The sequence below is a fragment of the Variovorax sp. CCNWLW235 genome (assembly GCF_037204085.1).
Taxonomy (GTDB): Bacteria; Pseudomonadota; Gammaproteobacteria; order Burkholderiales; family Burkholderiaceae_C; genus Variovorax.
This window is the reverse complement of sequence record NZ_JBBCBW010000018.1, coordinates 54720-109386: the sequence shown is the minus strand read 5'-3', so window position 1 is coordinate 109386 and position 54667 is coordinate 54720. Positions and strand designations below refer to the sequence as shown.

The following is a 54667-nucleotide window of genomic DNA, read 5'->3' as shown; positions in this document are numbered from 1 at the left end:
CCGTATCCATCGCATGCAGGCCCTTCACCGTATCGGACGCGATCACGTGCACGATCTGGTTGGCGGGCGGCGGCGGGGTGTGGATGCAGGCACCGAAATAGGGCACCAGCAAGAACTCGCGAATACCGCCCTGCGTGTTGTCCAGCGGCACCACAAAGCCCGAGAGTCGCGCGGCGGTGCCGTCGAGCGCCACGTTGACCGGCGCGTTGTCCCAGACGGCACGCATCTCGTCGAGCATCTGCACTGCGCGCGGATCGTTGTCGCGCAGCGATTCCAGGCTGATGTTGCGGTAGCGCTTTGTCGGGTCCCAGTCCTTGGGAACGAGCTCTTCCCACTTGAGCTCCTGCACCGCGCCGATTGCAGCCGGGCTGCCGTCGGAGGCCGGCCCGCACCCCGTCAGGGCCAGTGCGCCCAGGGCAAGCAGGAAAGCCGGCAAAGCGCGGCAAAAGAGGGCTCTCATGTCGCCTATTGTGCTTGCGGCTCGTGTCCGCCAGCTTAGCGGGGCCTTAATGATGGAGACAAATTGCCCATGCCCGGCCAGAATCGCCCCACCACGACTCCGAGGAGATCCGGCATGGCAGCGACAGGATGGCTGGGACTCACGTCCCTTGGCATTGTTCATACCGCGATCAGCCTGATCGCAGTGATCGCGGGGCTGATCGCCCTGTTCCGCTACAAGGAAATCACGCTGCGCACCGGCTGGGGCCGGGTCTTCGTGTGGACCACCGTGCTGACTTGCCTGACCGGCTTCGGCATCTTCCAGCACGGCGGCTTCGGCAAGCCGCACGCACTGGGCATTCTCACGCTCGCAGCGCTCGCCGTGGGGGCGGCCGCCGGGCGCGGCGCCTTCTTCGGCCAGGCATCCCGCTACATCGAAGCCGCGGCCTTTTCGGCAAGCTTCCTGTTCCACTGGATTCCGGCCTTTACCGAAACCCTGACGCGCCTGCCGCTGGGCGCCCCGCTGTTGCCGAACGCCGATGCGCCAGAACTGAAGGCGATCACCGCGGTGCTCGGCGCGCTCTACCTCATCGGCGTGACGCTGCAGGTCAAGCGGCTGCGGGGCGGCAAGCCGGTCAGTCCCGCACCGGCCCGCGCAGGTTCTTGATCTGCGAGCGCTGGCTCTTGCCTTCGAGCCGGCGCTGCTTCGAGCCATAGGTTGGCTTGGTGGGGCGCCGCACGCGCGGCGGCGTGGCCACGCTGTCGACCACGGCCTGCAGGCGCGCCAGAGCGTCGGCGCGGTTCATCTCCTGCGTGCGGTGCTGCTGCGCCTTCAGCACGAAAACGCCCTCCTGCGTGATGCGGCTGTCGCGCAGCGCGAGCAGCCTCTCCTTCACGTCGGCGGGCAGCGAACTCGCGTGGATGTCGTAGCGCAGGTGCACCGCGCTCGAGACCTTGTTGACGTTCTGCCCACCCGCGCCCTGCGCCCGGATGGCGCTGATCTCGACCTCGTCGGGGTCGATCAGGATGGGTGGGCGGAGCATGCCCGCAAGTGTGCCTTCAAACCCGTTCGAATATGGCCGCGATGCCTTGGCCGCCGCCGATGCACATCGTGACCAGCGCATAGCGGCCGCCCGTGCGGTGCAGCTCGGCAATCGCCTTGGTGGTGATGATCGCGCCGGTCGCGCCCACCGGATGCCCGAGCGAAATGCCCGAGCCGTTCGGGTTGACCTTGGCCGGGTCGAAGCCCAGCTCCTTGATGACCGCGCAGGCCTGCGCCGCAAAGGCTTCGTTCGATTCGATCACGTCGAAGTCGCTCACCTTCAGCCCGGTGCGCTCCAGCACCTTGCGCGTGGCCGGCACCGGGCCGATGCCCATGTAGGCGGGCTCCACACCAGCGTGCGCGTAGCCGACCAGGCGCGCCAGCGGCTTCAGGCCCAGCGCCTTCACGCGGCCGCCTTCGGCCAGCACCACGGCGGCGGCGCCGTCGTTGATGCCGGAGGCATTGCCGGCAGTCACGAGGCCGTCCTTCTTGAAGGCGGGCTTCATTTTCGAGAGGGTATCGACGCTGGTGTCGGCGCGCACATGCTCATCGGTGTCGAACAGCGTAACGCCCTTGCGTGTTTTCACCTCCACCGGAACGATCTGCTCTTTGAAGCGGCCCGCGGCAATGGCGGCGGCGGCGCGCTGCTGGCTGGCCACGGCCAGCTCGTCCATCTGCTCGCGCGTGATGCCGTAGCGCGCCGCCACGTTCTCGGCGGTAATGCCCATGTGGATCTTCTCCCACGGGTCATGCAGGATGCCAAGCATGTAGTCGACCAGCACCGCGTCGCCCATGCGCGCGCCGTAGCGGGCAGAGGTGTCGAAGTACGGCCCGCGGCTCATCGATTCCGAGCCGCCGCCGATAGCGATGTCGCAGTCGCCCAGCGCAATGGCCTGCGCCGCCGACACGATGGCCTGCAGGCCCGAGCCGCAAAGGCGGTTGACGTTGAAGGCCGGCGTCTCGATGGGGCAGCCCGCGTCGATGGCCGCCACGCGGCTCAGGTAGGCGTCCTTCACGTCGGTGGGAATCACATTGCCCATCACCACGTGCCCGATGGCATCGGCCGCGACGCCGCTGCGCTCGATGGCGGCCTTGACGGCGGTGGTGGCCAGCTGGGTGTTGGGCACGTCCTTCAGCGAACCGCCGAAGGTGCCGATGGCGGTGCGGGCGGTGCCGACCACGAAGATGTCGCGTTGGGTCATGGGGTGGGTCTCCTGGATTGGAAAAGATTCGTTTGGGCAGCCGCTCACCGGGCCTTTACCGCAGCGGTCTTTCGGCGCGCGCCGGCGGCCGGGCGATGCAGTACGCCATTCAACAGCAGTTCGATGCCCTGGTCGGCAATCTGGTCGGGCGTGAGGTCGCCGTCGGGGCGGTACCAGCGGCCGATCCAGCTGAGCGCGCCAGCCAGCATGAAGGCTGCCATCTTCGGGTCGCAGGGCGCGAGCGAGCCCTCGTCCACGCCTTCGGCGATGAGGCGGCGAAACTGCCCGTCGATGCCGGCCTTGAGGCCGCGCAGCTCCTTTTTCAGCGGATCTGGCAGCGGGTCTTCGCCGATGCGGATCACGCACATGCCGAAGTCCTGCGTCACCACGCTCGAGTAGATGCGCATGCAGGCCTTGAGCTGGTCGATGGCGCTGCCGCCCGCGGCGCGCACCTCGTCGATGCCGGCCTGCATGAGGTCGAGCGCAATCTTCACGCACTCCAGCAGGATCTGGTCTTTGCTTTCGACGTAGTAGTAGACGGTGGGCTTGCTGACGTTGAGCCGCTCGGCAATGTCGTCGAGCGAGGTGGCATGGAAGCCGCGCTCGTTGAAGAGCTGCGCGGCCGTCTGCAGCACGGCGTTGCGTTTGAGCTCGCGCTGCTGCGCGCGCTTGTCCGCGGGCTCCCAGGGAGAAGCCATGGAGGATGCGATGAGGGCTGGGCGGGGCATGGGGTTTGTGCGGGCGGGGAAAGTCCTGATGCCGCGCGATGCGGCGAACTGTGACATTACCCGCCAGTAGGAATTTTACGGGCCAGTAGCTTTTCTGCCCTGGACACAAACCCTGACCCTATCCCCAACGCTGCGAGCCATGCCTGACGAGCCCTCACGGGACGCCTCTCCCGCCTCTGCCTCCACCGTGCTGCAGGTAGAGGCGTTGACGCTTTCGTTCGGCGGCGTGAAGGCGCTGACGAACGTGGGCTTCGGCGCGGCCGCGGGCTCGATCACCGCGGTGATCGGCCCCAATGGCGCAGGCAAGACATCGCTCTTCAACACCATATCGGGCTTCTACAAGCCCGCGCAGGGCCGCGTGCTGTTCGAGGGCGAGGACATCACCCGCCTGCCCGCACCCAAGCGGGCGGCGCTCGGGCTGGCGCGCAGCTTCCAGAACATTGCGCTCTTCCGCGGCATGACGGTGCTCGACAACATCAAGCTCGGCCGGCATGCACACCTGAAGACCAACGTGTTCGACGCCCTCTTCTACCTGGGCCGCGCGCGGCGCGAAGAGGCCGAGCTGCGCCGCGACGTGGAAGAACGGATCATCGACTTCCTCGAGATCGATCACATCCGCCACGCCTCCGTGGCCGCCCTGCCCTATGGCTTGCAAAAGCGCGTGGAAATGGCGCGCGCACTGGCAATGCAGCCCAAGGTGCTGATGCTCGACGAGCCGGTGGCCGGCATGAACCGCGAAGAGACGGAAGACATGGCGCGCTTCATCCTCGACGTGCGGCGCGAGTGGGGCATCACGGTGCTGATGGTCGAGCACGACATGGGCATGGTGATGGACCTGTCGGACCACGTGGTGGTGCTCAACTTCGGCCAGGTCATCGCGCAGGGCACGCCGGCGCAGGTGCAGGCCGACCCCGAAGTGATTCGCGCCTACCTGGGCGCGGGCGATGTCGGCGAACTGCGGCGCAAGCTGCGCGGCGAGCCCATGGCACAGGCGGCCGCATGATGGATTGGGCCTACCTCTTCGAAATCGCGCTCACCGGCATCGCGGGCGGCGGCCTCTATGCATTGGCCGCGCTGGCCTTCGTGCTGGTCTACAAGGCCACGCGCGTGGTCAACATCGCCATCGGCGAGATGCTGATGATCGGCGCGTACCTGTTCTTTGCTTTCGCCGCGAGCTTCTCGCTGCCGATCTGGCTCGCGGTGCTGGGCTCGGTGATCGGCACCGGGCTGCTGGGCGCAGTGATCGAACGCACCATGATCCGGCCGCTCCTGGGCGAGCCGCCGATTTCGGTGTTCATGGTCACGGTCGGGCTCGCGTCCATCCTGGTGGGTCTGGTGGAGATCATCTGGACCGCCGACCAGCGCCGGCTCCCGGAGTTCCTGCCCAACGCGCCGGTGATGATCGGCGACGCTTTCCTCGCTCCCAAGATTGCCTATGGCGCACTGATTGCCGTGGTGCTGATCGGGCTGGTGCTGCTGCTGTTCCGCTTCTGGCGCGGCGGCGTGGCGCTGCGGGCCACGGCTTCCGACCAGGCCGCGGCGTACTCGATGGGCATCAATGTACCCCGCGTGTTCTCGCTCGCGTGGGTGGCCTCCGCCATGATCGCCGCAGTGGCCGGCATCATCGTCGGCGCCATCGGCGGCATCTCCTCGTCGATGGGCGTGTTCGGGTTGTCGGTGCTGGTGGTGGTGATCGTAGGCGGGCTCGACAGCGTGCTGGGCGCGTTGGTCGGCGGCCTGTTCATCGGATTGGTGGAGGCGCTCGCAGGCTCGTATCTCGGCGGCGAGTACAAGCTTCTCGCAACCTTCATCGTGCTGGTGCTCGTGCTGATGGTGCGGCCGTACGGGCTGTTCGGCACGCATGAGATCGAGAGGCTTTGAGATGGCTCTCTCTTTAGCACGCTGGAACGTGGTTAGGGCTTGCTGTTTGGGGTGCGCACCCGCCGACGGGGTACCTTTCTCCGCGAATGTCCCCCGGCCTGCGGCCTCCTCCTTTATTTCGCTGCGCAAGGCACCCCGCCAGCGGGCGCGTTGCACAGAGCATTGGTTGATCAGCGGTGCACCAGCAGCGTGTCTCGGTGCACAGGGCATCGGGTGCTCCCCGCAGCGAAATAAAGGAGGAGCCGAAGGCGGGGGACATTCGCGGAGGGGAGTACCCGGTGGCCTTTGCACGCACCCCGAACAGCAGAGCAAAACCCGCAAGCAGAGGGAAAACCGATGCGCATAGGCACCCTCAAGCAAAGCTACACAGCCGACGCGGCGCTCTTCGACTCGCGCACCCAGAAGGCATGGCTGGCAATCGGCGCAGCCCTGCTGGTGCTGTTCCCGTTCATGGCCAGTGACTACTGGCTCTATCTCGCCTGCCTTGTCGCAATCAACGTGGCAAGCGCCACGGGCCTCAATATCCTCACCGGCTACACCGGGCTGGTGAGCCTCGGCCAAGCGGCGTTCATGGGCCTGGGCGCCTACACCGTCGCCATCATGCAGACACGGCTAGGCACGCCCTTCGTGCTGAACATCGTCGCAGGCGGCATCGTCGCCATGCTCGGCGGGCTGGTCGTGGGCCTTCCCTCGCTGCGCGTGAAGGGCCTGTACCTGGCCATCGCAACCATTGCCGCGTCGTTCATTGCGCACTTTCTGTTCGCCAACCTCAAGCTCACGGGCGGAACTTCGGGTCTCTCGCTGCCGCCGGCGCAGTTCTTCGGGCTGCCGCTGGACACGTCGTTCCGCCTCTACTGGGTGATCGTGCCTGTGATGGTGCTCATGGTGCTGGGCGCAGCCAATCTGTTTCGCACCCGCATGGGCCGCGCCTTCATCGCCATCCGCGACCGCGACATCTCGGCCGAGGTGCTCGGCATTCCACTGCTGCGCTACAAGCTGCTGTCGTTCGGGCTTTCGTCGTTCTATGCCGGCGTGGCCGGCGGGCTGTGGGCCTACTTCTTCCGAGTGGTCACGCCCGAGAGCTTTCCGCTCCTGATGTCGATCTTCTTCCTGGCCGCCATCATCGTCGGCGGCATGGGCACGATCCTCGGCGGGATCTTCGGCGCGGTGTTCATGACCATGGTGCCCGAGCTGCTCAAGCTGGTGGTCGACCTGCTGCCGGGCGGTGTCGAGATGACCGTGTTTCTCTCACCCGTGCGCACCGTCGTGTTCGGGTTGCTCATCGTCGGATTTCTGGTGTTCGAGCCGCATGGGCTCGCAGAAGTGTGGCGGCGCATCCGCCGCTTCTTTCATCTATGGCCCTTCCGTAACTAGACCGCAGGAGACACACATGCCCAAGACACCGAAGCTTTTCCCAAACCGCCGCGCATTGCTGATTGCCGCCGGCCTCGCAGCCGCCGTTCCGTTTGCCGCCAGCGCGCAGGGCAACGAAGACATCGTCATCGGCGGCTCGATTCCGATGACCGGCGTCTTCGCCTTCGCGGGCGTCGGCATCAATGCCGGCATTGCCGACTACGTGAAGATCGTCAACGACGCGGGCGGCATCAAGGGCCGCAAGCTGCGCTACGTGCCCGAAGACACGGGCTACAAGGTCGACGTGTCGGTGGCGGCCTTCAAGAAGATCACGAGCCAGAACAAGGTCAACCTGTATTACGGCGACTCGACCGGCTTCTCCAAGACCATCAACCCCGAGCTCGACCGCAATGGCCAGATCCTGATGGCCGGCGCATCGTTTGCAACCGAGCTGAACGACTCCGCCAAGTACCCCAACCAGTTCCTGGTCGGGCCCGACTACACCGAACAGATCGGCATCCTGCTGCGCCACATCGCCAAGGAGAAGCCGGGTGCCAAAGTGGCCTTCGTGTACTCCGACTCCGAGTTTGGCCGCGACCCGATCGAGGCCAGCGAGGCGGCCGCCAAGAAGCTGGGCCTTACGGTGCCGGTCAAGCTCATGACCCCGCCGGGCAGCGTCGACGTGTCGACCGAAGTCATCAAGCTGCGCCGCGCCGCGCCTGACTACACCATCTTCCACGGCTACATCCTCGCGCCGATTCCCGAGTTCATCCAGCAGGGCAAGCAGATGGGCATGACGAGCAAATGGATGGGCACCTTCTGGACCATGGACAGCTCGACCGTCATGAAGATGGGCGAAGGCGCCGACGGCTTCATGGGCGTGATGCCGTACCGCTACTACTATGACACCTCGGCCAAGGCGCCGATGCTCGACAAGATCCGTGCGCTGCGCCCCGAGTACCAGAGCACGGCCTACACGCAGGGCTTTCTCACGGCCATGCTGTTCACCGAGGCTGCCAAGCGCACGCTGGATGCGGGCAAGCCGCTGGACGGCAAGAACCTGAAAGCCTCGCTCAACACCATCAAGGACTTCGACACCGGCGGGATCATCGGCACACCGATCACCATCAAGGGCAACTCGATTCCGGTGGGCCGCGTCTACAAGGCCGACATGAAGGCGCAGAAGATGGTGGCGGCCTCGGACTGGATCTCGCTGAACTGAACCATGAACCTGTCCGCGGCTGCGCCCGCCTTCGAAAGAGCTGACCTTGTCTTGGAGGTCAACAACATCGAGGTGGTCTACAACAAGGTCGTGCAGGTGCTGCGCGGGCTGTCGCTCGCCGTGCCACGCGGACAGATCGTGGCGCTACTGGGCAGCAACGGCGCAGGAAAGTCGACCACGCTGAAAGCAGTGTCGGGGCTGCTGGCGCTGGAGGACGGCGAGGTGGAAGCGGGCCGCATCGTGTTCGACGGTGCACCCACCGCACAGCTGGCGCCGCAGCAACTCGTGCGGCGCGGCCTCAGCCATGTGATGGAAGGCCGGCGCGTTTTCGAGGACCTTACCGTCGAGGAAAACCTCGTGGCGGCGACCTATGCGCTGACGGGCCGCACAGGCACCGCAACCCCACGCAACTTCGACGACGTATATGCCTATTTCCCTCGCCTGCACGAACGCCGCAAGGGCCTGGCAGGCTACCTTTCCGGCGGCGAGCAGCAGATGCTGGCCATCGGCCGCGCGCTGGTCGCGCAACCGAAGCTCATCCTGCTCGACGAACCCTCGCTCGGCCTTTCGCCCAAGCTGGTGGAGGACATCTTCACGATCATCGCGCGCATCAATGCAGAGCGCGGCACCTCGATGCTGCTGGTCGAGCAGAACGCGAGCGTGGCGCTGGCCATTGCGCACACGGGCTACATCATGGAAAGCGGCAAGGTGGTGATCGACGGCAGCGCCGAGCGTCTGGCTGCCGACCCCGATGTGCGCGAGTTCTACCTGGGCGTGGGCGGCAGCGGCGAATCGCGCAGCTTCCGCGCGCTCAAGCACTACAAGCGCCGCAAGCGCTGGCTCTCATGACCGATGCTGCGCTTCCCTCGCTGACATTGCCGCAGATGCTGCGCGAGCAGGCGCGCTTGCGGCCCCACCGCATCGCAATCCGGCAGAAGGACTTTGGCATCTGGCATCCGCTGGACTGGCGCGGCTACCTGCGGCGCGCCACGCACTTCGGCCTTGGGTTGCATGCGATGGGCCTTGCGCCGGGCGGCCACCTCGGTGTGATCTCGGAGAACCGGGTCGAATGGCTCATCGCGCAGATGGGCGCGGGGCTGACCGGTGCGGTCACCGTCGGCGTGTACCCAACCAGCCCGAGCAACGAGGTGGCCTACGTGGTCGCGCATGCGGACATCGAAGTGATCGTCTGCGAGGACCAGGAGCAGACCGACAAGGTGCTGGACGCCATCGACCAGTTGCCGCGCCTGCGCAGGATCGTGGTGATCGAGACCAAGGGCCTGGCGAGCTACCCGCCCGAGGTGCGTGCGCTTGTCTCGACCTTCGCGGAAGTAGAGCAGGCCGGCGCGGAGGCAGAGGCGCGCGACGGCACCGCACTCGTCGACGCCGCGCTCGCGCGCCAGACGCTGGCCGACATCGGCTTGATGATCTACACCTCGGGCTCCACCGGCAAGCCCAAGGGCGCAATGATCTCGTACCGCAACATACGCGGCGTGGTGCCCGGCATCGTCGAGCGGCTGGCGCTGGACGGCGACACCACGCACCTGTCGTACCTGCCGCTGTGCCACGTGGCCGAGCAGATGCTCACGGCCTTTGTGCCGCTGTACCTGGGCTCGCAGGTGAACTTCGGCGAATCGATCCGCACCGTGCAGGAAGACCTGCGCGAAGTCGCTCCCACCATGTTCCTGGGCGTGCCGCGCATCTGGGAAAAGCTGCACGCCGGCATCAGCATCAAGATGCAGGAGGCCGGCCGGCTGCAGCGTGCGCTGTTCAACCGTGCGATTGCCGCCTGCGCGCCGTTGGCCGAAAAGCCGCGCAACACATGGACCGTGGCCGAGCGCGGCCGCTTCGCACTGCACTACTGGACGGTGCTGCGCGCGCTGCAGAACTTCATCGGCCTGCGGCGCGCGCGCATTGCGCTCACCGGCGCGGCGCCGATTCCGCCCGACGTGGTGCGCTTCTTTCGCACGCTGGGCGTGCCGCTGGTGGAGGTGTACGGGCTCACCGAATCGACCGGCATGATCGCGGGCCATTGCCGCGATGCCGTGAAGATAGGCACCGTCGGCGTGCCCACGCTGGGCACCGAACACCGCATTGGCGAAGCGGGCGAGTTGCTGGTGCGCGGCGACATGGTGTTCGAGGGCTACTACAAGAACCCCGAGGCCACCGCCGCTTCCATACGCGACGGCTGGCTGTACACGGGCGACGTGGTGCGGCAAGAAGACGGCCAACTGCGCATCGTCGACCGGCTCAAGGACATCATGATCACGGCCGGCGGCAAGAACCTCACGCCCTCGGAAATCGAGAACACCATGAAGGGCAGCCCCTTCATCAAGGAATGCATCGTGGTGGCGGACGGACGCAAGTTCGTCGGCGCACTGCTGCAGATCGACTACGAAACGGTGGGCAAGTGGGCCGAGGCGGAGCGCATTCCGTTCACGCATTTCCGCTCGCTGGTGGAAGAGCCGCGCGTGCGCGCGCTCATCGAATCGGAAGTTTCACGCGGCAACGACAAGCTCGCGCAGGTATCGCAGATCCGGCGTTTTCACCTGCTCACAAAAGAGTTGGACCACGACGACGGCGAAGTCACCGCAACCATGAAGGTGCGGCGCTCCAGCATCTACAAGGCTTACGCGGAAGAAATCGAGGCGCTGTACCGCGCCTGATCGGTGCCGGACGGCTTACTCGCCGCGAGCAGGCCGGGCCCGCACGTCGGTCACGTCGCCGGCCGGACGCAGCGACAGCGGGCTGCGCCCCGATTCGCCGCGCGCGCGCGCATTGGTAACGTCCGAAGCGGTCGGCTCCGGCGGCTGTGCCGCATTGCGAAAACGCTCGAAGCCCGAGCGCGGGTTGAAGCGCCCGCCCATTGAGGCCACCCAGGGCGTCACGGGCTTGCCCGTGATCCGGCCCCAGGCGTAGCGCACGCCCCACACGGCAGCCAGCAGCGTGACCGCCACCGCCAGGCTGGCCGCGAAAACCAACCCCAGGAGCAGAAGAATGACGCGAAAAATGAAGTTCATCATCCGACTTTAGGCCGCAACGGCCTCCGATGGTTCCCCGGCCTTCGTAAACGAAAAATGGCCAGGGTTCCGGATCGGGTCGGTATTGACTTCGATCGTGTCCTTCGGCCCGAAGCTGCCGTCGAGCAGCAGCTTCGAGAGCGGGTTCTCGATGCGCTGCTGGATGGCGCGCTTCAGCGGACGAGCGCCGAACACCGGGTCGAAACCGACCTTGGCAATCTCGGCCAGCGCCGCGGGCGAAACCTCGAGCGCCAGGTCCATCTTGGCGAGCCGCGACTGCAGCACCTTGAGCTGGATCGCGGCAATCGATTCGATGTTCTTCGCGTCGAGCGCGTGGAACACGACCGTCTCGTCGATGCGGTTCAGGAACTCGGGGCGGAAGTAGTTCTTCAGCTCATCCCACACCGCTTCCTTGATCTCCTCGGCCGGCTGGCCCACCATCGACTGGATGATGGGCGAGCCGATGTTGCTCGTCATCACGATTACGGTGTTCTTGAAGTCCACCGTGCGGCCCTGGCCGTCGGTCAGGCGGCCGTCGTCGAGCACCTGCAGCAGCACGTTGAACACATCGGGGTGCGCCTTTTCGACCTCGTCGAGCAGCACCACGCTGTAGGGCTTGCGGCGCACGGCCTCCGTGAGGTAACCGCCCTCTTCATAGCCCACGTAGCCCGGCGGCGCGCCGATCAGGCGGGCGACCGAGTGCTTCTCCATGAACTCACTCATGTCGATGCGGATCAGGTGGTCTTCGCTGTCGAACAGGAAGCCCGCAAGCGCCTTGCACAGCTCGGTCTTGCCCACGCCCGTCGGGCCGAGGAACAGGAACGAACCGGTCGGGCGGTTCGGATCACTCAAGCCCGAGCGCGAGCGCCGGATGGCATTGGCCACCGCGCCAATGGCTTCGTCCTGCCCCACCACGCGTTCGTGCAGCTTGTCTTCCATCACGAGCAGCTTGTCGCGTTCGCCCTGCATCAGCTTGGCGACCGGAATGCCGGTGGCGCGCGCCACGACCTCGGCAATTTCTTCCGACCCGACCTGCGTGCGCAGCAGCGTGGGCGCGCTCGACTTGCCCTTGTTCGCTTCGCTTTCCTCGGCTTCGTGCAGGCGCTTTTCGAGCGCCGGCAGCTGGCCGTATTGCAGCTCGGCGAGCTTGTTGAAGTCGCCCTTGCGCTTCCACTCTTCGATTTCGAACTTGATCTTGTCGATGTCTTCGCGGATCTTCGCGCTGCCTTGCGCCTGCGCCTTCTCGGCCTGCCAGATCTCGTCGTAGTCGGCAATCTCCTTCTGCAGGCGCGCAATCTCGTCCTCGATCAGGCCGAAGCGCTTCTGCGAGGCCTCGTCTTTTTCGCGGCGCACGGCTTCGCGCTCGATCTGCAGCTGGATCAGGCGACGATCGAGACGGTCCATCACCTCGGGCTTGGAGTCCATCTCGATCTTGATCTTGGCCGCGGCCTCGTCGATCAGGTCGATGGCCTTGTCGGGCAGGAAGCGGTCGGTGATGTAGCGGTCGCTCAGCTCCGCAGCGGCCACGATGGCCGGGTCGGTGATCTGCACGCCGTGGTGCACTTCGTACTTTTCCTGCAGGCCGCGCAGGATGGCGATGGTGGCTTCGACGCTCGGCTCGCCCACGATGATCTTCTGGAAACGGCGCTCCAGCGCGGCGTCCTTCTCGATGTACTTGCGGTATTCGTCGAGCGTGGTGGCACCCACGCAATGCAGCTCGCCGCGCGCGAGCGCCGGCTTGAGCATGTTGCCGGCATCCATGGCGCCTTCGGCCTTGCCGGCGCCGACCATGGTGTGCAGCTCGTCGATGAAGACGATGGTCTGGCCTTCGTCCTTGGCCAATTCGTTCAGCACCGTCTTCAGCCGCTCTTCGAACTCGCCGCGGAACTTGGCGCCGGCCAGCAGCGCGGCCATGTCGAGCGACAGCACCCGCTTGCCCTTGAGCGACTCGGGCACCTCGCCCGCGACGATGCGCTGCGCCAGGCCCTCGACGATGGCGGTCTTGCCTACGCCGGGCTCACCGATGAGCACCGGGTTGTTCTTGGTGCGGCGCTGCAGCACCTGGATGGCGCGGCGGATTTCCTCGTCGCGGCCAATGACCGGGTCGAGCTTGCCCAGCCGGGCACGCTCGGTCAGGTCGAGGCAGTATTTCTTGAGGGCTTCGCGCTGGCCTTCGGCATCGGCGCTGTTCACGCCCTGCCCGCCGCGCACGGCGTCGATGGCCGATTCGAGCGACTTGCGGCTCAGGCCGTTTTCCTTCGCGATCCGGCCGATGTCGGATTTGCTGTCGGCCACGGCCAGGAGGAAGAGTTCGCCCGCAATGAACTGGTCGTTGCGCTTGATGGCTTCTTTCTCGGTGGCCTGCAGCAGCTTGCCGAGCTCGGGGCCGACCTGCACGATGTCATGGCCCTGCACCTGCGGCAGCTTCTTGATGGCGGCCTCGGCCGCACCCGCCAGGCCCTGCACGTTGACGCCGGCGCGCTCCAGCAAGGCGCGCGGGCCGTCTTCCTGGCGCAGCATGGCGACCAGCAGGTGGGCCGGTTCGATATAGGCGTTGTCGTTGCCGAGCGCGAGCGTCTGGGCGTCGCTCAGCGCTTCCTGGAACTTGGTGGTGAGTTTGTCTTGTCGCATGGTGGTATTCCTGCACTCAAAATAGGACTGTTCGGGCGCGATTCAAGATGTCCGGCGCATCGGGCACGGCTATTGCACTGTGCCTCGTCATTTTTCGAATGGAGTCGATCATGGTTTTTTCAATGCTGCGCCCTCATCCGGTTCGCCGGGCGCTCGGCGTCGGTCTGTTTGTAGCGGCCCTGGGCCTCGCAGGCGTTGCGCAGGCGCAAGGCACGCCCGTCCGCATCCTGGTCGGCTTTCCGGCCGGCGCGGGCACGGACGCCATTGCACGCACGCTGGGCGAAAAACTCAAGGACGTATTGGGCGTGCCGGTGGTGGTTGAGAACCGCGCCGGCGCGGGCGGGCAGATTGCAGCCCAGGCGCTCAAGGCGGCCCCGGCCGACGGCCATACGCTGTTCCTTTCGCACGACCACTCGATTTCCATCCTGCCGCAGGTGGTGAAGAACCCGGGCTTCAACCCGTCGACCGACTTCGTGCCCGTGGCCGGCTTCGCCACTTTCGCCAACGTGCTCGCAGTGTCGGGCGGCACGCCGGCCAAGAGCATTGACGAGTACGTGAAGTGGATTCGCACCCAGCGCGGCGGCAAGGAGACCATCGGCATCCCGGCACCGGCCTCGATTCCCGAGTTCCTGGTGAAGATGATCTCGGAAAAATACAAGATCGACGTGCAGCCCGCGCCCTACCGCGGCAGCGCGCCCATGACGGCGGACATGCTGGGCAACCAGATCACAGCGGGCATTGCCTCGGTGCCCGACTTCATCGAGAACCACAAGGCGGGCAAGGTGCGCATCGTGGCCTCCATCGGCGCCAAGCGCCAGGCCGTGCTGCCGAACGTGCCCACCTTCACCGAACTGGGCTTCTCGAACCTGGAAGACCTGCCTTACTACGGCATCTTCGCGCCCGTGGGCACGCCGCAGCCGGTCATCGACAAATACGGCGAGGCGCTGCAGAAGGTGCTGGCCATGCCCGATGTGAAGCAGAAGCTGACCACGATGGGGCTCACCGTGGCGTATGAGCCGCAAGGCCAGTTTGCAGGCCGCGTGCGCAGCTATACGCAGACATGGGAGCGGATCATTCAGTCGAGTGGGTTCAAGCCTCTTTGACCGCTCTTGCTCCCTCTCCCTCTGGGAGAGGGTTGGGGTGAGGGCATGTGCCGCCGATGAGGCGCAGTGCTCCACCAGGGCTGCCGCCCTCACCCTGCCCTCTCCCCAATGGAGAGGGAAAAGAGAATCCAGCATTGCTGGCCGTGATGCCTCAGCGCGCCAGCCCCGACGTAGGCGTCGCGACAGCCGCTCGCCGTGAAGTTCTGTAGCTGGAGCAAGTACCGGAGATAGCACACGCTCCGGATGGCTTACGCGCCAGCTGTAGATCTGCATTCTTTCACGGTTCATTTGCCGCAGTCGGGGCGGCAGTACGGCATTGACTATTTCGGCCAACACAATGGGTCATGACCACCCTCAATCCCCAACTGCAAAAACGGCGTTGGCTCAGTTCGCAGCCCAGTCCGCGTGGATCGCGCCTGACCCAGGACGCATCCCGATGATTGCCCGCAAGCTCATATTGCCGATGCTTGCAACGCTGGCTTTGAGCGCCTATGCCCAAGCCCCCGCTCCGCCCCCCGAAGTCAAGCAGGCGCCCTCCATGAACAATTTCGCAGAGGCCTACCGTCATCGCACGCTGGATGAAAACCCCGACCTTACGCCCGAAGAGGTCGGCTGGCGAATGCTCAAGCTGATCGACAGCCTAAAGTCTTTCGACGAGTTGTCATTGGAGCGGATTCGAGAAGCAACACGATTGCCCATGTACCCTGTGCCCAAGACCAGTAGTCACATCTTTGACATGAATCTACCGGGATCGGGTTGGTACTACGTCCTTTCGTACTATGACGATCCCGAATTGCAAAATTCGAAGAACGCTTCTTATCAGTTCCTCAACGAGAACGAATCAGCAGACATGACTCCAGTCTGCGCTATGGACTACGACGCCTATGTAACGGCGCTAAGGAGCATGGGTTTCCAGGAACGGGAGGACTTGGCCCAATACGACGCCTTACATCCTTATCCGCGCCGCAATGAACGAACGGGACGACTTGAGGAGCCACCACCGCAATTTAGACGCCTGCCGGTTTATTTTTTTACACGAAAAAACATCAAGGTCCAGATTCTCCGCCGACGCGAAGCAGATGCCCCTGACGGAAAGCTGCATCACGCCTGTGTTGAATCCATCGGAGTCAGCCGATACGGCAAGGAATAAGCGATGGCTAACCCCAATTCCCAGCTGCAAGCGGCCCTTGCCCAGTTCGCCGCCCAACCCGGCGTCACTCCCGCGCAGGAAGCACAACTGCGTGCCACCGTCGCCAGCGATGCCCGGTTGCTGGAACATCTGAATCAGAACGCCGCCGCAGGCCATCTCAAGGGCTTTGCCCCGTCGCAGGTCGGTGCCCAATCGAATCTGGTGGGCACCTATGACAAGACTTCCGGCGTTGTCACCTTACCGGCCAGCAGTTTTGCTCCTACCGGCGCAGTTTTCAGTGCAGACTTGATCGCAACGCTGCGCTTGCAGGACATGTCCTTGCGCTTTGCGCACAGCGACTACGACGACCCTGTCAACAAGCTCTGTCGTCCGATTACGCAGGAGATGGTGAACAACCTGCAGTCAACCATCAACGGCTCACCAGCGCTGGCGCAAGAGATCAAGAAGGCGGTCACGCCGCCGGGGCCTGGACAAGCAGCACCCTTGCAGTACTTTGTGCCGCTCAGCGGAACGGTGGCCGGTGGCACCTACGACGGCAACACAAAGACGATGAGCCTGCCGCCAACGAGTCTTTCATCCCCGTTCAATTCAGCGGACATGACCTTTGTGCTGGGCCATGAAGTCCAACATGCCTTCAACCATGCCGCCATGACTGCAGCCAGTCAGTCCTTCAACACCGAGACTTGGCAGATCGCCCAAAGCAACAGCCTCGCGCACGACTACACAGCCCCCATCGGCAAACTGACCCACGCGTCGCGCGAGGATGAGGCCAGTGCGCAGATTGCGGGATGGAATGCGCTGCTGAGTCAGCAGCAGAAGATCAAGCCCACGGCAGGGCTCGACGACATGCTGAAATTGCAATGGCAGACTCAAAGGGTTCTCGATTTCGTCGAATTCAACCGAACTACTAAATCAGCCCAACCTCACCCCGGCGTGACCTTCAACCCCGACGCCACCCTGTCGCAGACCCCCGCCAACATTGCCGCGGCGGGGCAGTATTACTTCGACAAGCCGCCCAAGGGCACACCCGGCATACCTGCCAATCAAACCACCGGCATCGGCTTTCACGGCGACTCCGACTACCGCAACTACTACGGCGCCCATGCGGTGGGGCGCGCCATCGATACGGAGCGCTCCTACGCCCAGCCCATCAACGGCCATGCGCCGAACATGCATGTCGATATGTCTCGCCTGGGCCTGCGCGAAGACTTGATGGAGCGGAACGGCATCACCATCGGAAAAAACCCCGGCACGCCGCAGCCTTACAACGACACCAGCCAGTTGCCGCCGGCACCGCGTCATTTCGATCACACCAACACGCCGGCCGGCGTGCCCAACAGCCATCAGCATGTGCCGGTGGTTCCCGGCGCGACGGGAACGTTTGGGACAAACGCTGGCGATCCGCGCGATCCGGAGTCTGTTCAGCCGTCCGGCAAACCACAGGCGCAGCAGGAACTCTCGCCCACAGCGGACTTCTCCGCCTATCTCGACCGCATGCTTGCCGCCGCGCAGTCAGGCGATGACGCTTCCTTCCGCAAGATGACCCAGACCTTGGCCGATCTACCACCCGGACGCGAGCTGCGCGCCGAAGCCGTTGCCACCATAGACCAACAGGAGCAATTGGCCGCACAGCATCAAGCCCAACTGCAGCAGGCCGCGCAGGTCAGTGGCCCGGTCATGCGCATGTAACACCCAGTAGATCGCCATTGAACGGGTCGGGACGGAGCGAAAAAGGGGAAGAAATGAACGAAGAAAAAAGCATGGTTTTGGTCAGCAAGATTGCGGCACTTGTCGAGCAGTTCGACCGTCGCTGCGAGCACGCCAGCGGACAGTTGCGCCAACTCGCGCAACAGATGCCGGCTGTGGTGCGGCAGTCGGCCGACGAGCACTTTCGCCGCATTCCCGACGAGGTGATGGGCGGCGTCCGATCAGGAATCGAGCGGCCGGTAGCCGCCTATGAACAGCGCTTGCGCGAGGCGGGCGAAAGGTTGCAGCAAGCGTCGAACGCACTCACCTCCCAACTGCAGCGCGCTGAAACGCTGCACAGGCAACTGATCTGGAAAGTTGCCGGCATCACACTGGGCAGTCTCGTGCTTCTTCTGGCTGGCGGGGGCTGGTTGTCCTGGCACTACTACGAGGAGATTCGTACCAATCAAGTGTCCGCCGACCTGCTCAAGGCTTACAACCAGGCAGATGTCACACTGTGCGATGGCCGCCTGTGCGCCAAAGTGGGCAAGAAGGACCGGCAGCGCTTTGGCGACTATGTTCTAGTCGAGCCTCGGTGAAAGCCGCGCGATTCACGCATTGCCGACATCAATGCCCCACCGCGCCAGCGCCGCATCGTCGCTGACGCGCGCATCCACCCATCGCGCGCCTTCAGGCGTCTGCTCTTTTTTCCAGAACGGCGCCTGCGTCTTCAGATAGTCCATCAGAAACTCGCAAGCCTCGAAGCTCTGACCGCGGTGGGCCGACACCACCGCCACCATCATGATCTGGTCGAGCGGCTGCAGCAGGCCCACGCGGTGGATCACGCGTGCACCCAAGATATCGAAACGCTTGTGTGCCTCGTCGATCATCGCCTCGATGGCCTTCTCGGTCATGCCGGGATAGTGCTCCAGCTCCATCGACGCGATGGTGCTGCCGTCGTTGCGATCCCTCACCGTTCCGACAAAGCTGCACACCGCACCCACGCGTTTGTCGCCGGCACGCAACGCGGCAACCTCCTGTCCCAGGTCGAAATCGGCTGTCTGGATCGAAACGCGTGCATCGCTCATGCCGGGATTGTGGCACCGCGCTAGACTTCGGCAATGCCCTGCCACGCCACGCTCTTCACGGTGCTTTCGCACTTCGAAAGCAGCCGTGCGCGCCAGGGCAGCAAAGCCAAAAAACCAAAGCTCGTCTGACCGGAGCTGCGGTTCCGTCGTCGGATGAGCGACGGAACCTGCAAAGGCCTTGGCCCCCATTGGGTTGCGCGCGCATCGAACGACGGTTCTTTTCCATCGGTCGATTCCTCGAAGGAAGCCTGCGTGCCGCAATCAACACACCTCTCCGCCAGTCCTGATTTCTCGGGCCTCTGGATTCCTCTTGTCACGCCGTTTCGCGGCGGCGCCGTCGACCACGCCGCGCTCTCGGCGCTGACACGCCGGCTCGCCGATGACGGCGTGACCGGCTTCGTGGTCTGCGCCTCGACGGGCGAAGCCGCCGCGCTCGATGAAGCGGAACAGCTGGCCGCGCTCGACACGGTGCAAGCTGCCGCCGGCGGGCTGCCGATCATCATGGGCCTGTCGGGCTACCACCTGGGCAAGATGACGGACTGGGTACGGCGGCTCGCCGAACGGCCGCTGGCGGGGCTGCAGGTGCCTGCGCCGCATTACATCCGGCCCTCGCAGGCGGGCCTCATTGAATGGTTCCGCGCCATTGCCGACGCCAGCGCCGTACCGGTGCTGGTCTACGACATTCCCTACCGCACCGGCGCGATCATTGCGCGCGAAACGCTGCTGGCGCTGGCGGAGCACCCGCGCATCCGCGGCATCAAAGACTGCGGCGGCGACACGGCCAAGACCCGGGCCGTGATTGCGGACGGCAGGCTCCAGGTGCTGTCCGGCGATGACCACCACATCTTCAGTACCGTGGCCGAAGGCGGCGTCGGTGCCATCGCGGCGAGCGGCCATGTGCAGACACGGCGCTTTGTGGAGGTGCTGCGCCTCTTGGCCGAGAACCGGCTTGCGGAAGCGCGCGCCGAATGGCAGCCGCTGCAGCCGTTGATAGAGATGCTGTTTGCCGAACCGAACCCGGCGCCGCTCAAGGCGCTGCTGGCGCACGACGGATCGATGAGCGACGAATTGCGTTCGCCGATGACCCGCGCGTCCAGTGCTTTGCGCGACCGTCTGGTGGAACTGAACGCCCGGCTCAGCCGCCTGTAACGGGCGGGAAGAAGGCGACTTCGGCGCCGTCGCGCAACGAGGCCGCCTCGTCGCTCATGACCTGGTCGAGCGCCATGCGCACCGCCTTGCCGCGTGCAAGGGCCGTGGCGTATGGCCCGCCGCGGGCAATGAGTTCGTCGCGCAGGGCGGCCAGCGTGCCGGCACCGGTCTCGACAGTTTCGCCGCCGGTGGAAAGCGCCTCGCGCACGGAGGCGAAATAACGGATCTGGACCTTCATGTCGGAAATGCGCTTCAGGCCAGCAGCGAGGCCAAGGGAATGAACTTCACCGTGTCGCCGGCCTTGAAGGACTGGCTGGGCGGGTTGTCGATGACGCCGTCGCCCCACACCATCGACGTCAGCACGCCGGAGCTCTGGTTGGCGAACAGGTCGAGTCCGCCGGCCGCGTTGCGCCGCGCGCGCAGAAACTCGCGGCGCTTGTCGGCGCGCGGCCAGTCGAAGTCGGCGCGCATCGGCACGGGCTCTGGCGCCACGCGCGTGGCGCCCTGCAGCGTCAGCAAAAAGGGCCGCACGAGCAGCAGAAAAGTCAGGAAGCTGGAAACGGGGTTGCCGGGCAGCCCGGTTACGTGGCAGCGGCCCTTCGCATCGCCTCCCGCCCTGGGGATCGATCCGTAGGCGAAAGGCTTGCCGGGCTTCATCGAGAGCGACCACAGCTGCAATTCGCCAAGCGCCTGCACCGCCGCCTTGATGTGGTCTTCTTCTCCCACGGACACGCCGCCCGTGGTGATGATCAGGTCGCTGCCCTCGGCGGCGCCGCGCAGCGCCTCGATGGTGGCTTCGCGCTTGTCGGGCACGATGCCCAGGTCGTTCACCTCGCAGCCCAGCCGATGCAGCAAGGCTCGCATGAAAAAGCGGTTGGAGTTGTAGATCGCGCCGGGCTTCATGGCCGCGGGCGCGACTTCGCCGGGCATCACCAGTTCGTCGCCGGTGGACAGCAGCGCCACGCGCGGACGCCGCGCCACCTGGAGCCGGTCGAAGCCGATGCTTGCGGCAAGGCCCAGTGCCGCGGGTGTCAGGCGCTCGCCCTTGCGCAGCACGACGTCGCCGGAGGCCACGTCTTCTCCGGCCCTGCGAATCCATTGGCCGGCAGTGGGAGCGATCTGGATGCGCACCGCGCCAAGCCCGCCTTCCTGCGGCACGGCCTGCGTGTCTTCCTGCATGACGACCGCATCGGCGCCTTCAGGAATCTGCGCGCCGGTGAAGATGCGTGCGGCCGTGCCGGCCGCCAGCGGCGTGCCCACGGTTCCGGCGGGAATGCGCTGCGCGACCTGAAGCAAGGCGCCCAGCGCGGCGCAGTCGGCCACGCGCACCGCATAGCCGTCCATCGAACTGTTGTCCCGGGGCGGCACGGTGAGCGCGGAGACTAGGTCTTGCGCGAGCACCCGGCCGTCCGCATCGAAGGTGGCAACGCTTTCGGCGGGCAGCACCGGCTGCGCCTTGCCGAGCAGGGTTGCCAGCGCTTCGTCGAGCGCCATCAGCGGCGGGCGCGAGTGAGGAGCGGTGTCAGCCATGATGTTCGGGGTTGTATTCGAAGCGGCTTCCGCTGTCGATCAGCCACTGCGCGATGCCCTCGATGTCGTCGAGGTCGAACATGGGCAGGTTGGTAGGCGCCGGCAGTCCTTCGGGTGCGTTGGTGGCAATGGCGGTCACGAAGGCATCGTCGATGTACTTCGAAGGCCGCGGCGGCTGGCCCGGGTCGGGGGCGCGCCAGACTTCGATCTTGAGCAGGTCGCTGTGCTTGAAGCCCTCGACCAGCACCCAGTCGACGCCGTCGTGAAGCTCTGCAATGAGGTCGTGAACCGTGAGCTGCGCGGGCTGCTCGAATTCGCGGATCAGCGCCAGCCGCTTGTCCGATGCCACCACCACCTCGAAAGCACCCGCCTCGCGGTGGCGGTAGGTGTCCTTGCCGGGATGGTCGATGTCGAACTTGTGGTGCGCATGCTTGACCACCGACACGCGCTGCCCATGGAGCTTGAGTACCGGAATCAGGCGCTCGACCAGCGTGGTCTTGCCCGAACCCGAGTACCCGGAAAAGCCGATCACCTTCATGACGAGTTCCTGTGGCTGCTACCTGGGCAACAGCCGAATGCGAATGCGCGGATGCGGGACAGCCATTGCGGCAAATGGCGAAGATCAGTCGCAGTTCTGGGCGATGTAGGCCTTCACGGCCTCCACATCGGCCGGAAGCTTGACCACGCGCTTGGGCAGCGCCTCGATGCCTTCGAACCTGGCCGGACGCGCGGGCTCATGGCCGAGTGCTTCTACCAGTGTGGCGGCAAACTTGATCGGCAGCGCGGTCTCGAGCACCACCATCGGCACGCCGGGGGTAAGGTGCTCGCGAGCGGCCTTGAGGCCGTCGGCCGTGTGCGGATCGACCAGCGTGGCAAAGCGCTTCTCGGTGTCGCGAATGGTCGCGAGGCGGTCGGCGTGCGTGCTGCGGCTGCTCTTGAAGCCGAAGCGTTCCGCGGCTTGCTTGAATGCGGGTTCGCCGCTCAGGTCGAAGCGCGCCTGGCTCCCCAGATGGTCGACGAACAGCGAACGAAGCTTGGCGGCATCGCGGCCCACCAGGTCGAACACGAAGCGCTCGAAGTTGCTGGCCTTGCTGATGTCCATCGAAGGGCTCGAGGTTTCGTGCGTGTCGGCCGCCGCGCGCACGCGGTAGATGCCGGTACGGAAGAACTCGTCGAGCACGTCGTTCTCGTTGGTGGCAACCACCAGCGTGTGGATGGGCAGGCCCATCATGCGCGCCACGTGGCCTGCGCACACGTTGCCGAAGTTGCCCGACGGCACGGTGAAGCTCACCGGCTTGTCGTTGCCCGCCGTGGCCTGGAAGTAGCCGGCAAAGTAGTAGACGACCTGCGCGAGCAGGCGCGCCCAGTTGATCGAGTTGACCGTGCCGATGCGGTACTTGCGCTTGAAGCCCAGGTCGTTGGACACCGCCTTGACGATGTCCTGGCAGTCGTCGAACACGCCGGTGATGGCGATGTTGTGGATGTTCTCGTCCTGCAGGCTGAACATCTGCGCCTGCTGGAAGGGGCTCATGCGGCCGTCCGGCGAGGTCATGAAGACCCGCACGCCCTTTTTGCCTCGCATGGCGTACTCGGCCGCGCTGCCGGTGTCGCCGCTGGTGGCGCCAAGAATGTTGAGCTCCGCACCGCGGCGGGCCAGTTCGTATTCGAACAGGTTGCCCAGCAACTGCATCGCCATGTCCTTGAAGGCCAGCGTGGGGCCGTTGGACAGGGCTTCGAGGTACACGCCGTCTTCCAACTCGCGCAACGGCACGATTTCTTCGCTGCCGAACACTTCGGGCGTGTAGGTCTTGGCGCAGATGGCTTTCAGGTCGGCCGGCGGAATGTCGTCGATGTAGAGCGAGAGAATCTCGAACGCCAGTTCCGCGTAGGGCAGGTCGCGCCATTTCGCGAGCGTGGCGGTGTCGACTTGCGGATAGTGCTCTGGCAGGTAGAGCCCGCCGTCCGGCGCAAGGCCCTCAAGCAGGATTTCGCAGAAACGCTTGCGGTCGGGGTGCCCGCGGGTGCTCAGGTAGTTCACGATGGTTCTCTTGCGCCGCCCTCAGGACAGCTCTTCCTTGCGGATACGCACGATCGGCTGCAGCACCGTGGGCAGGGCCTGCAGTTCGGCGAGCACGTCGTTTACCGTGCCTTCGCGCGCGTCGTGCGTGAGGATGATCAGGTCGGTTTGCGTGGAGCCCTCGCCGCCCACTTCGTCGGCTTCGCGCTGCAGCACCGCGTCGATGCTGATGCCGGCGGTGGCAAGCAGGCCCGTGACCTTGGCAAGCACGCCGGCCTGGTCGGCCACGCGCAGGCGCAGGTAGTAGCTGGTAACCACCTCGGCCATCGGCAGCACCTTCAGGTCGCTCATGGCGTCGGGGTGGAAGGCCAGGTGCGGCACGCGATGCGCGGCGTCAGCCGTGTGCAGGCGCGTGATGTCCACCAAGTCGGCAATCACCGCGCTGGCGGTCGGCTCGCTGCCCGCGCCCTTGCCGTAGTACAGCGTGGTGCCGACGGCATCGCCATGCACCACCACCGCGTTCATCGCACCTTCCACGTTCGCAAGCAGCCGCTTGGACGGCACCAGCGACGGGTGCACGCGCAGCTCGACGCCCTGCGCCGTGCGTTTAGTGATGCCGAGCAGCTTGATGCGGTAGCCGAGCTGTTCGGCGTACTTGATGTCTTGCGCGGCAAGCTTGGTGATGCCTTCGATGTGCGCCTTGTCGAACTGCACCGGAATGCCGAACGCGATGGCGCTCATCAACGTGACCTTGTGGCCGGCGTCGACGCCCTCGATGTCGAAGGTGGGGTCGGCTTCGGCGTAGCCCAGGCGCTGCGCCTCCTTGAGCACAGTGGCGAAATCCAGCCCCTTGTCTCGCATCTCGGAAAGGATGAAGTTGGTGGTGCCGTTGATGATGCCGGCCAGCCACTGGATGCTGTTGGCCGTGAGGCCTTCGCGCAGCGCCTTGATGATCGGAATGCCGCCGGCCACCGCGGCCTCGAAAGCCACCATCACGCCCTTGGCGTGCGCGGCTGCGAAAATCTCGGTGCCGTGCACGGCGAGCAGCGCCTTGTTGGCCGTGACCACGTGCTTGCCGGCCGCAATGGCCTCGAGCACCAGTTGCTTCGCAACGCCGTAGCCGCCAATCAGTTCGATGACGATGTCGATGTCAGGGTTGGCGATGACGTCGCGCGCGTCGGCGACGACACGCACGCCCTCGCCCGCCACTTCGCGCGCACGCGCCTGGTCGAGGTCGGCCACCATCGTGATCTCGATGCCCCGGCCCGCACGTCGCTTGATTTCTTCCTGATTGCGCAGCAGCACCTTGAAGGTGCCGCTACCGACCGTGCCTGCACCGAGCAGGCCTACTTGAATGGGTTTCATTGGAGATTCGCGTTAAGGGTTCGTGTCAGTCGGTCTTGCTGCGCAGGCGATACAGCTCCAGGAACTTGGCAATGCGGTGAATCGCTTCGCGCAGGTCGTCCTCGTGAGGCAGGAACACGATGCGGAAGTGGTCCGGCGTGGCCCAGTTGAAGCCCGTGCCCTGCACCAGCATGACCTTGGTTTCTCTCAGCAGCTCAAGAAAGAACTGCCGGTCGTCCTCGATGGGATAGATCTTCGGATCGAGCTTGGGAAACATGTAGAGCGCGGCGCTGGGCTTGACGCAGCTCACGCCTGGAATGGCCGTGATCAGCTCGTAGGCCAGGTCGCGCTGGCGCCGCAGGCGGCCGCCGTCGCCCACCAGGTCGTTGATGCTCTGGTAGCCGCCAAGCGCCGTCTGGATGGCCCATTGGCCGGGCACGTTGGCGCAAAGACGCATGTTCGAGAGCATGTTCAGGCCCTCGATGTAGTCTTGCGCGCGCTTCTTGTCGCCCGAGACCACGAGCCAGCCCGCGCGATAGCCGCAGGAACGGTAGCTCTTGGAAAGCGAATTGAAGGTGAGCGTGAGCACGTCGGTCGAAAGGCTCGCGATCGCGGTGTGCTTGACGTGGTCGTACAGCACCTTGTCGTAGACCTCGTCCGCGAAGATCACCAGGTCGTGTTCGCGCGCAATGGCCACGATGCTCTTGAGCAATTCGTCGGAATAGAGCGCACCCGTGGGGTTGTTGGGGTTGATGACCACGATGCCCTTGGTGCGGGGCGTGATCTTGGCGCGGATGTCGTCCAGGTCGGGCATCCAGCCGTTGGCCTCGTCGCACAGGTAGTGCACCGGCGTGCCGCCCGAAAGGCTCGATGCGGCCGTCCACAGGGGGTAGTCGGGCGCCGGCAGCAGCATTTCGTCGCCGTCGTTCAGCAGCGCGTTGGTGGCCATGGCAATCAGTTCGCTGGCACCGTTGCCCAGGTAGATGTCGTCGAGCGTGACGCCGGCAATGCCCTGCTTTTGCGTTTCGTGCATCACGGCCTTGCGCGCCGCAAAGATGCCCTTGCTGTCCGAATAGCCCGCCGAGGCCGGCAGGTTGCGGATCATGTCCTGCTGCACTTCCTCGGGCGCATCGAAACCGAACACGGCCAGGTTGCCGATGTTGAGCTTGATGATCTTCTGGCCCTCTTCCTCCATCTGCTTCGCGGCGTCCATGATGGGGCCGCGGATGTCGTAGAGCACATTGGCCAGCTTGGCCGATTTCTTGAACTGCTTCAAAGGGCCCTCCCGGGCGCGGGTTACTCGATGTCGAAAGGCCCTTGGAGGCCTCGTGTCACTGGGGAAAACCTATAATTTGACCACAGTTCCCAGTGCCCCGATGAAGCTCCAGCCCGACAAATCCGACGCCCAGTCCCTCACCGCTCACGGCCCCGGGTGGGTTGCGATCAACAACGAGAAGGTCGAAGGCAGCGTGGTGGTCGGCTCCCGGGGCGAGCGCTTCGAATGGAACTGCACCCGCTTCGAGCAGCTCGGGCCCGAGCATTTCGCCCAGCTGGCCTCGCTTGGCGCGGAATTGATCATTTTTGGAAGCGGATCGCGCATCCGCTTTCCGCAGGCCGCCTGGCTGCAACCGCTCATGGCAAAGCGCACCGGCGTGGAGACCATGGACACGCCCGCCGCCTGCCGTACCTACAACATCCTGGCCGGCGAAGGCCGCCATGTGATTGCCGCCCTGCTGGTCGAACCGCCCCAGGATGGCTGAGGGGGAGCTTTTCGGGGTAAAATACCGGGTTGCGAACAGGCCAGCTGCCCTCAGTTAGCAACGACCAATCCTCCATTCATCGAGTCTGCACTAAAGAGCTCGATTCAATGGAAACCAACGGAGAAAACAAGTTTCATGGCGATCGTTGTCAACAAACCCATTCCTGAATTCGACGCCAACGCCACGGGCGGCTTGAAAGTTTCGAATACCTCGCACCTCGGCCACGTGCTGGTCATGTATTTTTACCCGAAAGATAACACTCCGGGTTGCACGACCGAAGCCATGCAGTTCCGCGACCGCTACAAGGACTTCGAAAAAGCCGGCGCCACCGTGTTCGGCGTGTCCCGCGACAACATGAAGTCGCACGACGAGTTCAAGGCCAAGCTCGAACTCCCGTTCGAACTCATTGCCGACACCGAAGAAAAAATGTGCCACATGTTCGGCGTGGTCAAGAACAAGATCATGTACGGCAAGAAGGTCAAGGGCATCGAGCGCAGCACCTTCCTCATCGGCGCCGACGGCATCCTGAAGGCCGAATGGCGCGGCCTCAAGGTCCCCGGCCATGTCGACGACGTGCTCAAGGCCGTCAAGGCGCTCAAGAAGGCCGCCTGACGGTTACAAGAAGCGCCTTCTGTGCGCTTTTGCATTGCTTCGTGGGGAATGCCCAACGAACGGTGCAAAGAGCACGAGACGCGTCACCGCCGGTGTGCATAATGGCCTCATGCCGTTGAGCTCCACGACCGCATCCCCCGAACAAAGCCGCCTTGGTCTACAGGCGGCTTTTTCGTTTTCTGGTTTCCAACTCCTGCGAGCGACCTGACACATGCCACTGCCTCCCGCCCCCACGAAACGCGCCGCATTGCTCTCGCCGGATGCGCACGATGCACCCGCCCGCTCCTCGCACAAAGGATCGCGCCGCTCGGGCGAATCGCGCGCCGACTCCGCCTCGACGAGCGGCTCCCAGCCTTTGGAATTGTTCGACCGCAACGCCGCCGAAGCGGTAGGCGGCGGCGCGGAGGCCGCCCCTGCGAGCCGTGGCAGGTCGAAAACCGCCTCTTCCCGCAACCAGGAGCGCAGCCAGGACCGAAACCGGGAGCAGCGGCCGGCTGCCCGCAGCGAGCCCGAAGCACCGCCGGCGGCCTACGTGCCGACGCCGGCGCAAGTTGCAGTGCCGCAAACCCCGACCCGCACCAAGCGCGCCAAATCGAATGGACCGGCCAAGCTGTTCGTACTCGATACGAACGTGCTCCTGCACGACCCGATGTGCCTGTTCCGCTTCGAGGAACACGACATCTTCCTGCCGATGATCGTGCTCGAGGAACTGGACGGGCACAAGAAGGGCACCACGGAAGTCGCCCGCAACGGCCGCCAGACCAGCCGCACGCTCGACGCGCTGGCTGCGGCGCAGGACGCCGACATTGCCAAGGGCCTGAAACTCGACACCACGGGCCACCGCGAGGCCGGCGGCAAGCTGTTCTTCCAGACCGCGCCGCTCGACTATTCGCTGCCGGTCAGCCTGCCCCAGGGCAAGGCGGACAACCAGATCCTCGGCGTGGTCCAGGCCTTGCGCGACCAGTACGCCAAGGACCAGCCCGGCCGTCCGAAGCAAGAGGTGGTGCTGGTGTCGAAGGACATCAACATGCGCGTCAAGGCGCGCGCACTCGGGCTGGCCGCCGACGACTACCAGAACGACAAGACACTGGAAGACGGCGACCTGCTCTACGCAGGCTCGCTCGCGCTGCCGGCCGACTTCTGGACGCGCCAAAGCAAGACCGTCGAGAGCTGGCAAAGCGGCAGCAGCACCTTCTACCGCATCAGCGGTCCGCTGGTGCCCAACCTGTACATCAACCAGTTCGTGTACTTCGAGGCGCCCGGCGAGCCGAGCATGTATGCGCGCGTGACCGAAATCCGCGACAAGACCGCGGTGTTCAAGACGCTGAAGGACTACAGCTCGGGCAAGAACGCGGTGTGGGGCGTGAACACGCGCAACCGAGAGCAGAACTTCGCGATGAACCTGCTGATGGACCCGGAGGTCGACTTCGTCACCCTCACCGGCACTGCAGGCACCGGCAAGACGCTGATGGCGTTGGCCTCGGGCCTGACGCAGGTGCTCGACGACCGCCGCTACACCGAGATCATCATGACCCGCGCCACGGTGAGCGTGGGCGAGGACATCGGCTTCCTGCCCGGCACCGAAGAAGAAAAAATGGGCCCCTGGATGGGCGCGCTCGATGACAACCTCGAGTTCCTGGCCAAGGGCGATGGCGGCGGCGCCGGCGAATGGGGCCGCGCGGCCACCAACGAGCTGATTCGCAGCCGCATCAAGGTCAAGAGCATGAACTTCATGCGCGGCCGCACCTTCCTGAACAAGTACGTGATCATCGACGAAGCGCAGAACCTCACGCCCAAGCAGATGAAGACGCTGATCACCCGGGCCGGCCCGGGCACCAAGATCATCTGCATGGGCAACCTCGCGCAGATCGATACGCCGTACCTGACGGAAGGCTCTTCGGGCCTGACCTTCGCGGTCGACAAGTTCAAGGGCTGGCCGCACGGCGGGCACATCACGCTGGCGCGCGGCGAGCGTTCGCGGCTGGCCGACTTCGCGAGCGACGTGCTCTAAGCCGCTTTCCCGCGACCGGCGCCAAGCAACGGCCCGCGATGCTCCTCGGAGCATCGCGGGCCTTTTTTCGTCCGTGGTGACAGCCTCCTGACACGACGTTGTCAGGAGCCTGTCCGCACCATCGAGGTCCTTCAACGCACAAACGAAAGAGAGCACTTCATGCAAAACGCCATCAGCTGGTTCGAGATTCCGGTCGCCGACATCGACCGCGCCCAAGCCTTCTACGAAACCGTTCTTGGCCGCGCGCTGCGCCGGCAGGAGTTCGGCGGTGAAACGCTCGCCGTCTTTCCCTACGACAATCCGGCCACGGGCGGTGCCTTGCAGGCCGGAGCCAACGCCAACCCCAGCGCGCACGCGGGTAGCGGCATTCGCATCTACCTCGATTGCATGCCGAGCATCGATGCGGTACTTGCCCGCGTCGAGGCAGCCGGCGGCCAGATCGTGGCGCCCAAATCGGCACTGCCCGAGGGCATGGGTTTCATCGCCCATCTGCGCGACACCGAGGGCAACGAAGTCGGGCTCCACGCCCTTGCCTGATCGACGAGCCGCAGAGCTTCGAACCACGGCCCCAACAACATCAAGACATCATTCATGCAGGAGAAGAATCAGATGGAACCGGTCCGCCAGCATCATGGCGATTTTCAGGTCGCGGGGCTCACAGCCCGCACCACCAACAGCGAAGAGAACGACCCTGCCAAGGCCTGCATCGGCCCATTGTGGAATCGCTTCTTCGGGGAAGAGACCTACCGCTCGACCCCTCACCGCACGCAAGACGCCCGCATCTTCGGTGTGTACTCCGGCTATGAGTCCGACGCCCATGGCGCGTTCGACGTGACCGTGGGCGTGGCCGTCTCGGGCGGAACCGGGGCGGTTGCCATTGAAGCCGGCGACTACCTCGTCTTTTCAGGCCAAGGCGAAATGCCGCACATGGTGATCGATACCTGGCAGCGCATCTGGCAGTATTTCGAAGCAAACCCCACAATCACGCGCCGCTACCGCAGCGATTTCGAAGCGTACGACGGACCTGACAAAGTGGCGATCCACATCGGAATTTCATGAGCACCAAGAAGAGCTGGCGCGACAGGCTCGCCGGCCACCCCTACCTGCCGAACGCGAAGACTTCGCAAAGAAACTGGCTCGGACACTGATGCGCCGCGCCGACCGCCTGTTCCAGCTCGTGCAGATCATCCGCGGCCGCCGGCTCACCACGGCCGCCTTCCTGGCGCAGCGCCTGGAAGTGTCGGAACGCACCGTGTACCGCGACGTCGCCGATCTGCAGCACCAGGGCGTGCCCATCGAAGGCGAAGCGGGGGTGGGCTACAGGCTGGGCGCGGGCTTCGAGCTGCCGCCGCTGATGTTCAGCCAGGAAGAAGCGTCCGCCCTCGTGGCTGCGGCGCGGCTGGCGCAGAGCTGGGTCGATCCGGTGCTGGCGCGCAACATCGAAACGGGGCTGGGCAAGATTCTTTCGGTGCTGCCGGCGGCGGCACGCGTGTCGGCTGAGGCGCTGGCGCTCTATGCGCCCGCGCTGGGCCTGGACGACACCATCCGAGCCAGGCTGCAGATCTTGCGCGAGGCCGTGGAAGCGCACCAGAAGCTGCGCCTCAGCTATCGCGATGTATCGGGCGATGCCAGCGAACGCACCGTGCGCCCGCTCGGCTGTTTCTACTGGGGCAAGGTCTGGACGCTTTCGACCTGGTGCGAATTGCGCAGCGACTTTCGAGGCTTTCGGCTCGACCGCATGGATGCGGTCGATGTGCTGCCGGAGCGATTTCGCGACGAAGCGGGCAAGACGCTGGCCGACATGATGCGCCAGCTGAAGGCGCGGGCTGCGGCCGAATGCAAAGCTGAAGAAACAGCGGCAGCCGCAACAAGTCCGCCGCGTCAGTAGTCGTCGCTGCTGCCGTAGCTGGCAAGGTTCTCGAACTTGGTAAGCGGCTTCAGGAAGGCCAGCTTGACGGTACCCGTGGGACCGTTCCGGTGCTTGCTGATGATCACTTCGGCCACGCCCGGCTCCTTGCTGTTCTTGTCGTAGTAGTCGTCGCGGTAGATGAACATGATGATGTCCGCGTCCTGCTCGATGGCGCCGGATTCGCGCAAGTCGCTCATCATGGGGCGCTTGTCGGTACGGCTTTCAACGCCGCGGCTCAACTGCGACAGCGCGATCACCGGGCACTTGAGTTCCTTGGCGAGCATCTTCAGGCCGCGGGAGATTTCGCCCACCGCCGTCGCGCGGTTCTCATCGCCGCTCATGCTGGTCGACATGAGCTGCAGGTAATCGACCACGATCAGGCCGAGGCGCCCGTACTGCCGCGCAAGCCGGCGTGCATTGGCCCGCAGTTCGCTGGTAGAGAGGCCCGGCGTCTCGTCGATGTGCAGCGACACGTTGCGCAGCTTCTCGATGGCTTCGGTCAGGCGCGGCCACTCTTCGTCGCTGAGCTTGCCGGTGCGCAGGTGCCCCTGGTCGATGCGACCGATCGAGCCGACGATACGCACCGCCAGCTGCGAGGCACCCATTTCCATCGAGAAGACCGCGACGGGCAAGCCCTCGTTCAATGCCACGTGCTCGGCGATGTTGATGGCCAGCGAGGTCTTGCCCATGGAGGGACGCGCGGCCAGCACGATCATGTCGCCCGGCTGCAGGCCCGAAGTCATCTTGTCGAACTCGTAGAAGCCCGTGCGCACGCCCGTGATGTCGTTCGGGTTCTCGGCCATCTCGGTCACGCGGTCGAGCAGTTCGACCACCAGGGCATCCATGCTCTGGAAGCCCTGCTTCATCCGCGTGCCTTCTTCGCCGATGTTGAAGATCTTCTGCTCGGCCTCGTCCAGGATCTTGTCGACCGACTTGCCCTGCGTGTTGAAGGCGTTGGTCGCAATCTCGTCGCTGGCGGATACCAGCTTTCGCAAGATGGACCGCTCGCGCACGATCTCCGCGTAGCGGCGAATGTTGCTGGCACTCGGCACATACTGCGCGAGCGAGTTCAGGTAAACCAGTCCGCCGATTTCCTCGGCCTTGCCCAGGCCTTGCAGCTGCTCGTAGACCGTGATGACGTCGGCCGGCTTGCTGGCATTGATCAGCCCGCCGATGGCCGCGTAAATGAGCTTGTGTTCGTGGCGGTAGAAGTCGCCGTCGACCAGCAGGTCGCCCATGCGGTCCCATGCGCCGTTATCGAGCAGCAGGCCGCCAAGCACGCTCGACTCGGCCTCGATCGAGTGAGGCGGAATGCGGAGTTTGGCGACTTGGCGATCGGCCGACGGGTCATTGTCGGCATAGGAGAAAACGGCGGACATGGACTTCCCTTGCAACCCTGCATGCTAAGCCGCGCGCGGCGCTGCGCGTGTGGACAAGGTTGTGAATAAACGGTGATCTTCCGGTGCAACGGAGTGGAAAACTCAGAGGCACAAAAACAAAAGCCGCCCGGAGGCGGCTTTTGCGGCAGCGCACAAGGCGCCGCAATGACGATCAGGCGGTTTCGCCGTAGACCGTCACGGTGATGTCGACCACCACGTCGGTGTGCAGCGCAACGCTCACGGTGCTGTCGCCGACGACCTTGATCGGGCCGTTGGGCAGGCGCACTTGCGACTTGGCAACCTTGTAGCCTTGCTTGCCGAGCTCTTCGGCGATGTCGCCGTTGGTGACCGAGCCGAACAGACGACCGTCAACGCCAGCCTTTTGGGTCAGCTTGATGGTCGTGCCGCCGAGCTTTTCGCCCTGAGCTTGCGATTCAGCCAACTTGGCGGCCGCAGCCTTTTCGAGTTCGGCGCGCTTGGCTTCGAATTCGGCCTTGTTGGCAGCGGTGGCGCGGCGGGCGCGGCCCGACGGAATCAGGAAGTTGCGTGCGTAGCCGTCCTTGACCTTGACGATATCGCCCAGGCCGCCGACGTTGACAACCTTGTCCAGAAGAATGATTTGCATGGTGCTTGCTCCTTAGACGCGGTGCTGGTCGCTGTACGGCACCATCGCGAGGAAGCGTGCGCGCTTGATCGCGGTGTTGAGCTGGCGCTGGTAGATCGCGCGCGTGCCGGTCAGGCGTGCGGGGATGATCTTGCCGTTTTCGCTGATGAAGTCACGCAGCGTGTCGATGTCCTTGTAGTCGATTTCTTCGACGCCAGCGACGGTGAAGCGGCAGAAGCGCTTGCGCTTGAACAGCAGCGACTGGGTGTTGCGCTTCGGGCGCTTGTCTTTGTTGAATTTCTTGAACGTGGCCATTTGGGGACCTCTTGTCGAAAATTAATTTTGCTGAAAATCCTGAATGTGCAGGACCGGATGCTTGCCGTTGCCCGGTGTCGCGAGAAATCCCTGAAAACACCAGAGACTACCCATCGACTGCGTTGCGAGCCGTTCGGCGATGGCGCCGAACGCAACGGCCTTGAGGGCCGTTTTCACCTGCCTGGCTTTTCCTGCCTCCTGAAGCGTCGACTCGTGTTCGAGCTTCAGGTCGATGGCGGGAAGGCCGGCGGGCGTGTATCGCAAGGTTCCGAGTTCGGCAACGGAGGCTGTCAGCAGGAGCTGATTGACCCCGGTTGCCGCAGCAGCGGCAGCGGTCACGCCGCTATCAGCTGTTGTTGGCGGCGTACTCGGCCTGCTGGGCCTTGCGGGCTTCTTCGCGCTCGACCGTCTTCATCATCGACGAAGGACCGGTTTCGGCCTTCTTCTTCTGGACGGTGAGGTGGCGCAGCACGGCGTCGTTGAACTTGAACGCGTGTTCGAGTTCGCCCATCACGGCTTGTTCGGCTTCAATGTTGACGCACAGGTAGTGCGCCTTGTTGAGCTTGTTGATCTGGTAAGCCAGCTGACGGCGGCCCCAGTCTTCAACGCGGTGGACTTTGCCGCCGCCGGCCGTGATCAGGCCCTTGTAGCGCTCCAGCATGGCCGGAACTTGTTCGCTCTGATCCGGGTGGATCAGCAAAATGATTTCGTAGTGACGCATGGCACTCCTTGTGGATTCTTCCGTGGAAGAGGAAAAGCCACCTGCAGCGTCGGGCGCAGTGTGGCAAGGCAAAGCCGGCTATTGTAGCACTATAGGCGCGGCGTTGGTCCAGCGCTCAGTCGTTCAAGGCCTTGTCGAGGGCGGCCGCCTTCTCGGCGCCCACCGCGGCGCGAATCTTGGGCGCCAGCGCCACCAGGTCTTCATAGCTCGTGGTGCCTTCGACCTGCAGGTTGAGCCGGAAGCCCATCAGCCCGAGGGCTCCGGTCAACTGTGTGGCGATGGGATAGGCATCCTTGTAGCGCTGCTGCCGGCTACGCCCCGCAGCGGGCGCAGGTTCGGCCGGTTTCGGCTTTGCCGCCTCGGGTGCCCTGCTTGCGGCGGACGGCTGCGGCGCGGCGGTTGCCGCCGTCTTGCTTGCAGCGGCGGGCTCGGGCGCCTTGGGCGCTGCAGCCGCTTTGCTTCCCGCCGCTGGCTGGAGCAGCCCCAACTCGACCATCTGGTCGATCTCTTCACGCGCAATGCCGTTCCCCGCAGCCAGCACCTCATCGACCGAGCGCTTGCCGTCGAACAGGATGAACGCCGTGCGCTGGCGCGGCGAAAGCGGCACCGACCGGTCCTTGAAAACCTGCTGTCCGGCTTCTGTCTTGACAAGAATCATGATGTTTCTTTCGCGATGTACCGCCGGTTTGCGCACCTGGCAATTTCGCCATGCGCAACCCGCAAGCGATTGCCGCCCTTGTGAGTGTCACAAGTCTGGCATAAAGAACACATTTTGATTCATTTATGCGCTGCGGCAGCGGGAATTTCCCCAATGGGGATTCCCGCGGCCGCCTCATCGGGCGGTTACAACTCCGCCCTTTTGTCCGTCAGCGCTTGGCGAGTTGCTGCCAGGTGTCGATGACGCTATCCGGATTCAGGGAGATCGATTCGATGCCCTGCTCCGCCAGCCAAAGCGCGAAATCCGGGTGGTCGCTGGGGCCTTGGCCGCAGATACCCACGTATTTGCCTTCGGCCTTGCAGGCCTTGATGACGCGGCTCAGCAGGGCCTTGACGGCGAGGTCGCGCTCGTCGAAGTCGGCGGCCAGCAGTTCGAGGCCGGAATCGCGGTCCAGGCCGAGCGTGAGCTGGGTCAGGTCGTTCGAGCCGATCGAGAAGCCGTCGAAGAACTTCAGGAACTCCTCGGGCAGAACTGCATTGCTCGGCACTTCGCACATCATGATCAGCTTGAGCTCGTTCTCGCCGCGCTTCAGGCCGTGCTCGCCAAGCAGCGTGGTCACGCGCTCGGCTTGGCCCAGCGTTCGCACGAAGGGCACCATGATCTGCACGTTGACGAGGCCCATGTCGTTGCGAACGCGCTTGAGCGCCTCGCATTCCATGGCAAAGGCTTCGCCGAAGTCCTTGCTCAGGTAGCGTGCGGCACCGCGGAAGCCGAGCATCGGGTTTTCTTCTTCCGGCTCGTAGCGGCTGCCGCCGATCAGCTTGCGGTACTCGTTCGACTTGAAGTCCGACAAGCGCACGATGACCTGCTTGGGCCAGAAGGCCGCGGCAATGGTCGCAATGCCTTCAGCCACCTTGTCGACATAGAAGGCGCGCGGCGAGGCGTGGCCTCGGGCCACCGACTCGACGGCCTTTTTCAGGTCGTTGTCGACATTCGGATAGTCGAGGATGGCCTTCGGGTGCACGCCGATGTTGTTGTTGATGATGAACTCGAGCCGCGCCAGGCCCACGCCATGGTTGGGCAGCTGCGCGAAGTCGAAGGCCAGCTGCGGATTGCCGACGTTCATCATGATCTTGATGTCGATCTCGGGCATCACGCCGCGCTGCACTTCGGTCACTTCGGTTTCGAGCAGGCCGTCGTAAATGAAGCCGGTGTCGCCCTCGGCGCAACTCACGGTCACCAGCGTGCCTTCCTTCAGCAGGTCGGTGGCGTCGCCGCAGCCCACCACGGCCGGAATGCCGAGTTCGCGCGCAATGATGGCCGCGTGGCAGGTGCGCCCGCCGCGGTTGGTGACGATGGCGGCGGCGCGCTTCATTACCGGTTCCCAGTTGGGGTCGGTCATGTCGGTGACGAGCACGTCGCCGGCCTGCACCTTGTCCATCTCGCTGATGTTGTGCACGAGCCGCACGGGGCCGGTGCCGATCTTCTGGCCGATGGCACGGCCTTCGGCGAGCACTGCGCCCTTGCCCAGCAGTTTGTAGCGCTGCTCGGCCTTGCCTTGCTGCTGGCTCTTCACCGTCTCGGGGCGCGCCTGCAGGATGTAGAGCTGGCCGTCGGTGCCGTCCTTGCCCCACTCGATGTCCATCGGGCGGCCGTAGTGTTCTTCGATCACCAGCGCGTATTTGGCAAGCAGTTCAACATCGGCGTCGCTCAGCGAATAGCGATTGCGCTGTTCGGCCTTGACGTCGGTGGTCTTCACCAGCTTGCCGGTGGCCTTTTTCTCTTCGGGCGTCGCGAACTCCATCTGGATCAGCTTGGAGCCGAGGTTACGGCGTATCACCGCGCGCTTGCCGGCGCGCAGCGTGGGCTTGTGCACATAGAACTCGTCGGGGTTCACGGCGCCCTGCACCACCGTTTCGCCCAGGCCGTAGCTCGAGGTGATGAACACCACGTCTTCGAAGCCCGATTCGGTGTCGATGGTGAACATCACGCCGGCCGCGCCAAGGTCGGAGCGGACCATGCGCTGCACACCGGCCGAGAGCGCCACCACGTCGTGCGCAAAGCCCTTGTGAACGCGATAGCTGATCGCGCGGTCGTTGTAGAGGGAAGCAAAAACCTCCTTCATCTTGTGCAACACGTCTTCGATGCCGACCACGTTGAGGAAGGTCTCCTGCTGGCCAGCGAAGGAAGCGTCCGGCAGGTCTTCGGCGGTGGCCGAGGAGCGCACAGCGAAAGAGGCGGCGGGATTGCCGGCGCTCAGCTTCGCGAATGCGTCGGTAATGGCTTTCTGCAGATCGGCCGGAAAAGGCTGGGCCTCGACCATGGCGCGAATTTCAGCGCCGGCCGCGGCCAGCGCCCGCACGTCTTCGGTGTCCAGCGCTGCGAGCCGCTTGCTGATCTTGTCGGCCAGCCCGTCGTGGGCCAGAAACTGGCGAAACGCGTGCGCCGTGGTCGCAAAACCCGTAGGCACCTGCACACCCTGCGGCAGCTGCGAGATCATTTCGCCGAGGCTGGCGTTCTTGCCGCCGACCGACTCGACGTCAGTCATCCTCAGGTTTTCAAACGGTACGACCAAGGCGGTCGCGTCGAAAAGTGCAGACATGGGAAAGCTCCAGAAGTTGAAACCGGTGCCGCATGCAGGCGGCGCGGCACGATCGTTGTCGTTGCTTTGGGTGCTGGCGCGGCGTGCATGGAAAGAATTGGGTCAAGGGAAAGCGGATTCCCGATAATGGCCCGGATTGTAGGCGTGGCGAGATTGCACGCGCCGCAGGACAAGGCCGCAAGAGCTACACCATGCATACACGCACTGTTTTCTTCATTTCAGACGGCACCGGCATCACCGCTGAAACTTTCGGTAACGCCGTGCTCGCGCAGTTCGAGATGAAACCGCGCCATGTCCGGCTGCCTTTTACCGACACGGTCGACAAGGCGCACCAGGCTGTGCGCCAGATCAACCACACGGCCGAACTGGAGGGCGTGCGCCCCATCGTCTTCACCACGCTGGCCAACATGGAAGTGCTGGAGGTGATCGAAACCGGCTGCAAGGGCATGCTGCTCGACATGTTCGGCACCTTCGTGCGGCCGCTGGAAATCGAACTGGCCGTGAAGTCGAACCATCGCATCGGCCGCTTCAGCGATGTGAGCAAGAGCAAGGAATACGACGCCCGCATCGCGGCCATCGACTTCAGCCTGGCGCACGACGACGGCCAGAGCAACCGCGACCTGGAAGGCGCGGACGTGATCCTGGTGGGCGTGAGCCGCAGCGGCAAGACGCCGACCTCTCTTTATCTGGCGATGCAGCACGGCCTGAAGGCGGCCAACTACCCGCTGATTCCCGAAGATTTCGAGCGCCGCCAGCTGCCGCCGGCCTTGATGCCGCATCGCAAGAAGATCTTCGGGCTGACCATCCAGCCCGAGCGGCTGAGCCAGATCCGCAACGAGCGCCGGCCGGATTCGCGCTACGCCAGCCTTGAGAACTGCCGCAACGAGGTGAGCGAGGCCGAAGCCATGATGCGCCGGGCCGGCATCCGGTGGCTTTCGACGACCACCAAGTCGATCGAAGAAATTGCCACCACCATCCTGCAGGAACTGAAGCCCGAGCGGCTGACTTACTGAAGCGCCGGCTTCAACGGCATCGCGCACCCGCTAGCCAAACAGGTATTGCAGCGTCCCGTCTGCACTGCTGACCGGCTGGCAGGGCATGCCCCAGACCGCCTCGATCAACTCGGGTTGCAGCACTTCGGCCGCCGGCCCCTGCCGCAGCCCCTCCGCAGCACCGAGCACCACGACCTCGTCGGCGTACCGGCGCGCGAGGTTCAGGTCATGCAGCACGGCGACCACACCCACTCCCTGCGCCGCCCAGGTCCGAAGCAGCCGCATTGCCGAATGCTGGTGCGCGAGGTCCAGCGCCGCAGTGGGCTCGTCCAGCAGCAGCCAGCGGGTGGCGCCGTCCGGGCGCGGATGCCACAGCTGGGCCAGCGCCCGCGCCATGTGAACCCGGGCTTTTTCGCCACCCGACAAGGTGTTGAGGATGCGGGGAGCCAAGGCCGTGACATCGGTCAGCGCCATGGCCTGGGCAATGATGTCGTCCTCGTCGAGCGCCGGTGCGCGGCGGTGCGGATAGCGCCCGAGCGCGACGATGTCCTGCGCGGTGAAGTCGAATGCGACAGCGCTTTCCTGCGGCATCAGCGCGCGGCGCAACGCCAGCGCCGCCATGCCGTGGTCCGCGAGCGGCCGGCCGTCGAGCACAACGCTGCCCCGCGTCGGCTCGCGCTGGCCTGAAAGCACCGACAGAAGGGTCGACTTGCCCGCGCCGTTGGGGCCGAGGATGGCCGTCATGCGGCCCGGCGCCAGGTTCACCGAGGCGTTTGCCAGCAGCAGCTTGGCGCCGATGCGAACTTCCACCTCCGCGCACGACAGCCGCGCCGCCGGGTTGTGCTCGGCAGCCGTCATATGCGCCCCCTGAAATGCCGCAGCATCAGCAAGAACACAGGCACGCCGATGAACGCAGTGAGCACGCCCAACGGCAACTCGGCGGGCGCAATCACGGTCCGCGCCACCGTGTCGGCGGCAAGCACCAGCACGGCGCCCAGGAGGGCCGAGCCCGGCAGCACCACGCGGTGATCCGGCCCGGCCAGCATGCGCACCCAATGCGGCGCAATCAGCCCGATGAAGCCGATGATCCCGGTCGTGGCCGTTATCGCCCCCACGGCCACCGCCGTGATGACGACGGCGCGCCGCTTGGTGCGCTCGACATCCACCCCGAGCAGCGCCGCCTGCGCCTCGCCAAGGGCGATGGTGTTCAGCGGCGAGGCCAGGGAAGCCGCCGCCCAGCAAGAAAGAAACACCGCCGCGCACACCAGCAGCACCGCGCTCCAGCGCGCGCCTCCCAGGCTGCCCAGCAGCCAGAACTGCAGGCTTCGCAACTGCTCGTCGGTGGCCATGACGCTCAACAGGCCGAGCCCCGCGCTGGCCAGCGCGTTGATGGCAATGCCCGCCAACAGCATCAGCGCCATGCGCGTGCCGCCTTCGCTGCGGGAGAGGCCGTAGATCAGCAGGGTCACGATGAAGCCGCCGCCGAAGGCCATGGCCACCAATGTCCAGCTTCCCAGCGTGCGCGGCAGCACGGGCCAGAACCAGGCGCCGAGCACGATGGTGATGCCCGCCGCCAGCGCCGCCCCGCTGCTGATGCCGATCAGCCCGGGGTCTGCCAACGGATTGCGGAACAGGCCCTGCATCAAGGTGCCCGCCATGCCAAGGCCAGCCCCCGCCGCCACGCCGAGAATCAGCCGCGGCAGCCGGATGTTGAGGAACACCAGGTGCTCGGGCGACGGGCTGCCTGCACTGCCCTGCCCCACTGAAGCCAGCACGTTCCAGAGCTGCGAAAGACTGATGGCATAGGCGCCCGAAACCGCTCCGGTCGCAAAGGCCGCCGCGAGCAGCAGCATGCTGCCGCACAACACGGTTCCAAAACCGAGGCGCTGGGTCATGCCAGCGCCGCCTGGAATTTCTCGTGCAGCTCGCCGATGGCAGCCGGCAAGCGCGGACCGAAGCCCAGCAGCAGCAAGGCGTCCTGCGTGATCAGCGCACGCTTTTTATAAGCCGGTGTGAGCGCGAGCTCGGGCCGCTGCCAGAACTTGTCGATGCCGCCATGCGCTTCGATGCTCTGCGTGCTCGTGAGAATGACGTCGGGCGCGGCGCTGGCCATGGCCTCGGCCGTCATCGGACGGTAGCCCTGGAAGCCGCTCATCGCATTGACCCCGCCCGCAAAGCCGATCACCGAATGCGCCGCCGTCTTCTCGCCCGAAACCTGCGGGCTCGCGCTGTGCGACAGCACGAAGAGCACCTTCGGCTTGCGCCCCTTCGCAGCGCTGACGCGCTGCTGCACCTGCGTCCATTCGGCATCGAGCCTGGCCTGCAGTTCGCGCGCCTGCGCCTCCTTGGCGGCCGCGCGGCCCACGGCCTGGACCTTGCGCTGCACCTCGCCCCAGGTGTGGTCGGCTTCGATGATCTCGATCCTGACGCCGGCGCTGCGAACCTGGTCGAGCACGACCGCTGGGCCGGATTCATTGGTTGCGATGATCGCATCCGGCTTCAGCGACAGAAGCCCTTCAGCGGACAGTTGCCGCATGTAGCCGACCTTGGACGTGCTGCGCGCGGCCGCCGGGTAAAGGCTGGTGGTGTCGGTGCCGACGAGCTGGCCGTCCGCGCCGAGCGCATAGACCACCTCGGTGATTGCGCCGCTCACGGTTACCAGCCTCGGAAGCTTTGCCGGCTGTGCGAACAAGGGCAGCGCGGCGGCACCGAACGAAGCGGCCGAGAGAAGGCGCAGCGCTTTGCGGCGATGTACGGCGCAAGTAGTCGGATCAAGGTGAAGTTCGCTCATTGGAAATCGGATCACAGTCAAAGCACGATGCGTCTCTTTGGCGATGTTCACGCGGGTTGCGCGGTCGGCCGGGTTGAACGCGGAAGATTCCGCACGATGCGGCGCCACTCTTCGCGCTCGGGCACGCCCGGCTTGCGCGCGCCGAAGAACATGGCCATCAGCTCACCGTCCTTGTCGAAGGCCTCGACGGAGGTGACGATGCCGTCGCTGGTGGGCTTTTCGACGATCCACACGTTTTGAATGCAGTCCTCCCGCAGATGCAGGTTGAAGCCGGCGTCGAGCACGTTGAGCCAGCGAATGGGCGGGGCGTTTCCGTCCCTGCTGGCAATTTCCATCGGCTCGATCCGCGACACCGGCCCGCTGTGGATCTGTATGCAGCCGGGGCTGCCCACGAACACCATGATCGGCGTGCCGTCGAAGGACGCTTCGAGCAGCAGGTCGCGAACGGCGTGCAGTTCGGCGCGCTGCGTGAACTCGCCTTCGGTCAGGCGAAAGCTCTGCTGGCGCTCGACCTCGAACTTGTTCAACAGCCCGAAGAACTCGTGCGTGTCCTGCATGGCCCGCCAGGCATCGGAGAGTCCGCGTGCATCGATGGCGCCGTCGTCGCGCGGCACGGCCTTGTCTTCGGCCGGCTCGAACAGCACCACGCCGTCCGGCGCGGTGTACGTGTCGACGACCGATTGGAATGCGTCGCGGTCCGTGGCGTCCCGCGCGAAGATCTTGTGGACGGCCACGCCCTGCGCATTGAAGAACTGCAGGCTCAGAGAAGGCGGCACGCCGGCATTGGCTGCCGCTTCGTTCACCGCAAAGCCTGCGTGCCAGCGGCTGAAGAAAAGGCGCAGGTCGATGGCCTCGCCCAACGCGAGCCCCATCTTGTCGCTGCCCGAGACTTTCTCGTAGACACCCGTTTTCTCGTGCACCGTGGTCTCGTTGCGCGTCAGCGCGAGCACCGGGCCGCAAAGCTCCAGTGCCTGCAGCAGTTCGGCCCACGGGCCCTTCAGCCGCGTGGCGCGCAAGGCCTTGTCGTGCGTGCCTGCGTGCGCGGCAATGGCCGCGCCTTCGGACACGCCCATGGCGGCGGCGGCATCCTTGTGGCGCATGCCTTTGGCACGCAGTTCAGAGAAGCGGGCGCGAATTTCTTCCAAGGTCATCGGGTTTCCTGTTGTTTGATTTGCCGGGTTGCCATGGGCGTTTTCAGAAGTCGGCCACGAGCGAGACATTGAAGCTGCGGCCCGGCTGCGTGTAGGCATCGCGGATGGCCGAGGTCGTTGTCACCCCGCGCACATCGCTCCACATCCAATAGCGCTTGTTGGTGAGGTTGGTTACCGAGGCGTTAAGGCGCAGGTCCTTCTTGATGCGCCACTGCGCGCTGATGTCCAGCGTGGTGGCTTGCGGCGTGCGGAACTGCAGGCCGGTCGTCACTTCGCTGCGATCGACGTCCTCCCACTCCTTGGCGCTGTGGTGCACTGCGTCCAGGCGCACGCTCCAGGACGGCGCCTGGTACTTGAGGCCGGCGCTGAACTTCTGCGGATCGATCGAGTTGAGCGGCCGGTTGTTGGTGCGGTCGCGGCCGCGCGTCTGGCCATAGGCAAAGGGCACGGAGAAGCCGGTGCCGTTTTCGGTGAAGTCGAGCTCGCCCTTGATTTCGAAACCGCTGATGCGCGCGCGCCCCACGTTGACCGACTGGTACACCAGCGGATCGATGCGCGGAATGCCGCGGCCGCCGACGAGCTTGTCGTTCTCGATGAGGTTCTTGTAGTCGCCGGTGAACGCAGCCACGTCGAAGCTCAGGATGCCGGTGCGCCCGCGCACGCCGAGTTCGATGTTCTGACTCTTTTCAGGCTTGAGATTCGGGTTGGGAATCGTCTTGTAGCCCTGGATCACGTTCTCGAAGAAGTTGTTCACCTGGAACGCATTGGGCGCCTTGAAGCCGGATGCATAGTTGCCGTAGACGCTCCATTGCGGCGTGGCGCGGAACAGCACGCCCAGCTTGGGCGATACAGCCGAGCCCGACAGCGACACGGCCTGTGCATTGAAGCCCGCCTGCTTCGCGTCGAGCGAGAAACGGTCGAAGCGAACACCGGGGGTGATGCTCCAGCGGTCATGGATGAATTCATCCTGCACGTAGAACGCCGACGATGTTTCGCGCGTATCGGGAAAGCGCTTGAGCGGATAGCTCTCGCCGGTGGGCGGCACGAGGCCGGTCTGCAGATTCTCGACGTTGGTGCGCGTGTAGTCGAATCCGTAGGTGATCTTCTGCGCCCAATCACCCATGCGGAGCGTCTTGTCGGCCTGCAGGCCAAGCTGCCAGGTGTTCTCGTCGTAGGTCACGTCGCGCGTGCGGTCGGCAGCGGTAAAGCGGTCTTCATTGATGAACTCGCGCGACTTGGCCTTCTGGTAGCTCACCACCGCGAGCAGGTTGTCCGCCACGGCGGCGTTCAGGCGCAGCCGGCCTTCGTAGGTGAAGCGGTCGCGCTCCAGGTCGGTCTTTGCGTTGAGGCCGACCACGGAGGTGGACGCATAAGGCGGCTTGGCAATGCCCGAAAGCAAGTCGTAGCGGCTGGTCTTCTCGATGTGCTCGAAGGTGAACGAATGCCGCTGGTCTGCATTGGGCGTGAGAATGGCCTTGGCCAGCAGCGCGCGGTTGCTGTCGCGCTGCGGGTTGGGCGTGGTGCGGTCCACATTGGGCACATTGAGCGTGCCCATGTTCTCGAGTTCGCTGGCGCGGCCTGCGTTGGCCGAAATGAGCCACTGCAACGTGTCGTTCGCCTTGCCGGCAAGCGTGACACCGCCGCGCACGCCGTTGTCGTCGCCGCTGTAGCCGATGCTTGCGCTTCCGCCGAAGCTGCGGCCCTCGCGCAGGAAAGACGAGGGTTCGCGAGTCACGAAGTTGACCAGGCCGGCCAGGCCGTCCGAACCATAGAGCGCCGACGCCGGGCCCTTGATGATTTCGATGCGCTCGACCAGGCTGATGTCGAAGTAGTCGCGGCCGAAGGCGTTGGCACTGAAGACATAGCTGCGCGGCGTGCGGATGCCGTCGGTCAGCAGCAGCACCCGGTTGCCGTCGAGCCCGCGAATGTTGAAGCCCGCGTTGCCGTCGCGGCCCGTGTTGCCCTGCGCCAGGCCGAAGCGCGCCGGCGAGCGCTTGACCGAAACATTGGGCAGATCGCGCACCGCATCGCGGATGTCGTTGATCTGCTTGGACTCGATGTCTTCCCGATTGATGACCTCCGCGCTGACCGGCAAGTCGTCCTTGGCCTGCTCCGAACGCGAGCCGCTCACCACCACTTCATTCAGTACCGCGAGCTGCTGGGACCAGGCAGGCGCGGCCATGCCGAAGCCGGTGGCAATCAGCCACGGTAGAAGTGCTAAACGTTGGGAGGGTCGGTTGAATTGGGAGGCCACGAAAAAGGTCCAGAAAACAGTTGAAGAACTGCTTGCTGGACCTCGGCGCAAGTGCTGCGCTCATTGACCTGGCTGGCGGCGAAGGGCGCGATGCCCTTGACCACTATTGTATGAGAATAATTCTCATTTGTACAACTTGCAACCTACTCGGACAACAGGTTTTCAGTCGCTCAGGCCGGTGCCGACGTGCGGATCAAATGATCGAACGCACCCAGCGCCGCCTTCGCGCCGTCGCCTGCCGCGATGATGATCTGCTTGAACGGCACGGTGGTCACGTCGCCCGCGGCAAACACGCCCGGCACCGAGGTCTGCCCCCTGGCGTCGACCACGATCTCGCCGTGCTTCGTCAGCTCGACCACGCCCTTGAGCCAATCGGTATTGGGCACCAGGCCGATCTGGATGAACACACCTTCGAGCTCGACCTTCTTCAGCTCGCCCGTTGCGCGGTCCTTGTAGACCAGGCCGTTGACCTTCTGGTCGCCGGTGATCTCGGTGGTCTGCGCGTTCGTGAACACGTCGACGTTGCTCAAGCTCTTGAGCTTGCGCTGCAGCACGGCGTCGGCACGCAGCGCGGTGTCAAACTCGATCAGCGTGACATGGCCCACGATGCCGGCCAGGTCGATGGCTGCTTCGACACCCGAGTTGCCGCCGCCGATGACCGCGACGCGCTTGCCCTTGAACAGCGGGCCGTCGCAGTGCGGGCAGTAAGCCACGCCCTTGTTCTTGAACTCGTGCTCGCCGGGCACGTTGATGTTGCGCCAGCGCGCACCGGTCGAGATGATGATCGACTTGCTCTTGAGCGAAGCGCCGCTCTCGAGCTGCACCTCGATGAGGTCCTTGCCCGGAACAAGCGCCTTGGCGCGCTGCAGATTCATGATGTCGACGTCGTAGTCGCGCACGTGCTCTTCGAGCGCATGGGCGAACTTCGGTCCTTCGGTTTCCTTGACCGAGATGAAGTTCTCGATGCCCAGCGTGTCGAGCACCTGGCCGCCGAAGCGCTCCGATGCCACGCCGGTGCGGATGCCCTTGCGCGCCGCATACACGGCAGCCGCGGCGCCGGCAGGGCCACCGCCGACGATCAGCACGTCGAACGGGTCCTTGGCGGCGATTTTCTTCGCCTCGCGCTCGACGCCGCTGGTGTCGATCTTTGCGAGGATTTCTTCAAGGCTCATGCGGCCCTGGCCGAATTCGGTGCCGTTCAGGAACACGGTCGGCACGGCCATGATCTGGCGTTCCTTCACTTCGTCCTGGAAGGTGCCGCCCTCGATCATCGTGGTGCGGATGCGCGGGTTCTGGATGGCCATCAGGTTCAGCGCCTGAACCACGTCGGGGCAGTTGTGGCAGGTGAGCGAAACGTAGATCTCGAACTCGAAGTCGCCGTCGAGAGCGCGAATCTGCTCGAGCACGGCTTCTTCGACCTTCGGGGGATAGCCGCCGATCTGCAGCAGCGCAAGGATCAGCGACGTGAATTCATGGCCCATCGGCAAGCCGGCAAAACGCGGGCCGTGGTTCTCGCTTGGGCGGTTGACCGAGAAAGAGGGCTTGCGGTGGTTGTCGTCGCGGCTTTCGGTCAGCTTGACCAGCGGCGAGGCTTCTGCAACGTCCTTCAGCAGCGACAGCATTTCGCCCGAGGCCTTGCTGTCGTCGAGCGAGGCGACGATCTCGATCGGCTGTGTGGCGCGTTCGAGGTAACTCTTCAATTGGGCTTTGGTGCTGGCGTCGAGCATGAGGGACTCTCTTTCGATAACTTAAAACTATCAACTTGGGACAAAAAAGCCCGGGGCCTCGTGAGCGCCCGGGCTTTCGCGCGGGACGCTTAGATCTTGCCGACGAGGTCGAACGACGGAGCGATGGTCTTGTCGCCTTCATTCCACTTGGCCGGGCACACTTCGTTCGGGTGGGCGGCGGTGTACACCGCTGCCTTCAGCTTGCGCAGGGTTTCCTTGACGTCGCGAGCGATTTCGTTGGAGTGCACTTCGGCGGTCTTGATGATGCCTTCGGGGTTGATCACGAAGGTGCCGCGCAGTGCCAGGCCTTCTTCGGGAATGTGCACGCCGAAAGCGTTGGTCAGCGCGTGGGTCGGGTCGCCCACCAGCGGGAACTTGGCCTTGCCCACGGCGGGCGACGTGTCATGCCACACCTTGTGCGAGAAGTGCGTGTCGGTGGTCACGATGTAGACCTCGGCACCCAGCTTCTGGAACTCGGGGTAGTTGTCGGCCGCGTCTTCGACTTCGGTCGGGCAGTTGAAGGTGAATGCCGCCGGCATGAAGATCAGCACGGACCATTTGCCCTTGAGCGTCTCGTCGGACACATCGATGAACTTGCCGTTGAGGTAGGCCTGGGTCTTGAAGGGTTGGACTTGGGTGTTGATCAGGGACATGTTGATTCCTTGGATGCTGCGGGTGGACAAAAATAAGTGCGAGCCATGAGTATAGCTACCAAATAAGACAAATTGATAGTAATGAGCTATCGACTGCATCGCTGCGGCCTATGAAAACCAAAGGCGCTGACGCCCTCGCCTTCCGCTCGAATACGAACGTGTATCACCATCAAACGCATGCAGACCAGCGGAGCATGGGATTGCTTGCAAGAGCTCGCTTGCCCCTCTCACAATCCCTACTTTCAGAACAAGGAAAACAATCATGAAGGGCGACCCCAAGGTCATCGAACATCTGCAGGCGCAGCTCAAGAACGAGCTCACCGCAATCAACCAGTATTTCCTGCACTACCGCATGCTCAAGCACTGGGGCTTGGACAAGCTAGCCAAGAAGGAATACGAGGAATCCATCGGCGAAATGAAGCACGCCGACAAGCTGATGGACCGCATCTTCATGCTGGACGGCCTGCCCAACCTGCAAGATCTCGGCAAGCTGAACATCGGTGAAGACGTGCCCGAATTGCTCGGCTGCGACCTGGGCGCCGAGACCGGTGCGCAAGCCACCATCAAGGACGGTATCGCGTACTGCGAAACCGTTCGCGACTACGTCTCACGCGACCTGCTGCAAGAAATCCTGGACGACACGGAAGAGCACATCGACTTCCTCGAAACCCAGATCGACCTGATCGACAAGGTCGGACTGCAGAACTATCTGCAGTCGCAAATGGGCGAGATCGGCTGAATTCCGAAGGGGCCGCCCGGCCCCTTTCGGCGAGCGGGCGCCGCCGTCAGGCGATGTCGCCCGGCTCTTCGGGGCGCTTGCGCCCGCTGAACATGGCAGCGATCAGGTTTTCCCGGTGCCGCCAGCTCGTGAAAGCAACACCGGCCAGATGCAGCGCAATCAGCGCTACCAGTGTCCAGGCCAATGTGCGGTGAAGCCATTCCACCCACGCCAATCCCCAGAACATATCCAGCGAATACATCCAGCCTGTAGCGCCGACAGCCGTTACCGTGGCGAGCAAGGCGACGACCATCCAGCCGCCGAGCGGGTTGTGGCCCAGGTAGCGCTTTTCGCGCCGTGCGAGTACTTCGGCCGCATAGCGCAGCACCTGCGACGGAGGCCGCACAAACTGCTTGAATTTTGCATAGCGGCCTCCGACCCATCCGCCGATGCAGCGGCCCGCAACCAGGGCCAGCGCCGCGTAGCCCGCCAGTTCGTGCTGCCGCAGCAACGCCTCGCCGCTGAACCACGCCACGGCAATGGCGGCGACCAGCGCCCAATGCGTTGCGCGCAACCAAAGCGCCCAGACCTGCGCCGACGCACGCGCTGGCACTGCACGCACCTTGCGCATCCTCAGGATGGCTGCTTCACCTGACCAACCTTCTCGAAGGTCTTGGGGTCGAAGAATGCTTCGGTGCGCTGGCCCTTTTCGTCGAAGCCGTAGACCTCGTAGCAGCCATTGAAGTTCTTGATCTGGCGAACCTTCCAGCCTTCGCCGGTCAGCTTGCGCTGCAGTTCCATCTGCGGACGCATTTCCGCCTTGGGAACCGGTGCGCATTTGACGGCGTCATGGTCGACGAATTGCGCAGACGCCGATGCGGACCAGAAAATTGCGGCCGCGACTGCTGCGGCGGAAAGAAGTGACTTGTTCATCATGAATGCGTTTCCTGACAGGCAGGCGCCACGCCGCGGCTCAGATGTCGAGCCACATGCGCAGCAGGTTGTGGTACGTGCTCGTGAGGCCGATCACGCCGGAGTCGGTCTCGCCGTATTTGCTGCGTAGGTGGCGCAGATGGTTGTCCATTTCGAACAGCAGCCGACGCTGCTCGTCGCTGCGCACCATGCTCTGGATCCAGAAATAGCTCGCCAGCCGATAGCCCCGCGTGACGGGCAGCACCCGATGAACGCTGGTGCCCGGATAGAGCACCATGTCGCCGGCGGCAAGCTTGACGCGCTGGGTGCCGAAGGTGTCCTCGATGACCAGTTCGCCGCCGTCGTATTCACTCGGTTCGGCCAGGAACAGGGTGCACGAGATGTCTGTGCGCACCCGCCCCGAGCCGTCGCGAAGAAAACGGACTGCGCTGTCCACATGATTGCCGAAGCTGTTGGACTCACCGCCGTAGCGATTGAACAGCGGCGGCGAAATCTGCTTCGGCAGCGCGGCCGAGAAGAAAACCTGGTGCCGCTCGAGGCCCCTTAGCAGCAGTTGCTGAACGGCACGGGTTTCTTCGCAGTCTTCCCGCAGCTGCTCGTTGTTCTTCGCCTTGGCGGACTGCTCGCCTGCGGTCAGGCGGCCGTCCTCCCAAGGTGCTTGGCCCAGAATTTCCCTGGCTTGACGAACCTCGTCGAGCGAGAGCACTTCGCGAATGTGCAAGAGCATGTGAAAGGAAGAACGGCTTTGGCTATTCTAGAAACTGAGGAGACTTTTAGAAGCGCGCCCCGACCGTGAAGAGCACCGTGCGCTTCGCACCGGCAATCGCAAAGCCCGGGTAGAGCTGATCGCCGTAGAGCTTGTTCGTCACGTTGTTCACATTGAGCTGCGCATACAGGTCAGGCGTGAACTTGTACTCGAGCATCATGTCGCCGACCACATAACCGGGCGTGCTGTTCGCCAGGCTGGCGGCACCGGTGACGCCTTGCAGCGGCCGGTTTTCGGACGCGCCGCGCACACCGCCTGCAATGCGCAACTTGGGCGTGGCCTGGTAGCTGATCCATGCCGCGCCGCTGTGCTTGGGCGTCAGGCCGACGCGCGAGCCCACGGTACCGGGCGTTGCAGTGCTGCCCACCTGGTCGATGGTTGCCCTGGGAATGAAAGAGTACGAAAAATACACTTCCCACTGCGACGTGAGGCGGCCCACCACGTCGAGCTCAAGGCCCTGCGAGTGGCGCTTGCCCGACAGCAGATAAGAGCTGCCCGCGAAGTCCGAATCGGTGGTGCGTTCGTTGGTCTTTTCGGTGCGGAAGATGGCCGCGCGCGTCGAGAGCTTGCCGTCGAGCCAGTCGAGTTTGGCGCCCAGTTCGATGTTGCGACTCTTCTCGGGCGGCGTGCCCGCGGTCTGGGGCGACACATACTGATAGGTGTCGGCCGACGAGTTGAACGAGGTGCTGTACGAGAGGTGGTACGACTGCGTCGTCGAAGGCTGGTACAGCACGCCGGCGCGGTAGCTCCATGCGCCTTGCGACAGATGGGTGCTGGTGACTGTCGGGAACGGGCTGCCGGCGGAATAGCGCTCGCGACGGTCGGTGCAATTCGCCGTTTGCGTATAGCCGCGCGGTGCCGGAGTGGGCCTCGCGCAGGCGGGGTTCGAATAGGTGTACTGGTCGAAATCACCGCTCAGGCGGTCGTAGCGCACGCCGCCGAGAACCTTCCAATCGGGCGCCACCTGGACCAAATCCTGCAAGTAGATGCCGACCGACTTGGCGGAATAGGCGCTCGAATCGCGGTACACCGGCTCCACGAACGTGCCGCTCAGGCCCGCACCGTCGTTCGGCGTACCGACGAAGGTGTTGGCTCGCGAGCCCAGCGCGCGTCCGCGGAAGCTGTTGTTGAAGAAGGCATCGTTCTGGTAGCGGCTCGCCTCCTCCTTCGAGGCGTCCACACCGGCCAGCAACTGGTGCTTCATGCCGCCCCAGTTCAGCTCCTTGCTGTAGTCGCTTTGCAGGTAGGTGCCCTTGTACTCATCCTTGCGCGGGGTCAGGCCGCTGCGCGTGAGCATCGTGTATTCGCTGAAGTTGGCCAGCGTGGTGGGGGCGCCGAACGTGGTGCTGGCCCCGGCAGCGGTCGACCATTGGTTGCGATCGAAGGTGCCCGAGCGCACCTGGGTGCGCAATTCGCCGCCATCGTCGAAGCGATGGAGCCACGAAGCCGTGCCGTACGTGGCCTTGCCAAGAAGCTTGTCGGCCGTGGTGCCGTAGAAGCTGCCGGGCTTGACGGGCGCGAGGGTGCCCAGGCTGCCGACAGTCGGCACGCCGCTCGCGTTGTAGCCGGTAATGCCTTGCCGGCCGGTCGCCACCCAGCGCACCGCGGACATCGGAACGTTGTCCACGTTCAGGTGGAACAGCCCCACGGTGAATTCGTTGGCCGTGCCGACGCCCCAGCTGTATGAAGGCGCAATGCCGTACTTGTCGATCTTGGCGCCGCCGTTGTCGGCCTTGTTCCACATCGCGTTGATTCGCAATGCCGAGGTTTCGCCCGTGCGAACGTTGAAGTCCGCGCTGGTGCGGTAGTAGCCGCGCGAGCCGACCGTCGCTTCCACGTCGGTCTGGTCGGCCAGCAAAGGCTTCTTCGACACCTGGTTGATCACGCCGCCCGTGGATCCGCGCCCGAAAATCATCGAAGCGGAACCGCGCAGCACCTCGATGCGTTCCAGGTTGAAGGTGTCGCGGTCATATTGCGAAGGGTCGCGCATGCCGTCGATCAGCAGGTCGCCCACGGTGGCAACGGGGAAACCACGCAGCCGGATGTCCTGGTCGGTGCCGTTTTCGGTCGCTGCAAAGGTAATGCCGGCCGAATAGTGCAAGGCATCCTTGAGGGTGTCGAGCTTGACGTCGTCGATCAGCTTTTCGGTGATGACATTGATCGACTGCGGAATGTCGCGGATTTCTTGCGTTCCCTTGCCGATGTTGGTCTTCTTGGTCTGGACCTGGTCCTTGCCCTGGGCTTCGGCCTGTTCGGTCACCGTGACGGTTCCGAGAGTGCCACCCTGCACCGTCGCCGGCGGTGTCTGCGCCCAGCTGCTGACCGAAGCGGCCAGCATCAGTGCGCCAAAAGGCAGGACTGCCGCTTCTCGCGGCAGGCTGCCGGTGGCGGAAACAGAAGAAGACTTGGGGCGCGACGCACGAGCGCGCCGACCGGCAACATTGGACAAGATGACCTCCCAGAAAGCCAAACGGCTGGTTTGAATGGCTGGCTGGGACCGACGCTTTACCGGTAGTGGCTTGCCGAAATTTGGCTGGAGTGTAGTGCTGGCGTAGTCTTAATCATTCACATTTAGATTCTGTGTTGTCAAAATGCTACTTTCTCCCAGAACAGTACGGAAGGCCTCTCTCCGCCCATAGTTATTGAAAATGCGAGAGATTCGTATTTATAATCGGCTCGAACCCAAACCAGCCAGCCACTGCCGCTTTCACCGCCATGATCGTTTGCGTCTGCCGCCGAGTCTCCGACCGTGAAATCGCACGTCACGTGCGTGCCGGCATGACTTTCGACGAAGTGCAATTCGAGCTCGGCGTAGCCACCCAGTGTGGTCAATGTGAAGGCTGTGCGCGCGATATCGTCGCGCAGTGCAGCGCCTCGCATCCGGTCGCCGCGTTGAACCGCGAATCGGGAACGAGTGCGATCCAGCTTGCCACCTCCATCTCGGAAAGCAAGGCATGGAACTCTTCTCGGCGCTCGGCGGCAGCCTGATTCTTGTCGCAGGCTCGGTCTGGTGGATCTTTCGTAAGTAAACAGTAGTCGTAGCGGTTTTGCTGCAATCGGGGCACGTTCCGTGCGTGCCCGCATTCGAATTGGTTGATCGTGTCTGACCGCTTTGCTCCCCCTCCCTCCGTTCTGGGCCTTTCGCGCAATGCACTTATTGCCGGAGGCGTGATCCTGTTTCATGCAGCCGCGCTGTGGGCGCTGCAAAGCGGCCTGTTGCGCCGCGCTGCCGAAGTGGTGATTCCTGTAGAAATACTGAGCCAGTTCGTCGAACCGCCCAAGCCGGCCGAACCGCCGCCTCCTCCACCACCTCCGCCCCCCCAGCGCAAGCCCGAGGCCGTCAAGCCTCCGCCCCGCCCGGTGGCGATTCGCGAACCCAAGCCAACACCCGCCCCCAGTGCGCCGGTGGGCGTGACCGAGCCGCCTCCCCCCGCGCCTCCAGTCGAGGCACCGGCGCCGCCAGCACCACCCGCTCCGCCGCCCGCGCCCCCTGCTCCACCGGCACCGCGGATGATCGAGATCTCGGAGGGCCAGACCCGCTATATCAGAGAGCCCAAGCTCGTCTACCCGAGCATGAGCCGGCGCCTGGGCGAGTCGGGAACGACGGTCGTCTCGATCTACTTCGACAGTGAAGGCTTCGCCAAGCGGGTCGAACTCTACAAATCGAGCGGGTTCGAACGCCTGGACGAGGCCGCGCTGAGCGCAGCCCGAACCGCCCAGGTCACGCCCTTCAGGCAAACAGGAGGCAACGCACAGACGACCTACCTGCTGCGGGCGCCCTTCTCATTCAAATTGAACTAATTTTTCTCTGGAGCAACTTCGTATGGATTCCCAATTCGGCTTGATGAACGTCTGGAACCAGGGCGATTTCGTCACCAAGGCCGTCGCGGTGCTGTTGATCGGCATGTCGCTTGCCTCGTGGATCGTGATCATCGTCAAGGCCCTCGACGTCATCAAATACAAGCGCCTTGCCAAGCACTCGCAGGACTTCTGGCACAGCGAAGACTTTGCCACCGCACTGAACAAGCTCGGCAAAGACGACAGCAACCCGTTCCGCGCATTGGCGCTCGAAGGCCGTGAAGCGGCTGCGCACCACCGCAACACCAAGGCCCATCTGCACGATGCGCTCGACGTGAGCGACTGGATCACGCGCGCACTGCGCAACGGAATCGACGCTTTCACGGCGCGCCTGCAAACCGGCCTCGCCATCCTGGCTTCCGTCGGCTCGACCGCACCGTTCATCGGCCTCTTCGGCACGGTGTGGGGCATCTATCACGCGCTCATGAGCATCGGCTCGGCCGGCCAGGCCACCATCGACAAGGTGGCGGGCCCCATCGGCGAGGCGCTGATCATGACGGCGCTGGGCCTGGCGGTGGCCATTCCGGCGGTGCTGGGCTACAACGCGCTGGTTCGCGGCAACAAGTTCGTGCTGACCAAGCTCAACAGCTTTGCCCATGACCTTCACGCTTACTTCGTGACCGGCGCGCGCGTGCAAAGCGGCAGCGGCGACGCCATCGTGGTTCCGCTCAAGAAGGGCTGAGCATCATGGCTTTCGGTACCCAGGACGAACCCGATGAGGTGATGAACGAGATCAACATGACGCCGCTGGTCGACGTCATGCTGGTGCTGCTCATCATCTTCATCATCACCGTGCCGGTGATGAAGCACGCGGTCAACATCGACCTCCCCCGCGCCACCAGCGAGCCCGAGCAGGCCAAGCCGGAGAACATCCTGTTCAGCATTTCTGCCCAGGGCGACTATTACTGGAACGAGCAGAAGATCGCGGACGGCGAGCTGCCTGGCCGCCTCGCGGCCGAGGCCGCCAAGAACCCGCAGCCCGAACTGCACATCCGCGGCGACAAGGAAGTGCGCTACGAGCGCGTGGCCAAGGCAATGTCTGCGGCCCGCGAAGCAGGCGTGCGCAAGATCGGCTTCATTACCGAACCTGACGCGAAGTAAGTCACTGAATGCCGCAAAAAAAGTTGATCGCCGCGATTGACTTTTTATTGCGAATCATTATCATTCACTCATCGCTTCGATAAGGGGAATTTCAGATGCAAGCCAAACCGAACGCCTTTTCTGTTCTGAGCCATCCGTCGCTCGACCAATCGGGTGGCGGACATGCGTCCATCCAGGCTCCCCGTCCGGCGCCAATGGTCGAAAGCACGGAGCTTCTCAAGGGAAGCAAGACCGTGGGCATCATGCACAACGGCTCCCTCTATCGTCTTCAGGCGACCAAACTCGGCAAGCTGATTCTTACCAAGTAAGCATCAGCCCGCCCTTCACGCAAGTTTCATCGTGGGGCGACTCCAGGAGATTCATCTCCGAAGGGTCGTTTTTTGCTAGCCAACGGTTCGCCGACTAGCCAAGCTTTTTTTCACGCTGAACACCCAAAAGAAAACGCCGACCTTGAAGTCGGCGTTTTGCTTTCCGCGGAGCACAGCCCCGCCGGACGAGTTACTTCAAAGGCCGAGCGCAGCGATGCCGGCCTTGGCAATCTGGGCATCTTCGTTCGACTTCACGCCGC

57 protein-coding genes (2 of these 57 only partly in view) are annotated in these 54667 nt (G+C 64.2%); 25 read left to right on the top strand and 32 right to left on the bottom strand.

Annotated features, from left to right (window positions below):
- On the bottom strand, window positions 1-460 hold the 5' portion of the coding sequence (locus V9L21_RS19340; protein WP_337314567.1) for a DUF3299 domain-containing protein. Its footprint begins 110 nt before the window's first position; the window shows 460 of its 570 coding nt (coding positions 1-460); its start codon is at window positions 458-460; its stop codon lies off the left edge, out of view.
- A 114-nt stretch (window positions 461-574) separates the two neighbouring features.
- On the opposite strand from V9L21_RS19340, the gene V9L21_RS19335 reads away from it, so the two are divergent.
- Window positions 575-1105 (top strand): hypothetical protein, encoded by a 531-nt coding sequence (locus V9L21_RS19335; protein WP_337314566.1) that lies wholly within the window; start codon window positions 575-577, stop codon window positions 1103-1105.
- Here V9L21_RS19335 and arfB read toward each other — a convergent pair.
- The 3 genes from arfB to V9L21_RS19320 are packed head-to-tail and all read right to left on the bottom strand — an operon-like array spanning window position 1074 to window position 3380.
- Window positions 1074-1481 carry an alternative ribosome rescue aminoacyl-tRNA hydrolase ArfB gene (gene arfB, locus V9L21_RS19330; RefSeq protein ID WP_157613180.1) on the bottom strand — a complete coding sequence of 136 codons (408 nt, stop codon included), beginning with the start codon at window positions 1479-1481 and terminating at the stop codon, window positions 1074-1076. The two genes, V9L21_RS19335 and arfB, sit on opposite strands and share 32 nt — an antisense overlap.
- Window positions 1482-1497: 16 nt before the next feature.
- Window positions 1498-2682: an acetyl-CoA C-acyltransferase family protein gene (locus tag V9L21_RS19325; RefSeq protein ID WP_157613179.1), complete on the bottom strand. Its 1185-nt coding sequence runs from the start codon at window positions 2680-2682 to the stop codon at window positions 1498-1500.
- A gap of 44 nt (window positions 2683-2726) precedes the next feature.
- Window positions 2727-3380, bottom strand: coding sequence for a TetR/AcrR family transcriptional regulator (locus V9L21_RS19320; protein ID WP_337314565.1), 654 nt, complete (start codon window positions 3378-3380; stop codon window positions 2727-2729).
- Between the two features lie 169 nt (window positions 3381-3549).
- Here V9L21_RS19320 and V9L21_RS19315 point away from each other — a divergent pair, with 169 nt between their 5' ends.
- From V9L21_RS19315 to V9L21_RS19290, 6 genes are all read left to right on the top strand, one after another.
- Window positions 3550-4413 (top strand): ABC transporter ATP-binding protein, encoded by an 864-nt coding sequence (locus tag V9L21_RS19315; RefSeq protein ID WP_337314564.1) that lies wholly within the window; start codon window positions 3550-3552, stop codon window positions 4411-4413.
- The gene (locus V9L21_RS19310) at window positions 4410-5291 is read left to right on the top strand and encodes a branched-chain amino acid ABC transporter permease (RefSeq protein WP_337295206.1); all 882 of its coding nucleotides are present in this window, start codon (window positions 4410-4412) and stop codon (window positions 5289-5291) included. The genes V9L21_RS19315 and V9L21_RS19310 overlap by 4 nt, the downstream gene beginning before the upstream one ends.
- A gap of 336 nt (window positions 5292-5627) precedes the next feature.
- Window positions 5628-6665, top strand: a complete 1038-nt coding sequence (locus V9L21_RS19305) for a branched-chain amino acid ABC transporter permease (RefSeq protein WP_337314563.1) — start codon at window positions 5628-5630, stop codon at window positions 6663-6665.
- 16 nt (window positions 6666-6681) lie between these two features.
- Window positions 6682-7866, top strand: coding sequence for an ABC transporter substrate-binding protein (locus V9L21_RS19300; protein WP_337314562.1), 1185 nt, complete (start codon window positions 6682-6684; stop codon window positions 7864-7866).
- Window positions 7867-7869: 3 nt separating this feature from the next.
- Complete coding sequence (locus V9L21_RS19295; RefSeq protein WP_337314561.1) at window positions 7870-8715, top strand: ABC transporter ATP-binding protein; 846 nt, start codon at window positions 7870-7872, stop codon at window positions 8713-8715.
- Window positions 8712-10532, top strand: a complete 1821-nt coding sequence (locus V9L21_RS19290; RefSeq protein ID WP_337314560.1) for an AMP-dependent synthetase/ligase — start codon at window positions 8712-8714, stop codon at window positions 10530-10532. Before V9L21_RS19295 ends, V9L21_RS19290 begins: the two co-directional genes overlap by 4 nt.
- A 15-nt stretch (window positions 10533-10547) precedes the next feature.
- Here V9L21_RS19290 and V9L21_RS19285 read toward each other — a convergent pair whose 3' ends face one another.
- A complete protein-coding gene (locus tag V9L21_RS19285; protein ID WP_443305202.1) occupies window positions 10548-10889 on the bottom strand; it encodes a hypothetical protein in 342 nt (113 codons plus the stop codon).
- A 6-nt stretch (window positions 10890-10895) separates the two neighbouring features.
- Window positions 10896-13517, bottom strand: a complete 2622-nt coding sequence (clpB, locus tag V9L21_RS19280; RefSeq protein WP_337314558.1) for an ATP-dependent chaperone ClpB — start codon at window positions 13515-13517, stop codon at window positions 10896-10898.
- Between the two features lie 110 nt (window positions 13518-13627).
- On the opposite strand from clpB, the gene V9L21_RS19275 reads away from it, so the two are divergent.
- The 4 genes from V9L21_RS19275 (at window position 13628) to V9L21_RS19260 (ending at window position 18055) form a co-directional block, all read left to right on the top strand.
- Window positions 13628-14620 (top strand): Bug family tripartite tricarboxylate transporter substrate binding protein, encoded by a 993-nt coding sequence (locus tag V9L21_RS19275; protein ID WP_337314557.1) that lies wholly within the window; start codon window positions 13628-13630, stop codon window positions 14618-14620.
- Between the two features lie 436 nt (window positions 14621-15056).
- The gene (locus tag V9L21_RS19270; RefSeq protein ID WP_337314556.1) at window positions 15057-15770 is read left to right on the top strand and encodes a hypothetical protein; all 714 of its coding nucleotides are present in this window, start codon (window positions 15057-15059) and stop codon (window positions 15768-15770) included.
- Window positions 15771-15773: 3 nt separating this feature from the next.
- On the top strand, window positions 15774-17459 hold the full coding sequence (locus V9L21_RS19265) for a hypothetical protein (RefSeq protein WP_337314555.1): 1686 nt from the start codon (window positions 15774-15776) through the stop codon (window positions 17457-17459).
- A 53-nt stretch (window positions 17460-17512) separates the two neighbouring features.
- Complete coding sequence (locus V9L21_RS19260; RefSeq protein ID WP_337314554.1) at window positions 17513-18055, top strand: hypothetical protein; 543 nt, start codon at window positions 17513-17515, stop codon at window positions 18053-18055.
- A 12-nt stretch (window positions 18056-18067) separates the two neighbouring features.
- Here the strand turns inward: V9L21_RS19260 and V9L21_RS19255 are convergent, their stop codons facing one another.
- Window positions 18068-18544 (bottom strand): molybdenum cofactor biosynthesis protein MoaE, encoded by a 477-nt coding sequence (locus tag V9L21_RS19255; RefSeq protein ID WP_337314553.1) that lies wholly within the window; start codon window positions 18542-18544, stop codon window positions 18068-18070.
- Between the two features lie 153 nt (window positions 18545-18697).
- Here V9L21_RS19255 and V9L21_RS19250 point away from each other — a divergent pair, with 153 nt between their 5' ends.
- Complete coding sequence (locus tag V9L21_RS19250; protein WP_337314552.1) at window positions 18698-19693, top strand: 4-hydroxy-tetrahydrodipicolinate synthase family protein; 996 nt, start codon at window positions 18698-18700, stop codon at window positions 19691-19693.
- On the opposite strand, the gene V9L21_RS19245 is transcribed toward V9L21_RS19250, so the two are convergent.
- The 6 genes from V9L21_RS19245 to V9L21_RS19220 form a co-directional block, all read right to left on the bottom strand.
- Window positions 19680-19931, bottom strand: a complete 252-nt coding sequence (locus V9L21_RS19245) for a MoaD/ThiS family protein (RefSeq protein WP_337314551.1) — start codon at window positions 19929-19931, stop codon at window positions 19680-19682. The two genes, V9L21_RS19250 and V9L21_RS19245, sit on opposite strands and share 14 nt — an antisense overlap.
- A gap of 14 nt (window positions 19932-19945) precedes the next feature.
- A complete protein-coding gene (locus tag V9L21_RS19240; RefSeq protein ID WP_337314550.1) occupies window positions 19946-21223 on the bottom strand; it encodes a molybdopterin molybdotransferase MoeA in 1278 nt (425 codons plus the stop codon).
- Window positions 21216-21761: a molybdopterin-guanine dinucleotide biosynthesis protein B gene (gene mobB, locus V9L21_RS19235; protein WP_337314549.1), complete on the bottom strand. Its 546-nt coding sequence runs from the start codon at window positions 21759-21761 to the stop codon at window positions 21216-21218. The genes V9L21_RS19240 and mobB overlap by 8 nt, the downstream gene beginning before the upstream one ends.
- 84 nt (window positions 21762-21845) lie before the next feature.
- Entirely contained in the window at window positions 21846-23261 is a 1416-nt protein-coding gene (thrC, locus tag V9L21_RS19230; RefSeq protein ID WP_337314548.1) for a threonine synthase, read from the bottom strand.
- Window positions 23262-23282: 21 nt separating this feature from the next.
- Window positions 23283-24605: a homoserine dehydrogenase gene (locus tag V9L21_RS19225; protein ID WP_337314547.1), complete on the bottom strand. Its 1323-nt coding sequence runs from the start codon at window positions 24603-24605 to the stop codon at window positions 23283-23285.
- 25 nt (window positions 24606-24630) lie between these two features.
- Window positions 24631-25860 (bottom strand): pyridoxal phosphate-dependent aminotransferase, encoded by a 1230-nt coding sequence (locus V9L21_RS19220; RefSeq protein WP_337314546.1) that lies wholly within the window; start codon window positions 25858-25860, stop codon window positions 24631-24633.
- A gap of 100 nt (window positions 25861-25960) precedes the next feature.
- On the opposite strand from V9L21_RS19220, the gene V9L21_RS19215 reads away from it, so the two are divergent.
- The 6 genes from V9L21_RS19215 to V9L21_RS19190 all read left to right on the top strand — a co-directional run bounded on the left by V9L21_RS19215 (window position 25961) and on the right by V9L21_RS19190 (window position 30855).
- The gene (locus tag V9L21_RS19215; protein WP_337314545.1) at window positions 25961-26344 is read left to right on the top strand and encodes an Mth938-like domain-containing protein; all 384 of its coding nucleotides are present in this window, start codon (window positions 25961-25963) and stop codon (window positions 26342-26344) included.
- A gap of 135 nt (window positions 26345-26479) precedes the next feature.
- Window positions 26480-26956 carry a peroxiredoxin gene (locus V9L21_RS19210; RefSeq protein ID WP_007830801.1) on the top strand — a complete coding sequence of 159 codons (477 nt, stop codon included), beginning with the start codon at window positions 26480-26482 and terminating at the stop codon, window positions 26954-26956.
- A gap of 211 nt (window positions 26957-27167) precedes the next feature.
- On the top strand, window positions 27168-28967 hold the full coding sequence (locus V9L21_RS19205) for a PhoH family protein (protein ID WP_337314544.1): 1800 nt from the start codon (window positions 27168-27170) through the stop codon (window positions 28965-28967).
- A 159-nt stretch (window positions 28968-29126) separates the two neighbouring features.
- Window positions 29127-29504: a VOC family protein gene (locus tag V9L21_RS19200; RefSeq protein ID WP_337314543.1), complete on the top strand. Its 378-nt coding sequence runs from the start codon at window positions 29127-29129 to the stop codon at window positions 29502-29504.
- Between the two features lie 54 nt (window positions 29505-29558).
- Complete coding sequence (locus V9L21_RS19195) at window positions 29559-30026, top strand: GyrI-like domain-containing protein (protein WP_337314542.1); 468 nt, start codon at window positions 29559-29561, stop codon at window positions 30024-30026.
- Between the two features lie 88 nt (window positions 30027-30114).
- Window positions 30115-30855 (top strand): helix-turn-helix transcriptional regulator, encoded by a 741-nt coding sequence (locus tag V9L21_RS19190; RefSeq protein WP_337314541.1) that lies wholly within the window; start codon window positions 30115-30117, stop codon window positions 30853-30855.
- On the opposite strand, the gene dnaB is transcribed toward V9L21_RS19190, so the two are convergent.
- The 7 genes from dnaB to ppsA all read right to left on the bottom strand — a co-directional run bounded on the left by dnaB (window position 30849) and on the right by ppsA (window position 37155).
- Window positions 30849-32255 (bottom strand): replicative DNA helicase, encoded by a 1407-nt coding sequence (gene dnaB, locus V9L21_RS19185; RefSeq protein ID WP_157613155.1) that lies wholly within the window; start codon window positions 32253-32255, stop codon window positions 30849-30851. The two genes, V9L21_RS19190 and dnaB, sit on opposite strands and share 7 nt — an antisense overlap.
- A 172-nt stretch (window positions 32256-32427) precedes the next feature.
- Window positions 32428-32880 (bottom strand): 50S ribosomal protein L9, encoded by a 453-nt coding sequence (gene rplI / locus V9L21_RS19180; RefSeq protein WP_126748862.1) that lies wholly within the window; start codon window positions 32878-32880, stop codon window positions 32428-32430.
- A gap of 12 nt (window positions 32881-32892) precedes the next feature.
- On the bottom strand, window positions 32893-33174 hold the full coding sequence (rpsR, locus tag V9L21_RS19175; RefSeq protein ID WP_007830781.1) for a 30S ribosomal protein S18: 282 nt from the start codon (window positions 33172-33174) through the stop codon (window positions 32893-32895).
- Window positions 33175-33195: 21 nt separating this feature from the next.
- A complete protein-coding gene (gene priB / locus V9L21_RS19170; RefSeq protein ID WP_242631045.1) occupies window positions 33196-33513 on the bottom strand; it encodes a primosomal replication protein N in 318 nt (105 codons plus the stop codon).
- A 7-nt stretch (window positions 33514-33520) separates the two neighbouring features.
- Complete coding sequence (gene rpsF / locus V9L21_RS19165; RefSeq protein WP_126748861.1) at window positions 33521-33895, bottom strand: 30S ribosomal protein S6; 375 nt, start codon at window positions 33893-33895, stop codon at window positions 33521-33523.
- A 115-nt stretch (window positions 33896-34010) separates the two neighbouring features.
- On the bottom strand, window positions 34011-34553 hold the full coding sequence (locus V9L21_RS19160) for a hypothetical protein (RefSeq protein WP_337314540.1): 543 nt from the start codon (window positions 34551-34553) through the stop codon (window positions 34011-34013).
- Between the two features lie 208 nt (window positions 34554-34761).
- Window positions 34762-37155 carry a phosphoenolpyruvate synthase gene (ppsA, locus tag V9L21_RS19155; RefSeq protein WP_337314539.1) on the bottom strand — a complete coding sequence of 798 codons (2394 nt, stop codon included), beginning with the start codon at window positions 37153-37155 and terminating at the stop codon, window positions 34762-34764.
- Window positions 37156-37346: 191 nt separating this feature from the next.
- Here ppsA and ppsR point away from each other — a divergent pair, with 191 nt between their 5' ends.
- The gene (gene ppsR, locus V9L21_RS19150; RefSeq protein ID WP_021006527.1) at window positions 37347-38168 is read left to right on the top strand and encodes a posphoenolpyruvate synthetase regulatory kinase/phosphorylase PpsR; all 822 of its coding nucleotides are present in this window, start codon (window positions 37347-37349) and stop codon (window positions 38166-38168) included.
- Window positions 38169-38198: 30 nt separating this feature from the next.
- Here ppsR and V9L21_RS19145 read toward each other — a convergent pair whose 3' ends face one another.
- The 7 genes from V9L21_RS19145 to ahpC all read right to left on the bottom strand — a co-directional run bounded on the left by V9L21_RS19145 (window position 38199) and on the right by ahpC (window position 46723).
- Complete coding sequence (locus V9L21_RS19145; protein WP_337314538.1) at window positions 38199-39005, bottom strand: heme ABC transporter ATP-binding protein; 807 nt, start codon at window positions 39003-39005, stop codon at window positions 38199-38201.
- The gene (locus V9L21_RS19140) at window positions 39002-40042 is read right to left on the bottom strand and encodes a FecCD family ABC transporter permease (RefSeq protein ID WP_337314537.1); all 1041 of its coding nucleotides are present in this window, start codon (window positions 40040-40042) and stop codon (window positions 39002-39004) included. Before V9L21_RS19140 ends, V9L21_RS19145 begins: the two co-directional genes overlap by 4 nt.
- Window positions 40039-40938 (bottom strand): heme/hemin ABC transporter substrate-binding protein, encoded by a 900-nt coding sequence (locus V9L21_RS19135; protein ID WP_337314536.1) that lies wholly within the window; start codon window positions 40936-40938, stop codon window positions 40039-40041. The genes V9L21_RS19140 and V9L21_RS19135 overlap by 4 nt, the downstream gene beginning before the upstream one ends.
- A gap of 47 nt (window positions 40939-40985) precedes the next feature.
- Window positions 40986-42089: a hemin-degrading factor gene (locus V9L21_RS19130; RefSeq protein WP_337314535.1), complete on the bottom strand. Its 1104-nt coding sequence runs from the start codon at window positions 42087-42089 to the stop codon at window positions 40986-40988.
- 43 nt (window positions 42090-42132) lie between these two features.
- Window positions 42133-44271, bottom strand: coding sequence for a TonB-dependent hemoglobin/transferrin/lactoferrin family receptor (locus V9L21_RS19125; RefSeq protein ID WP_337314534.1), 2139 nt, complete (start codon window positions 44269-44271; stop codon window positions 42133-42135).
- Window positions 44272-44513: 242 nt separating this feature from the next.
- Window positions 44514-46070: an alkyl hydroperoxide reductase subunit F gene (ahpF, locus tag V9L21_RS19120; protein WP_337314533.1), complete on the bottom strand. Its 1557-nt coding sequence runs from the start codon at window positions 46068-46070 to the stop codon at window positions 44514-44516.
- Between the two features lie 89 nt (window positions 46071-46159).
- Window positions 46160-46723 carry an alkyl hydroperoxide reductase subunit C gene (gene ahpC, locus V9L21_RS19115; protein ID WP_157613151.1) on the bottom strand — a complete coding sequence of 188 codons (564 nt, stop codon included), beginning with the start codon at window positions 46721-46723 and terminating at the stop codon, window positions 46160-46162.
- A 262-nt stretch (window positions 46724-46985) separates the two neighbouring features.
- Between ahpC and bfr the strand changes: the two genes are divergently transcribed.
- A complete protein-coding gene (gene bfr / locus V9L21_RS19110; RefSeq protein ID WP_126748857.1) occupies window positions 46986-47462 on the top strand; it encodes a bacterioferritin in 477 nt (158 codons plus the stop codon).
- A gap of 46 nt (window positions 47463-47508) precedes the next feature.
- Here bfr and V9L21_RS19105 read toward each other — a convergent pair whose 3' ends face one another.
- Genes V9L21_RS19105 through V9L21_RS19090 form a run of 4 tightly spaced genes read right to left on the bottom strand, consistent with a single transcriptional unit; the run spans window position 47509 to window position 51589 of the window.
- The gene (locus V9L21_RS19105; RefSeq protein ID WP_337314532.1) at window positions 47509-48063 is read right to left on the bottom strand and encodes a cytochrome b/b6 domain-containing protein; all 555 of its coding nucleotides are present in this window, start codon (window positions 48061-48063) and stop codon (window positions 47509-47511) included.
- An 11-nt stretch (window positions 48064-48074) separates the two neighbouring features.
- The gene (locus V9L21_RS19100; protein WP_337314531.1) at window positions 48075-48377 is read right to left on the bottom strand and encodes a PepSY domain-containing protein; all 303 of its coding nucleotides are present in this window, start codon (window positions 48375-48377) and stop codon (window positions 48075-48077) included.
- Between the two features lie 37 nt (window positions 48378-48414).
- A complete protein-coding gene (locus tag V9L21_RS19095; protein ID WP_258505291.1) occupies window positions 48415-49101 on the bottom strand; it encodes a Fe2+-dependent dioxygenase in 687 nt (228 codons plus the stop codon).
- Window positions 49102-49147: 46 nt separating this feature from the next.
- Window positions 49148-51589 carry a TonB-dependent receptor gene (locus V9L21_RS19090; protein WP_337314530.1) on the bottom strand — a complete coding sequence of 814 codons (2442 nt, stop codon included), beginning with the start codon at window positions 51587-51589 and terminating at the stop codon, window positions 49148-49150.
- 266 nt (window positions 51590-51855) lie between these two features.
- Between V9L21_RS19090 and V9L21_RS19085 the strand changes: the two genes are divergently transcribed.
- The 5 genes from V9L21_RS19085 to hemP all read left to right on the top strand — a co-directional run bounded on the left by V9L21_RS19085 (window position 51856) and on the right by hemP (window position 54407).
- Window positions 51856-52128 (top strand): (2Fe-2S)-binding protein, encoded by a 273-nt coding sequence (locus V9L21_RS19085; RefSeq protein ID WP_082517598.1) that lies wholly within the window; start codon window positions 51856-51858, stop codon window positions 52126-52128.
- Window positions 52129-52236: 108 nt separating this feature from the next.
- Window positions 52237-52941: an energy transducer TonB gene (locus V9L21_RS19080; RefSeq protein WP_443305212.1), complete on the top strand. Its 705-nt coding sequence runs from the start codon at window positions 52237-52239 to the stop codon at window positions 52939-52941.
- Between the two features lie 22 nt (window positions 52942-52963).
- A complete protein-coding gene (locus V9L21_RS19075) occupies window positions 52964-53680 on the top strand; it encodes a MotA/TolQ/ExbB proton channel family protein (RefSeq protein ID WP_206178246.1) in 717 nt (238 codons plus the stop codon).
- A 5-nt stretch (window positions 53681-53685) separates the two neighbouring features.
- Window positions 53686-54099, top strand: coding sequence for an ExbD/TolR family protein (locus V9L21_RS19070; protein WP_126748853.1), 414 nt, complete (start codon window positions 53686-53688; stop codon window positions 54097-54099).
- A gap of 95 nt (window positions 54100-54194) precedes the next feature.
- Complete coding sequence (gene hemP / locus V9L21_RS19065; RefSeq protein WP_018903010.1) at window positions 54195-54407, top strand: hemin uptake protein HemP; 213 nt, start codon at window positions 54195-54197, stop codon at window positions 54405-54407.
- 195 nt (window positions 54408-54602) lie between these two features.
- On the opposite strand, the gene V9L21_RS19060 is transcribed toward hemP, so the two are convergent.
- Window positions 54603-54667: the final stretch of a GlcG/HbpS family heme-binding protein gene (locus V9L21_RS19060; RefSeq protein WP_028258861.1), read on the bottom strand. Its footprint extends 343 nt past the window's final position; 65 of the gene's 408 nt are visible here — the last part of the coding sequence; its start codon lies beyond the right edge, outside the window — the gene reads right to left on this strand; the stop codon is at window positions 54603-54605.

What these genes read in the sequence shown, in the direction of transcription:
- V9L21_RS19335 (WP_337314566.1), top strand. Translation starts at nt 575, where the DNA reads ATGGCAGCGACAGGATGGCTGGGACTCACGTCCCTTGGCATTGTTCAT.
- arfB (WP_157613180.1), bottom strand. Translation starts at nt 1,481, where the DNA reads ATGCTCCGCCCACCCATCCTGATCGACCCCGACGAGGTCGAGATCAGC.
- V9L21_RS19325 (WP_157613179.1), bottom strand. Translation starts at nt 2,682, where the DNA reads ATGACCCAACGCGACATCTTCGTGGTCGGCACCGCCCGCACCGCCATC.
- V9L21_RS19320 (WP_337314565.1), bottom strand. Translation starts at nt 3,380, where the DNA reads ATGGCTTCTCCCTGGGAGCCCGCGGACAAGCGCGCGCAGCAGCGCGAG.
- V9L21_RS19315 (WP_337314564.1), top strand. Translation starts at nt 3,550, where the DNA reads ATGCCTGACGAGCCCTCACGGGACGCCTCTCCCGCCTCTGCCTCCACC.
- V9L21_RS19310 (WP_337295206.1), top strand. Translation starts at nt 4,410, where the DNA reads ATGATGGATTGGGCCTACCTCTTCGAAATCGCGCTCACCGGCATCGCG.
- V9L21_RS19305 (WP_337314563.1), top strand. Translation starts at nt 5,628, where the DNA reads ATGCGCATAGGCACCCTCAAGCAAAGCTACACAGCCGACGCGGCGCTC.
- V9L21_RS19300 (WP_337314562.1), top strand. Translation starts at nt 6,682, where the DNA reads ATGCCCAAGACACCGAAGCTTTTCCCAAACCGCCGCGCATTGCTGATT.
- V9L21_RS19295 (WP_337314561.1), top strand. Translation starts at nt 7,870, where the DNA reads ATGAACCTGTCCGCGGCTGCGCCCGCCTTCGAAAGAGCTGACCTTGTC.
- V9L21_RS19290 (WP_337314560.1), top strand. Translation starts at nt 8,712, where the DNA reads ATGACCGATGCTGCGCTTCCCTCGCTGACATTGCCGCAGATGCTGCGC.
- V9L21_RS19285 (WP_443305202.1), bottom strand. Translation starts at nt 10,889, where the DNA reads ATGATGAACTTCATTTTTCGCGTCATTCTTCTGCTCCTGGGGTTGGTT.
- clpB (WP_337314558.1), bottom strand. Translation starts at nt 13,517, where the DNA reads ATGCGACAAGACAAACTCACCACCAAGTTCCAGGAAGCGCTGAGCGAC.
- V9L21_RS19275 (WP_337314557.1), top strand. Translation starts at nt 13,628, where the DNA reads ATGGTTTTTTCAATGCTGCGCCCTCATCCGGTTCGCCGGGCGCTCGGC.
- V9L21_RS19270 (WP_337314556.1), top strand. Translation starts at nt 15,057, where the DNA reads ATGATTGCCCGCAAGCTCATATTGCCGATGCTTGCAACGCTGGCTTTG.
- V9L21_RS19265 (WP_337314555.1), top strand. Translation starts at nt 15,774, where the DNA reads ATGGCTAACCCCAATTCCCAGCTGCAAGCGGCCCTTGCCCAGTTCGCC.
- V9L21_RS19260 (WP_337314554.1), top strand. Translation starts at nt 17,513, where the DNA reads ATGAACGAAGAAAAAAGCATGGTTTTGGTCAGCAAGATTGCGGCACTT.
- V9L21_RS19255 (WP_337314553.1), bottom strand. Translation starts at nt 18,544, where the DNA reads ATGAGCGATGCACGCGTTTCGATCCAGACAGCCGATTTCGACCTGGGA.
- V9L21_RS19250 (WP_337314552.1), top strand. Translation starts at nt 18,698, where the DNA reads ATGAGCGACGGAACCTGCAAAGGCCTTGGCCCCCATTGGGTTGCGCGC.
- V9L21_RS19245 (WP_337314551.1), bottom strand. Translation starts at nt 19,931, where the DNA reads ATGAAGGTCCAGATCCGTTATTTCGCCTCCGTGCGCGAGGCGCTTTCC.
- V9L21_RS19240 (WP_337314550.1), bottom strand. Translation starts at nt 21,223, where the DNA reads ATGGCTGACACCGCTCCTCACTCGCGCCCGCCGCTGATGGCGCTCGAC.
- mobB (WP_337314549.1), bottom strand. Translation starts at nt 21,761, where the DNA reads ATGAAGGTGATCGGCTTTTCCGGGTACTCGGGTTCGGGCAAGACCACG.
- V9L21_RS19225 (WP_337314547.1), bottom strand. Translation starts at nt 24,605, where the DNA reads ATGAAACCCATTCAAGTAGGCCTGCTCGGTGCAGGCACGGTCGGTAGC.
- V9L21_RS19215 (WP_337314545.1), top strand. Translation starts at nt 25,961, where the DNA reads ATGAAGCTCCAGCCCGACAAATCCGACGCCCAGTCCCTCACCGCTCAC.
- V9L21_RS19210 (WP_007830801.1), top strand. Translation starts at nt 26,480, where the DNA reads ATGGCGATCGTTGTCAACAAACCCATTCCTGAATTCGACGCCAACGCC.
- V9L21_RS19205 (WP_337314544.1), top strand. Translation starts at nt 27,168, where the DNA reads ATGCCACTGCCTCCCGCCCCCACGAAACGCGCCGCATTGCTCTCGCCG.
- V9L21_RS19200 (WP_337314543.1), top strand. Translation starts at nt 29,127, where the DNA reads ATGCAAAACGCCATCAGCTGGTTCGAGATTCCGGTCGCCGACATCGAC.
- V9L21_RS19195 (WP_337314542.1), top strand. Translation starts at nt 29,559, where the DNA reads ATGCAGGAGAAGAATCAGATGGAACCGGTCCGCCAGCATCATGGCGAT.
- V9L21_RS19190 (WP_337314541.1), top strand. Translation starts at nt 30,115, where the DNA reads ATGCGCCGCGCCGACCGCCTGTTCCAGCTCGTGCAGATCATCCGCGGC.
- dnaB (WP_157613155.1), bottom strand. Translation starts at nt 32,255, where the DNA reads ATGTCCGCCGTTTTCTCCTATGCCGACAATGACCCGTCGGCCGATCGC.
- rplI (WP_126748862.1), bottom strand. Translation starts at nt 32,880, where the DNA reads ATGCAAATCATTCTTCTGGACAAGGTTGTCAACGTCGGCGGCCTGGGC.
- rpsR (WP_007830781.1), bottom strand. Translation starts at nt 33,174, where the DNA reads ATGGCCACGTTCAAGAAATTCAACAAAGACAAGCGCCCGAAGCGCAAC.
- rpsF (WP_126748861.1), bottom strand. Translation starts at nt 33,895, where the DNA reads ATGCGTCACTACGAAATCATTTTGCTGATCCACCCGGATCAGAGCGAA.
- V9L21_RS19160 (WP_337314540.1), bottom strand. Translation starts at nt 34,553, where the DNA reads ATGATTCTTGTCAAGACAGAAGCCGGACAGCAGGTTTTCAAGGACCGG.
- ppsA (WP_337314539.1), bottom strand. Translation starts at nt 37,155, where the DNA reads ATGTCTGCACTTTTCGACGCGACCGCCTTGGTCGTACCGTTTGAAAAC.
- ppsR (WP_021006527.1), top strand. Translation starts at nt 37,347, where the DNA reads ATGCATACACGCACTGTTTTCTTCATTTCAGACGGCACCGGCATCACC.
- V9L21_RS19145 (WP_337314538.1), bottom strand. Translation starts at nt 39,005, where the DNA reads ATGACGGCTGCCGAGCACAACCCGGCGGCGCGGCTGTCGTGCGCGGAG.
- V9L21_RS19140 (WP_337314537.1), bottom strand. Translation starts at nt 40,042, where the DNA reads ATGACCCAGCGCCTCGGTTTTGGAACCGTGTTGTGCGGCAGCATGCTG.
- V9L21_RS19135 (WP_337314536.1), bottom strand. Translation starts at nt 40,938, where the DNA reads ATGAGCGAACTTCACCTTGATCCGACTACTTGCGCCGTACATCGCCGC.
- V9L21_RS19130 (WP_337314535.1), bottom strand. Translation starts at nt 42,089, where the DNA reads ATGACCTTGGAAGAAATTCGCGCCCGCTTCTCTGAACTGCGTGCCAAA.
- V9L21_RS19125 (WP_337314534.1), bottom strand. Translation starts at nt 44,271, where the DNA reads ATGGCCGCGCCTGCCTGGTCCCAGCAGCTCGCGGTACTGAATGAAGTG.
- ahpF (WP_337314533.1), bottom strand. Translation starts at nt 46,070, where the DNA reads ATGCTCGACGCCAGCACCAAAGCCCAATTGAAGAGTTACCTCGAACGC.
- ahpC (WP_157613151.1), bottom strand. Translation starts at nt 46,723, where the DNA reads ATGTCCCTGATCAACACCCAAGTCCAACCCTTCAAGACCCAGGCCTAC.
- bfr (WP_126748857.1), top strand. Translation starts at nt 46,986, where the DNA reads ATGAAGGGCGACCCCAAGGTCATCGAACATCTGCAGGCGCAGCTCAAG.
- V9L21_RS19100 (WP_337314531.1), bottom strand. Translation starts at nt 48,377, where the DNA reads ATGATGAACAAGTCACTTCTTTCCGCCGCAGCAGTCGCGGCCGCAATT.
- V9L21_RS19095 (WP_258505291.1), bottom strand. Translation starts at nt 49,101, where the DNA reads ATGCTCTTGCACATTCGCGAAGTGCTCTCGCTCGACGAGGTTCGTCAA.
- V9L21_RS19085 (WP_082517598.1), top strand. Translation starts at nt 51,856, where the DNA reads ATGATCGTTTGCGTCTGCCGCCGAGTCTCCGACCGTGAAATCGCACGT.
- V9L21_RS19075 (WP_206178246.1), top strand. Translation starts at nt 52,964, where the DNA reads ATGGATTCCCAATTCGGCTTGATGAACGTCTGGAACCAGGGCGATTTC.
- V9L21_RS19070 (WP_126748853.1), top strand. Translation starts at nt 53,686, where the DNA reads ATGGCTTTCGGTACCCAGGACGAACCCGATGAGGTGATGAACGAGATC.
- hemP (WP_018903010.1), top strand. Translation starts at nt 54,195, where the DNA reads ATGCAAGCCAAACCGAACGCCTTTTCTGTTCTGAGCCATCCGTCGCTC.